Annotated in this window: 52 protein-coding genes; 11 read left to right on the top strand and 41 right to left on the bottom strand. The window is 44.8% G+C overall.

Going from position 1 to position 56983, the window contains the following annotated elements:
* The 20 genes from IKB69_RS05725 to IKB69_RS05630 form a co-directional block, all read right to left on the bottom strand.
* The coding region (locus tag IKB69_RS05725) for a hypothetical protein (RefSeq protein WP_290947138.1) at positions 1-456 on the bottom strand (456 nt) is incomplete at its 3' end.
* 323 nt (positions 457-779) lie between these two features.
* Positions 780-2075, bottom strand: coding sequence for a TRAP transporter large permease subunit (locus IKB69_RS05720; protein WP_290947135.1), 1296 nt, complete (start codon positions 2073-2075; stop codon positions 780-782).
* A 33-nt stretch (positions 2076-2108) separates the two neighbouring features.
* Positions 2109-2729, bottom strand: coding sequence for a TRAP transporter small permease (locus IKB69_RS05715; protein ID WP_363240294.1), 621 nt, complete (start codon positions 2727-2729; stop codon positions 2109-2111).
* Between the two features lie 10 nt (positions 2730-2739).
* On the bottom strand, positions 2740-3783 hold the full coding sequence (locus IKB69_RS05710) for a DctP family TRAP transporter solute-binding subunit (RefSeq protein WP_290947132.1): 1044 nt from the start codon (positions 3781-3783) through the stop codon (positions 2740-2742).
* A 341-nt stretch (positions 3784-4124) separates the two neighbouring features.
* Positions 4125-4379: a hypothetical protein gene (locus IKB69_RS05705; protein ID WP_290947129.1), complete on the bottom strand. Its 255-nt coding sequence runs from the start codon at positions 4377-4379 to the stop codon at positions 4125-4127.
* A 52-nt stretch (positions 4380-4431) separates the two neighbouring features.
* Positions 4432-6333: a DUF1561 family protein gene (locus tag IKB69_RS05700; RefSeq protein ID WP_290947127.1), complete on the bottom strand. Its 1902-nt coding sequence runs from the start codon at positions 6331-6333 to the stop codon at positions 4432-4434.
* Between the two features lie 38 nt (positions 6334-6371).
* Positions 6372-7772, bottom strand: a complete 1401-nt coding sequence (locus IKB69_RS05695; protein ID WP_290947124.1) for a hypothetical protein — start codon at positions 7770-7772, stop codon at positions 6372-6374.
* A 192-nt stretch (positions 7773-7964) separates the two neighbouring features.
* Entirely contained in the window at positions 7965-9590 is a 1626-nt protein-coding gene (locus IKB69_RS05690; RefSeq protein ID WP_290947122.1) for an FAD-dependent oxidoreductase, read from the bottom strand.
* An 18-nt stretch (positions 9591-9608) separates the two neighbouring features.
* Complete coding sequence (galE, locus tag IKB69_RS05685) at positions 9609-10703, bottom strand: UDP-glucose 4-epimerase GalE (RefSeq protein WP_290947120.1); 1095 nt, start codon at positions 10701-10703, stop codon at positions 9609-9611.
* A gap of 36 nt (positions 10704-10739) precedes the next feature.
* Positions 10740-11708, bottom strand: coding sequence for a hypothetical protein (locus IKB69_RS05680; protein ID WP_290947118.1), 969 nt, complete (start codon positions 11706-11708; stop codon positions 10740-10742).
* 35 nt (positions 11709-11743) lie between these two features.
* On the bottom strand, positions 11744-12331 hold the full coding sequence (locus IKB69_RS05675; RefSeq protein ID WP_290947114.1) for a hypothetical protein: 588 nt from the start codon (positions 12329-12331) through the stop codon (positions 11744-11746).
* A 31-nt stretch (positions 12332-12362) separates the two neighbouring features.
* Positions 12363-13754 carry a GspE/PulE family protein gene (locus tag IKB69_RS05670; protein ID WP_290947111.1) on the bottom strand — a complete coding sequence of 464 codons (1392 nt, stop codon included), beginning with the start codon at positions 13752-13754 and terminating at the stop codon, positions 12363-12365.
* 12 nt (positions 13755-13766) lie between these two features.
* Entirely contained in the window at positions 13767-14516 is a 750-nt protein-coding gene (locus IKB69_RS05665; RefSeq protein ID WP_290947108.1) for a hypothetical protein, read from the bottom strand.
* Positions 14506-16050 (bottom strand): pilus (MSHA type) biogenesis protein MshL, encoded by a 1545-nt coding sequence (gene mshL / locus IKB69_RS05660; RefSeq protein ID WP_290947106.1) that lies wholly within the window; start codon positions 16048-16050, stop codon positions 14506-14508. Before mshL ends, IKB69_RS05665 begins: the two co-directional genes overlap by 11 nt.
* Positions 16047-16364, bottom strand: a complete 318-nt coding sequence (locus IKB69_RS05655) for a hypothetical protein (RefSeq protein WP_290947103.1) — start codon at positions 16362-16364, stop codon at positions 16047-16049. Before IKB69_RS05655 ends, mshL begins: the two co-directional genes overlap by 4 nt.
* Positions 16364-16897, bottom strand: coding sequence for a type II secretion system protein GspM (gene gspM / locus IKB69_RS05650; RefSeq protein ID WP_290947099.1), 534 nt, complete (start codon positions 16895-16897; stop codon positions 16364-16366). Before gspM ends, IKB69_RS05655 begins: the two co-directional genes overlap by 1 nt.
* Entirely contained in the window at positions 16890-18164 is a 1275-nt protein-coding gene (locus IKB69_RS05645) for a hypothetical protein (protein WP_290947097.1), read from the bottom strand. The genes gspM and IKB69_RS05645 overlap by 8 nt, the downstream gene beginning before the upstream one ends.
* A 378-nt stretch (positions 18165-18542) precedes the next feature.
* Complete coding sequence (asnB, locus tag IKB69_RS05640) at positions 18543-20468, bottom strand: asparagine synthase (glutamine-hydrolyzing) (RefSeq protein WP_290947095.1); 1926 nt, start codon at positions 20466-20468, stop codon at positions 18543-18545.
* A gap of 215 nt (positions 20469-20683) precedes the next feature.
* A complete protein-coding gene (locus tag IKB69_RS05635) occupies positions 20684-21481 on the bottom strand; it encodes a TonB-dependent receptor (RefSeq protein WP_290947093.1) in 798 nt (265 codons plus the stop codon).
* 157 nt (positions 21482-21638) lie between these two features.
* Positions 21639-22949, bottom strand: coding sequence for a TonB-dependent receptor plug domain-containing protein (locus IKB69_RS05630; protein WP_290947091.1), 1311 nt, complete (start codon positions 22947-22949; stop codon positions 21639-21641).
* 286 nt (positions 22950-23235) lie between these two features.
* Here IKB69_RS05630 and IKB69_RS05625 point away from each other — a divergent pair, with 286 nt between their 5' ends.
* From IKB69_RS05625 to IKB69_RS05595, 7 genes are all read left to right on the top strand, one after another.
* Positions 23236-24669, top strand: a complete 1434-nt coding sequence (locus tag IKB69_RS05625; RefSeq protein WP_290947088.1) for an MBOAT family O-acyltransferase — start codon at positions 23236-23238, stop codon at positions 24667-24669.
* Positions 24669-25835: a GDSL-type esterase/lipase family protein gene (locus IKB69_RS05620; RefSeq protein WP_290947086.1), complete on the top strand. Its 1167-nt coding sequence runs from the start codon at positions 24669-24671 to the stop codon at positions 25833-25835. The genes IKB69_RS05625 and IKB69_RS05620 overlap by 1 nt, the downstream gene beginning before the upstream one ends.
* Positions 25825-27357 carry a GDSL-type esterase/lipase family protein gene (locus IKB69_RS05615; RefSeq protein ID WP_290947083.1) on the top strand — a complete coding sequence of 511 codons (1533 nt, stop codon included), beginning with the start codon at positions 25825-25827 and terminating at the stop codon, positions 27355-27357. Before IKB69_RS05620 ends, IKB69_RS05615 begins: the two co-directional genes overlap by 11 nt.
* A gap of 186 nt (positions 27358-27543) precedes the next feature.
* Positions 27544-28311 (top strand): glycosyltransferase family 2 protein, encoded by a 768-nt coding sequence (locus tag IKB69_RS05610; RefSeq protein WP_290947080.1) that lies wholly within the window; start codon positions 27544-27546, stop codon positions 28309-28311.
* A gap of 28 nt (positions 28312-28339) precedes the next feature.
* Complete coding sequence (locus IKB69_RS05605; protein WP_290947077.1) at positions 28340-30490, top strand: hypothetical protein; 2151 nt, start codon at positions 28340-28342, stop codon at positions 30488-30490.
* 39 nt (positions 30491-30529) lie between these two features.
* Positions 30530-31162 carry a class I SAM-dependent methyltransferase gene (locus IKB69_RS05600; RefSeq protein WP_290947074.1) on the top strand — a complete coding sequence of 211 codons (633 nt, stop codon included), beginning with the start codon at positions 30530-30532 and terminating at the stop codon, positions 31160-31162.
* Between the two features lie 75 nt (positions 31163-31237).
* A complete protein-coding gene (locus tag IKB69_RS05595) occupies positions 31238-32929 on the top strand; it encodes a hypothetical protein (RefSeq protein WP_290947070.1) in 1692 nt (563 codons plus the stop codon).
* A 144-nt stretch (positions 32930-33073) separates the two neighbouring features.
* On the opposite strand, the gene IKB69_RS05590 is transcribed toward IKB69_RS05595, so the two are convergent.
* The gene (locus IKB69_RS05590; protein WP_290947067.1) at positions 33074-33280 is read right to left on the bottom strand and encodes a hypothetical protein; all 207 of its coding nucleotides are present in this window, start codon (positions 33278-33280) and stop codon (positions 33074-33076) included.
* On the opposite strand from IKB69_RS05590, the gene IKB69_RS05585 reads away from it, so the two are divergent.
* Entirely contained in the window at positions 33272-33646 is a 375-nt protein-coding gene (locus tag IKB69_RS05585; RefSeq protein WP_290947065.1) for a GtrA family protein, read from the top strand. The two genes, IKB69_RS05590 and IKB69_RS05585, sit on opposite strands and share 9 nt — an antisense overlap.
* A gap of 1 nt (position 33647) precedes the next feature.
* Here the strand turns inward: IKB69_RS05585 and IKB69_RS05580 are convergent, their stop codons facing one another.
* From IKB69_RS05580 to IKB69_RS05515, 14 genes are all read right to left on the bottom strand, one after another.
* Complete coding sequence (locus IKB69_RS05580) at positions 33648-33881, bottom strand: hypothetical protein (RefSeq protein ID WP_290947063.1); 234 nt, start codon at positions 33879-33881, stop codon at positions 33648-33650.
* Positions 33862-35976 carry a GIY-YIG nuclease family protein gene (locus tag IKB69_RS05575; RefSeq protein ID WP_290947145.1) on the bottom strand — a complete coding sequence of 705 codons (2115 nt, stop codon included), beginning with the start codon at positions 35974-35976 and terminating at the stop codon, positions 33862-33864. Before IKB69_RS05575 ends, IKB69_RS05580 begins: the two co-directional genes overlap by 20 nt.
* Entirely contained in the window at positions 35954-36580 is a 627-nt protein-coding gene (locus IKB69_RS05570; RefSeq protein ID WP_290947061.1) for a hypothetical protein, read from the bottom strand. The genes IKB69_RS05575 and IKB69_RS05570 overlap by 23 nt, the downstream gene beginning before the upstream one ends.
* Position 36581: 1 nt before the next feature.
* The gene (locus IKB69_RS05565) at positions 36582-36965 is read right to left on the bottom strand and encodes a hypothetical protein (RefSeq protein ID WP_290947058.1); all 384 of its coding nucleotides are present in this window, start codon (positions 36963-36965) and stop codon (positions 36582-36584) included.
* Positions 36958-38823, bottom strand: coding sequence for an Eco57I restriction-modification methylase domain-containing protein (locus IKB69_RS05560; protein WP_290947055.1), 1866 nt, complete (start codon positions 38821-38823; stop codon positions 36958-36960). Before IKB69_RS05560 ends, IKB69_RS05565 begins: the two co-directional genes overlap by 8 nt.
* Entirely contained in the window at positions 38820-39530 is a 711-nt protein-coding gene (locus IKB69_RS05555; RefSeq protein ID WP_290947053.1) for a hypothetical protein, read from the bottom strand. The genes IKB69_RS05560 and IKB69_RS05555 overlap by 4 nt, the downstream gene beginning before the upstream one ends.
* Before the next feature lie 689 nt (positions 39531-40219).
* Complete coding sequence (locus IKB69_RS05550) at positions 40220-41767, bottom strand: DNA recombination protein RecN (protein ID WP_290947051.1); 1548 nt, start codon at positions 41765-41767, stop codon at positions 40220-40222.
* 42 nt (positions 41768-41809) lie between these two features.
* Positions 41810-42892: an NAD(+)/NADH kinase gene (locus IKB69_RS05545; protein WP_290947047.1), complete on the bottom strand. Its 1083-nt coding sequence runs from the start codon at positions 42890-42892 to the stop codon at positions 41810-41812.
* 99 nt (positions 42893-42991) lie between these two features.
* On the bottom strand, positions 42992-43348 hold the full coding sequence (locus tag IKB69_RS05540) for an NINE protein (RefSeq protein ID WP_290947045.1): 357 nt from the start codon (positions 43346-43348) through the stop codon (positions 42992-42994).
* Positions 43349-43509: 161 nt separating this feature from the next.
* Positions 43510-44385 (bottom strand): J domain-containing protein, encoded by an 876-nt coding sequence (locus IKB69_RS05535; protein WP_290947042.1) that lies wholly within the window; start codon positions 44383-44385, stop codon positions 43510-43512.
* Positions 44386-44463: 78 nt separating this feature from the next.
* Positions 44464-44688 (bottom strand): hypothetical protein, encoded by a 225-nt coding sequence (locus IKB69_RS05530; RefSeq protein WP_290947038.1) that lies wholly within the window; start codon positions 44686-44688, stop codon positions 44464-44466.
* A gap of 92 nt (positions 44689-44780) precedes the next feature.
* A complete protein-coding gene (locus IKB69_RS05525; protein WP_290947036.1) occupies positions 44781-45818 on the bottom strand; it encodes an HAD-IB family hydrolase in 1038 nt (345 codons plus the stop codon).
* Positions 45793-46911: a histidinol-phosphate transaminase gene (locus IKB69_RS05520; protein ID WP_290947034.1), complete on the bottom strand. Its 1119-nt coding sequence runs from the start codon at positions 46909-46911 to the stop codon at positions 45793-45795. The genes IKB69_RS05525 and IKB69_RS05520 overlap by 26 nt, the downstream gene beginning before the upstream one ends.
* 13 nt (positions 46912-46924) lie before the next feature.
* A complete protein-coding gene (locus tag IKB69_RS05515; protein ID WP_290947031.1) occupies positions 46925-48091 on the bottom strand; it encodes a sugar-transfer associated ATP-grasp domain-containing protein in 1167 nt (388 codons plus the stop codon).
* Between the two features lie 132 nt (positions 48092-48223).
* On the opposite strand from IKB69_RS05515, the gene IKB69_RS05510 reads away from it, so the two are divergent.
* A complete protein-coding gene (locus IKB69_RS05510; RefSeq protein ID WP_290947028.1) occupies positions 48224-48373 on the top strand; it encodes a hypothetical protein in 150 nt (49 codons plus the stop codon).
* Positions 48374-48544: 171 nt separating this feature from the next.
* Here the strand turns inward: IKB69_RS05510 and IKB69_RS05505 are convergent, their stop codons facing one another.
* Genes IKB69_RS05505 through IKB69_RS05480 form a run of 6 tightly spaced genes read right to left on the bottom strand, consistent with a single transcriptional unit; the run spans position 48545 to position 54218 of the window.
* Positions 48545-48694, bottom strand: a complete 150-nt coding sequence (locus IKB69_RS05505) for a DUF5989 family protein (protein ID WP_023929753.1) — start codon at positions 48692-48694, stop codon at positions 48545-48547.
* A 38-nt stretch (positions 48695-48732) separates the two neighbouring features.
* Complete coding sequence (locus IKB69_RS05500; protein ID WP_290947023.1) at positions 48733-50064, bottom strand: hypothetical protein; 1332 nt, start codon at positions 50062-50064, stop codon at positions 48733-48735.
* Positions 50065-50075: 11 nt separating this feature from the next.
* Positions 50076-50585 (bottom strand): hypothetical protein, encoded by a 510-nt coding sequence (locus tag IKB69_RS05495; RefSeq protein WP_290947021.1) that lies wholly within the window; start codon positions 50583-50585, stop codon positions 50076-50078.
* Positions 50533-51885: a hypothetical protein gene (locus IKB69_RS05490; protein ID WP_290947018.1), complete on the bottom strand. Its 1353-nt coding sequence runs from the start codon at positions 51883-51885 to the stop codon at positions 50533-50535. Before IKB69_RS05490 ends, IKB69_RS05495 begins: the two co-directional genes overlap by 53 nt.
* A 10-nt stretch (positions 51886-51895) precedes the next feature.
* Positions 51896-54058, bottom strand: a complete 2163-nt coding sequence (locus IKB69_RS05485) for a carbamoyltransferase N-terminal domain-containing protein (protein WP_290947142.1) — start codon at positions 54056-54058, stop codon at positions 51896-51898.
* The gene (locus IKB69_RS05480; RefSeq protein WP_290947015.1) at positions 54012-54218 is read right to left on the bottom strand and encodes a carbamoyltransferase N-terminal domain-containing protein; all 207 of its coding nucleotides are present in this window, start codon (positions 54216-54218) and stop codon (positions 54012-54014) included. Before IKB69_RS05480 ends, IKB69_RS05485 begins: the two co-directional genes overlap by 47 nt.
* 144 nt (positions 54219-54362) lie before the next feature.
* Here IKB69_RS05480 and hemE point away from each other — a divergent pair, with 144 nt between their 5' ends.
* Together hemE and IKB69_RS05470 are read left to right on the top strand one after the other, a co-directional pair.
* The gene (gene hemE / locus IKB69_RS05475; protein ID WP_290947012.1) at positions 54363-55406 is read left to right on the top strand and encodes a uroporphyrinogen decarboxylase; all 1044 of its coding nucleotides are present in this window, start codon (positions 54363-54365) and stop codon (positions 55404-55406) included.
* A gap of 132 nt (positions 55407-55538) precedes the next feature.
* Positions 55539-56983, top strand: a 1445-nt coding sequence (locus IKB69_RS05470; protein WP_290947009.1) for a cache domain-containing protein, incomplete at its 3' end; no start/stop codon positions are given.

Below are 56983 nucleotides of genomic sequence, written 5' to 3'. Positions count from 1 at the left end.
CATTAGAAAGCTACAAAATGCCTCTATTCCATACTGCTTAAATTCTGTGGTGTAGTGCAAAAGCCCCATATTCCCCACAGCAAGCAGGACAAAGACAAAGCAACCAAAGGGAGAGAATAGTCTTTTGCCAATCATATATGCCAAAATAAGCGAGCCAATTCCACAGGCAAAAGGCAGGAGATATAGCACCCGCTCGCTATAGCCAAATGCTATCCCAAATGCCTTAGATACGACCAGTACTCCAACAGGCGCAGCTTGTGTAAAGGGAAGGGGTGCGAAAAATAGCTCCTTAAAAGAAACGCCATACATACTAAAAGCCAGCATTGCCTCATCAAGCCATAAGTCCTTGTGCCATAAGTAGCAGTAGATTCTAGCTAGCACGCCAAGGGCTAACACCATATAGACTAGATATGTCCAAATCGCGCTATTTGCACTTATGTTTTTAGATATTTTCATAACTACACCGATGCTTGGGGATTGAGATGTAAAAGCTCACATTATAGCAGAGTTTGGATCTATTAAGTGGATTCTGGGCGGTGGCTACCTATAGAGAGCAGGACTAGCACAAGCTTTATCGATTATAAGTAAGCTAAGCTTAGAATCATAAGTGGATAGCTTTTGGATAAGGCTCTTTAATCTCTCTCTAGCTAGAAGTTTGGCAATCAAGATAGACAAAAAGCCCAGAGATCACATCAAGTAGCAAGAAGCCCGAGGTGAGATAGAAGATAACTAGCTTAGATCTGCTTTAAGCGCGCTAGTTTTGTGTGTGGCATATCTCCCTACACAAGTGCTAGAGAAATTTGGGGGATATAGGTAACAAGCAGGAGTCCTACAAGCATCACAGCAAGCCACGGCAGCACAGACACCACGACATCTTTAAGCGCAAGCCCTGTGAGAGAGCTTGCGACAAAGAGATTAAGCCCCACAGGTGGGGTGATCATACCAATCTCCATATTTAGCACCATAATGATCCCAAAGTGTATAGGGTCAATCCCAAGTGAAACAGCTATGGGGAGTAATAGTGGGGTCATAATCATCACCACAGAGCTAGGCTCCATAAACTGCCCCATAACAAATAGCACGATATTAACCACGATCAAAAACACCCACCAGCTCATATTTTGCTCGATTAGAAACGCTGCGATGGCGTGGGGGATACGCTCGCTTGTGAGAAAGTGTGCAAACACCACCGCACAGCCGATGATAAGAAAAATCATCGCTGTGGTAATCGCTGCATCAAGGCACACAGCATAGAGATCTTTTAGACGCAAGTCTCTATAGACAAACACAGAGATGATAAAGGCATAGACCACCGCTATCCCCGCGGCTTCTGTGGCAGTAAAGACTCCACCATAGATTCCGCCAATGACTACGGCAATGATGAGTAATGCCCAAAATGCTCGCCCAAAGGCTTTAACACGGGTTTTTAGGCTCTCTTTCTCACTGCGCTTAAAACCCAGCCTTTTAGCTCCAAAGTATGTATAGAGCATCATAAGAAAGCCCACAAGTAGCCCCGGTAATACCCCAGCTTTAAAGAGCGCTTCAATAGAGACGGCGATTTCTTTTCCGTGCAAATCGCTTAGCCCACTTGCAGTAACTCCATAGACAATCATCACCACAGATGGTGGGATTAAAATCCCAAGACTTCCTGCGGTAGTGATCGCTCCTACAGAATAGGACTTAGGGTAGCCTGCTTGACTTAGAGCGACAAACATCACTGATCCTATGGCAACAACCGTTGCTGGAGAGCTACCACTCACTGCAGCAAAGATGACACACGCTAGAATCGCGCTCATAGGAAGCCCACCGGGCAAGTGCCCCACAAGCGATTTAGCAAAATCTACTATTCTCCCTGCTGCACTACCCTTACTAAGCAAAGAACCCGCTAGGATAAACATAGGGATCGCCATAAGCGTGGGCTTAAAAGCGGCTATAAATATATCTGGGATTCCAGCTATATCGTGGCTTGTGAAAAGTAGCAAACATATAAGAGAGCTAATGCCTAGCGCAATTGCCACAGGCACACCTAAAAGCAGTAGTACAAAAAGCAGTAAAAATAGCACAGCAAGGCTCATAATTGCTCCTGTTTGGTAGGAAAACTCCGCATTCTACTCCTTAATAGCAGTGTCGTGGATAATTTCATCTTGCGTTTTTTTGGCCACAAGCTCTGCTGGCGTGAAAGAGATTTCATAGATTTTTTCACATACGCGATAAGTCGCCCCAATAAATGCCAAAGGTAAGCATAACAGAAATATCCACAAAGGCACTTCGTGTAATGCTTCAGAATATCGCCCAAGATCATAATAAAGCTCACAGGTTACAATCCCAGCCCACGCCATAAATGCCAAAAACAAAGCACCAAGGATATGGGAGAGTAATACGCTAGCTTTTGCCCACTTTGGTGGGAACTTCTCTACAAGCACCATCACAGAAATATGCACACCCTTGCGGAATCCATACGCCGAGCCAAAGAGTGCGCTCCAAATAAAGCAGTAGCTTGAGACTTCTTCGCCCCACGCTAAGGAATGCACGCTAGGATAAAAGCCTGAAGCAAAACGCAAGCAGACATTGATGGCTACAATCGCCACTCCAGCTATAAGCCCAAATACTGCGATATTTTTGTTGATTTGCGCGATGATTGTATCAAGGACTTTGAAGAATTTTTGTATTTTAGGGTTTAAGTGCGCCCACACAAAAGGCGCACTTAAAAGTCGTAGCACTCTTTTCACGCGTGATTCTCTAGTTTGTTTCTAAGGTTTTTTGAATTAGCTCTTTTCCTACGATGCCATAGAGCTTAGGATAAATAGCTTTCATCGTGCTCGTCCATTGTGCTTTTTGCTCGTTAGAGAGCGTGTAGATTGTTAGTTTGTCGCTTTGTTTGGCATAGTCGTTGAGATTTGCTAGTAGCTGGCTCTCATCGCGCGCGCTTTCTTCTCGCTCAAATTCTGTGGCTTCTTTGATGGCTTGCTTTACTACTTCTTGCAAATCACTTGGCAACTCTCTCCAAAACTTCTCACTCATCACCACAAGATAGCCTAAATAGCCGTGGCTAGAGAGCGTTAGAGATTTTTGGACTTCGTAGAATTTGGAGTTGTAGAAGTTTGAGAGCGGATTCTCTGTCCCATCAACTACACCTGTTTGTAAAGCAGAATACACTTCACCAAAATTTATGACCTGTGGGTTTGCGCCCATAGCTTTGATCTGCTCTTCTAGCACTTTTGAAGTTTGGATTCTAAGCTTTTGTCCCTTGGCATCTTCTGGCACGATAATGGGCTTTTTATTAGAACTAAAGTGTTTGAATCCAGCGTCCCAATAATCCAGCGCGATAAAGCCCTTTTGTGCGATTTTTTCCTTCAAAATATCGCCCACTTCGCCATCCATTACCTTGTGCAAATGTTCACTATCTCTAAAAATGAAAGGCACATCCCAGAGATTGAACTCCTTAACAATAGGGGTGAATTTTGAGAAGCTCGGGGCTGCCATTTGGACATTGTTGCGCTTTAGTTCTTGGAAGACTTTGTCATCATCGACAAGCTGTGTAGATGGGAAAACTTCGACTTTGATTTTACCTTGGCTAAGCTCTTCCACGCGCTTGGCGAAAAAGTCTGCAGCCTTGCCTTTAGGTGTGCCAGAGCTAACAACATGGGAGAATTTAATCGTGTAGCTCTCTTGCTCTTTAGGTGCGCTATCACCACAGCCTAGAAGCCCTATACTAAGTGCGCTTAGCCCAAGCACTCCGCAGCATAATTTCACTATATTTGTGAGATTTGATCTTGCTTTCATTTACACTCCTTACCACTTTTAGATAGCTTATTCTAGCGCAAAATCCAGCCATTTAGCAGGCTTTTATAAGGTTATAGATATGTTTCTAGCTTTTGTAACGCTTTTTGCAATAGATGTTGGGTATATATACGCGCGCTTTTGTTGAGTGTGCGCGCTTGTGTCAGTGGTCTTGCTATCACATAGAAGTACCTGCATTTGCTCACCAGCGTGCATAGCTACGGACTTGGATTGTGGCAACACCACGCAGATATAAGCGCACTAAGTCAACATTTACTCTATATGGAGCTTTAAGAGCATTTGATATTAGAATCTAGCTCACAGTTTGCACTGCTTTAAGGACTCTAGAATCTTGCGCTCCTTTGGCGCATTTCTAGGCAGGACAAAGGCGTGAGCGGGGTAGGAAGCTTGGGGGATGATGGCTTTTGCGATTTGGTGATGACAATCTCGCTATTGTTGCTATAGTAATAAGCTTGTGGATAGACTCGCACAAAAGCCCACAGAAGCAGTAAGTATAAGGCGGAAGCGATGAAAGCTGCTGAAAATATCTTGGAAGTGGAAGTTGTTGCAAGGCTTTGGGCGTTTTCCACAGTCTGCAAAAGTGGATTCTAGGAAAAATGCTAAAAATGTAAAAAAGCCGAATCTTTGTTGTTACCACAAGCATCGCCCACTTACACACTGGTTCACCATCTCCACCCTTGGTATCCTTCCACTTCCGCGACGGCTTGCTCCACCTCCACTGCAATCACCCACTGATATCACACTGGCAAAGGGTAGAGTATGATACGCACTTGCTTGAAGCGCAGCAAGTCGCTCGATCACATAGCCCCCATCACTCAAGCGCGCTAGGAGATCTTGCCTTGTATAAACAGGGATTGTATAGGTGGCAAACTCTTCTTGGTTCATCAAAATATTTGTGGGGATAATGCGCGTGCCATCATTAGTGCGGATAGCGACCATAGCGTGTGAGCCTCTCTCCCCGCGCGGCGTGATTAAATCCATTAGTAAGATAAATACGCTTCCACCAGGTGCGCGCAGGACATAGTCAGCTACGCGCTCATTTTGCCTAGAGTTTAAGCCAAGTATGGGGATATTCCAATCATATTGAGGCAGAAGTGAAATCGCGCTTGCTACGGCGGTATTGTTGCTACTAAGAGAAATAAGCTCTGGGGTAACAAACTCACGCCGCACATAGAGACGAAACCACCCTAAAATATCGTGCAAACTCTCGTATAAAAGCGAGTGTCTAAACCTAAAGGATACAAAAGGGTTCGCACCATAGCGTGTGTCAAAGAAGTAGCCCCCAGAGCGTCTAGGGCTGCTAGGGTTCTCTAAAATCTCTGCGACAATTTGAAAGGATTGTAATAAACATACCCCGCAAATTCCCGCCGCACTCATTGATCGATCCGTGGTGGTAATAATGGCTAAAACTCTTTCACGCCACTCACTGCTAAAGCGGAAGTTTGGTGGTAGGGGTGTGGGCTTGGGGGAGCGTTTTTGCCGTGTTTTCTTAGGGGGGCTTTGGCTATTGCTTGGGGCTGGACAGGTGCTTAGGTTTTCACCATTGTTGGCATTGATAAATCGTAGCCACTCTAGCGCATCATTGCTTATGACAAAGCTAGAGATAGCAGCATTGCCCGTGTCGCCTTGCATATATTCTGGCGTGGCGATATAGGGTACACCCCACGATGGTCCATAGCGCGTAAGGCGCAAGGGGTTGTTTTGGAAATTGAGAAACGCTACTTCTTGTGCTTTAGTGGGGATTAGCTTCCAATAGGCTCGATTAAGCTTTGGTGGTGTCTCATCGGTGCATTTTGCCCACCATACCCAATTCCACATCGCGCCATTATCATCAGCATACATACAATCAAGCCTATGCTCCCCGCGATTATAGATAGCAATGTGTCCGCTTTGGAGATTGTAGTAAAGGGGTGTGGTGTTTTTGCTTGAGTGGTTGTTGGTAAGGAAGTAGCGCTCATTACCATATTGTGATGATACATCCCAAGCTATGAAAGTTTCTATGCTTAGATTGCCCGGCTGCGCTATAGTATTTACCCAGCTTTGCATAGCATCACTAAGTGTGTGGAAAAGTAGAGATGTATCGCGCTTTTTGGCAACATAAACATAATTGCCATCATCTTTTAGGATATATGTCTCTCTAGCATCATAAAACTGCATATCTTTAAGCTTCCATTGCTGGGCTTTGTTGTTGATCGTGCAGGGTGTTAGCAGTGCATAATCTTTGCTTGCTGTGCCTTTTGCTACAGAATCTGGCGCGGTGATACAAAACCAGCTACCATTGAGATTATACGCAAGCCGAGAGAAGACATCATAGCGTGCTTTTAGGGCATTTGCATCATTGCATAGGGTGAGCTGTAAGTAGATTGTGCCATTTGCCGAGGGAGATGGCATATAGCAGAGTGTATCGGTACTTGTATAGACTTTTATGGGCGTGTCTTTTGGAGTGGCGGCTTTCTTTAGCGTGGGGGTAGAATTTAGCACACTTTGTAGCGTGCATAGCAGTAGTAAAATAGAGAAACAAGAGCGCTTCATCGCCAACCTTTGTGTAGGGTTACGGATATTGTAGCACTTTAGCAAGTGGAGTGGCAGAATCTGCGGTATAGATAGTAGATAGGCGCATATAAAAGACTTGCCCAAAAGCCAAGATACCATAGCACAAAGCAAAAATGTCTATGGATGTAGCTATGAGATTTGCCAAGTACAAACCAGCTTAACGCAGACAAGGCAAAGCCCATAATTAGAGCAATGTAAAAGGCTCTATACGCTTTGCTAGATTCCTTAAAGCAGGCAAAAATACTTACCCCAAGCAAAAGAAGCATAAGAGGCTTGCTAAGGTAGATTCTAATAACTTCTAGGGCATTGGCATTAAGCGAAGCAGCATAAACTGGGTCAAAGTCTTTTGCGCTGCCCCCTACCATTCTGCGTAAAAAGTCGTTGCGATAAATATCTATAAGCCCAGCCCATAAATCTCCCCCACCGCGAATATAAGTATGAAGCATAAAAGTAAGTCCAAACCCTACACAAGCAAGGATGAAAAGCCCTAAGCCATAGTTGAAAGCCCTTTTTACTGAAAGACTGAGAAAAGGGGCTTTAGAATCTGTCAGCAGTTCATATACAAAGCTAACGATAAACGGGCTAAGAGAAAACAGAATAATGCTTGTGATAAACTCATAGCTCATACTTGCACGCAGGGCTATGGTAAGAGTAAAGACAAGGCAGAGTAGGGTAAGTATAGTTGTAGAGATGGGTTTGCTGTGCTTGCGTGGCGTGGTGGATTGCTTTGCCACTGCTTGCGCAGTGTCTTGCAATGACGGAGAAGCTTGATGTTTTTTTAGGATTCTAGGATTTGCGCTGTGGTTGTGGGAGTTTTGCGGTGTTTCTTTAGTAAAGTCCAATCCTTCTTTACCCCCCCCCCCAAGAGAATTTACAAGATATATATACAAATTATAAGCAACAATCGCAGGGAGAAACCAAAAGCCAAAACTAAAGTAAAGACTCCCGCTAAAGTTTGCCACCCAGCTACTTGTAAAAAGCGAGAGAAAAAAGATAATCCCAAAAGCTTTGCCAAAGATTTTACCTAGCAAAACCGCACATATAAGTAAGCATAGCGCGCTAAAAAATGCAGTGAGTCTATACAAGGGCTTTATACTCTCTAGCTCAAGCACATTATATAGCCACGCATATAAAAATCCCTGCACACCTATGGCAGATTGATAGTGGCTAAAGGAGAGCGCGCCTAGCTCATCGCTTTTGACAAAGCTTAGTCCATAGCCTTCCAAATCATAGTCGTGGCTTTGGGCTAGAATCGTGGCTGGGATATGGTAATCCACATCGCCGAAGTGGTTGGCATGCTGGTAAAATAGCGTGCTAGTAGCAAGTAGCACAAGTAGCATAAAGCTAGTGATATACACGCGTTTTTGCGCGATAGAATCTACCTTCCACACAAATTGTGTAAAAAGATCGCGTAACATTATTTGCTCCTTTATATTTTGCTTATTTGTTCTTGGCATATTGGTGGCAGGATTGTCAAAAAGTGGATTCTAGGATTTATGGTGAAGCTTCCATAGTTTTGGGGATTCTGGGGTAGGGGCTACCTTGTCGGTAATGACTGCCCCAAAACCACACACTCAACCGCATTACTCACCTAAAGTCGAATCTTATTCTTATTCACTTTTGCCCCCTTCTTGGTAGTCATAATCTGTGTTGATATGCCACAAATCACACTCCTTGCCCAAAATCTTATCCACACACATAAGCCCCATAAGAATGCTATGGTCTTGGTTGTTATACTTAAAGCTCCCATTACGCCCAATGAAATACAAGTCTTTAAACTCTTCAAGCGCGTTGTAGATTCTATGCAGATTATCTTTATAGCCTTTCTCATACACAGGATAGCTTTTGTGGATTTTAAGCACACTCGTGTTTTGTATAAGGCTAGAATCTGCTACAAGTCTAGATTCTAGTAAATCTCTTTTTGCCATCTCGCTTAAGGCGTTATCGTCTAGATTCCATAATGGATCATCATCATTTGCCCAATACTCAAGGCATAAAATCGCAGAATCTTTTCCACATTGTAGGTCTTTGGTCCAATTAGCAAAATTGGTGATTCTACCTGTGAGAGTATCTTTGCTATGCACATAAATCCAATTATCTTTAAATAATGCGGCTTGTTGCGATAAATGCGGGAGCTGCGAAAAATCGCGGCGGTCATTACCGCTAAGGTAACTCCCTTGCGATTTTTCTTGCAACCCACATTTCTCATCAACAATCCTAACATTATTTCTATCGTTGTAAGCGTTATTGTCAGGGTGGCTACAAAACACATTTTGTGCGTTTTTGCAAATCCTAGAATCCTTTGTGGAGTCGTTTAAATTTTGGATTTTATTACTAGAATCCCCTACTTCTACATAGACCAAAATCGTATTCCTAAATTTTAGCCCCATTGCTAATTCTTTCACACTAGAATCTAGCTCTTTTAAAGACAACACCATATCCCTAAAAGGTGCGGTAGAAATCACAATATCCCCGCTAAACTCGCCCTTGTTTGTGTGAATGCCTACCGCCTTTTTGTCCTTCGTTTTAATACCTAGCACTTCAATATCACAATGCACCACACCACCGTGCTTTATAATCTCTTGCTTCATATTTTCATACACCACACCACAACCCTTTTTAGGATAGCTAAACTCATCAACTAAAGTCTTATGCTTTTTTCCGCCACCGCCAAAAAACGCCGATTTTATCGCTTCATAGAGATTAAGCCCTTTAATGCGTTGTGCGGCAAAATCAGAATCTAGCGCATTGCATTGAATCCCCCAGAGCTTTTCTGTGTAGCTTTTAAAAAATATGCTATACAAATGATAGCCAAAGGCATTTGCTACCCAAGATTCAAAGCTATCCCCTTTAAAAGGGCTAATTTTTGCTTTTATGTAGCTTAGGACACAAAGAGTAGATTCTAAAAAACCAAGTTTAAAAAGTGCATCAAAGCCACGCAAAGGATAGTAGAAAAACTTGCGATTATAAAAGATTCTAGTTAAACGCGAGACTTTCTCATACTCGCCATTTGTATGGGCGTGCCAAAAGTCATTTAAGCGTTTATCTTTGCTAAAAAATCTATGCGGTCCAATATCCACAATCTGCGAAAATAGCTCTATGCTTTTACTCATACCACCCACTTTAGATTCTAGCTCAAAAATCTCCACGCTATATCCACTTTCACTAAGCACTCTTGCTGCACTAAGCCCAGCAGGTCCTGCACCGATGATTAAGATCTTTTTATACTCTTTCATTATTGTCCTTTGTGTGGGTTAATAGCGTGGGTTTGTATGCCAGTTGAGTGCGGATGATAGGATTGTCTCAATATCTGCAAAATATGGACTCCAGCCTAGAATCTGCTTTGCCTTAGTGCCATCACCAATGAGTGTGGCAGGGTCGCCTTCTCGTCTAGCTTCTATGGTATAGGGGATTTGTCTGCCACAGAGCTTGCTAGCACATTCTAATAACTCAAAGATAGAAAAGCCCTCCCCATTGCCAAGATTAAAGGCTTCACTTTTACCGCCATTTAAGAGATGCTTTAGGGCTAGAATATGCGCGCTTGCCAAATCATCTATGTGGATATAATCTCTCACACAAGAGCCATCTTTTGTAGGGTAGTCATCACCATAAATGCTTAGAACTTCTCTTTGCCCTAGTGCGGTTTGTAGAAGCAAGGGGATTAAATGCGTTTCAGGGCTATGGGATTCACCAATATTAAAAAGCATACTTGCTCCAGCGGCGTTAAAATAACGCAAGATTACATAGTTTAGTCCATAAGCGTTGCTAAAATCTTTCAGCATATTTTCTACTACAAGTTTTGAGTAGCCATAGGGGTTTATGGGATTTTGTGGGTGGGATTCTGTAATGGGTAGGTGCAAGGGGTGTCCATAGGTAGCACAAGTGGAGCTAAAGATAATGTTTTTGACATTTGCTTTACACATAGATTCTAGCAGACTAAGCGAGTTAGCGACATTGTTGTAATAATATTTACTAGGGTCTTTTACGCTTTCGCCTACATACGCAAAGGCAGCAAAGTGCATAACTGCTTGTATGTCATAAGTGCTAAAGATAGAATCTAGAGTAGCCTTATCGCTTAAATCGGCGCGGATAAAGGTGGTATTTTTGTGTGCAGTGTGTAGGTTTTGATCTAAACTTTTATGCCCCCCCCCCAAAGAAATTTTAGAAGTTACAAGAGACTCTAGCAAGGAAGTGCTAGCATTTGGCAGTGGCGCGTATTGCAAAGCAAGCTCATGTCCATAGATTAAATTATCTAGCACGATGGTTTGCAATCCAAGTGCGTTTAGCAGGGCGTTTGCGTGTGAGCCGATGTAGCCAGCTCCGCCGGTTACTAAAATGGGATTTGTCATAGCTGTGTCCTTAAGTAAGCGTGCATTATAGCACAATCATCTCAGGGCATAAAGCGTGAAATGCTCACTTGCATACGCGATAGAGAAGTGTGCTAGTTGCTTCTTGTCAAAGAGTGGGGCAAAGCTAGATTCTAGCAAATATTGCGCCTTATCTAGCCGCTCTAGTTTGCTTGTGGAGTAGCTTAGGCGATTGGTCGCTAGATAGAGTACGCGTGGCTTGAAAAACACAATTATATCGTTAGGTTTTGTATGCGTGGTGATAAACTCATAAACCCGCTTAGATTCTAGATCAAAGGCTTGTGGGTGGGACTCTTGGGATTTTAGGGCTAGGATCGCTTTTGGCAGGGCATTATGTTTGCTTGCTAGGTGATAGCTGTCTTTTAGCACAAAGTAGCCAAGCAGTAGCGCGCACATTGTGATGATAAGCTTAGGATGCTTGGAGTAGGTCTTTTGCATACCCCAAGCAATCCATATCACCACAAATGGCAGGACACTAAACACAAAGCGAATGCCTTGTAATGGGGGCCAAAGGATTAAAATCGCCAACGATGCCCCCACAAACAATAGCGCAAACATATCGCGCTTATAGCACTCACTAAGCCCCAAAACGAGAAAATACAAGCATATAGCCCACGCAAGTAACCCCAAAGGATTGGGGAGTAAAAAGGCATATCTAGATTCTAGGAGACTAGGTGCAAGTAGGGTAAGTGGATTTGGCAGGGCAAAGAAGTCGCCCCAGATTCCAGCATAGTAGAGAATGTTGCGCACGATACTTTTAAGAGAAATGCTCTCCACTAGCACGGCAATATGTCCCTCTCCACCAGCAGAGTCTAACATATAGCGCATAAGCACTACCCCAAGCACGAACACCACATAAGGCACAGCACTCAAGGCTAGATATTTGAGATCTTGCTTTTGGATTCTAGCGATATAGTAGAGATGTATAGCGCATAGGGCTACAAAGATTGCTATACCATTGCTACGGATGAGATAGGCATAAAGCATACAAATCCCACCAAGCACCCCTAAAATAAGTGGCCCTAAACTTTTATGTCCCCCCCCCCCAAAGAAATTTTAGAAATATTAGAAGTCATAGCAGAGGTATGAAGCTTGCGTGCTTGCTCTGTTGTTATGATAAATGCTTGTAGCACCACCACTGCTATAAAGCTTGCACTCATATAGGCAATATCACTTAGGATATTACTACTAGCAAAGACTAAGAGCATAGGATTTAGCACGAAAGCTAGCGTGAGAGCAGTACTAGCTCCCATAGAAAACCGCCTAGCCACATAGCAGTAAAAGCAGATAATGAAGAGTAAAAAAAGCGCTACATTGACACATTTAAGCGCAGCTAGATTCTCTCCAAAGACCGCAAGCACTGGTACAAGTAGTAGCGGATACCCCCACGGATAGACATTTGGACCATAGGGGAAGTCGCTGTAGCTCATCATTAGCGTGTTATTGGCGATTTGGGTGGGGATTGTGCTGGCTATGATGGCTTTTGCTTGGGTGATATATTGGGAAAAGTCCCCACCCCAATTGTGGTTGCCATCTATAAGAGCTAGCATAAATGTAGCACTCATACACGCAAGCACACAAGCGATGATAAATGATATAAAACCTTTCATACTAGCTCCTTACAACGCGAAGTATAGCATACTACCCTAGTAGGGTGATTTGGCGATAGTCGATAGACTCGCATTTGCTTAGGGCATCATCTTTGAGTGTGTGGAGCTTGCGCGCCACAAGTGCCTTACGCAAAGACAAACGCCAATCCCCAGACAAATCCTCCCAAAACAGCGCGCGAAGCGAGTCATCAATGCTAAGATGCTCCGCAAGTACTATGCGCCCCTTAATCCCGCTACCATCGCAGATTTCACAGCCCCTAGAGATATAGCCTTGTGGAGTTTTGTGTTTGCAGTTATCACAGAGCTTGCCTACAAGCCTTTGGGCTATGATGCACAGCAAGCTTGTCGCTACTACAGAGCGCGCTGCCCCCATCTCAAAGAGTCGTTCAAGGCTAGAGATGCAATCGTGGCTATGCAGGCTTGCTAGCACTAAATGCCCTGTAAGAGAGGCATTAAGTGCTAGATCTAGGGTTTGCTTATCTCGGATTTCGCCCACTAGGATAATGTCCGGGTCTTGGCGCAGGGTGGATTTTAGAGCTTCATAGAAAGAGAATCCTATGTCTTCATTAAGCTGAATTTGCGTCGCTGATGGGATTTGATACTCGATAGGGTCTTCTATGGTGATGATCTTTTTCTCCAAGGTTTGTAGCTCTTCTAAGAGTGCATAGAGTGTGGTGGATTTCCCACTGCCAGTTGGTCCTACAACAAGGATAAGTCCGCTTTTTTTAGCGATGGATTCTCTTAGCACGCTTGCGGTGCTAGATGATAACCCAAGGGTATCAAGGTTAAGATGAGTAATATGCTTATGCAAAATCCGCACGACAATGGACTCCCCATACAAAAGTGGCATACAAGATATGCGGAAGTCGTAGTCTTTGTGTAAAAAATCTTTTTGCATTCGCCCATCTTGGGGTAGGCGTGTTTCTGTAATATCAAGCCTAGAATCTAGCTTGATTTTACTAGAGAGCTTACTAAAGTCATCAAGCTCAATGCGCCCAATCTCGCGCAAGACTCCATCAATCCTTAGGCGAATACTCGCGTAGTAGGTTTTATGCTCGATATGGACATCACTTGCGCCAAGTGCTAGGGCTTGCTGTAAGAGATAATGCAGCCTAGCCTCTACCTCATCAAGCAAGTAAAAATGCTCTACAAAGCCCACCGCCCTTACAATCCAATAAAAACAAAACGAGCTTTCAAGGTAGAATTCTAGCTGCTTGCCTAGAGCTAGGTGGGGGGCTAGATGATGTGCTAAGAGTTGCTTAGATTGCTCACTATCTCGGGCTAGCACGATTGTGATATGCGTGTCAGTGATTGCATAAATGATCGCGCCAAACTTCTCACATAAGCTTGCAGGTAGAATCTCTGTGTGGAGCTTGCTTGGGGCAAAGCTTGATAGATTTAGTTTTTTTATTGTTTCTGCCATTTCTGCTAGTCCCTAGAATCCATAGTAGCGTTTAGCTTGGAGATAGAGTGTATAGGCGGCTTGCTTTTGCTCAATGCTCGCGCGGTAATCTTGCTCAAAGGAGAGCCAATACAGCTCCCACACTTCCTTGCCACCATTGTGGAGTAAAAATGCGCGATACAGCCAGATTCTAGCGCGTGTAAAATCTTGGGCTAAAATCTGGCTTTTAGCAATGCTTAGGGCATTTGTGTAGGTAAGATTGCCTGTAATAATGCTCTCTTTCTCATCAACAGCTGGGATTGCTGGGGGCTTTGTGCTTAGGGCTTGGAGAGAGTCCCCTATACCAATGTTGCTTTTGCTTGGGGTGTTAGTTTGTGTTCGCGCTTGCTTGGGTAGGCTTGTGGGGATAGCGGTGGGCGCGCTAGATTCTAGAGCTTTGGCTCTACGCAGGCTATCTTGGCGTTCGTTTTGACGCTCATAGAGTATGCCTAGCACAAACACACTCCAAAGTCCAAAGCACACACTTAAGCAAAGTAGGGCTAGTGTGATGAGCGCATTTCTTTTGGCTAGATATTGTGCAAGGAGTGTGCGCAGAAGCGTTGTAGTATAAGTACTTGTTTGCTTGCAAAATACCCTTGCTTTATTGACTGCGTTATTAAGCACTCCATATACTTGGTACGCTTTGGATTTTAGGGTAGTATAGATTCTAGTGCAAGTGAGAGTAAGCTTTATGCGTATTTGTGCGAGCTTGCTTGTAGTGGATTTTAGGGATCTAGGCTTCATTGATTGTGTAGGGTATGCTTTGATTATCGATAATGGTTGGGGTGATTATAATGACCATTTCGCGCTTTTGCTTTATGTTCTTTTTGTAAGAAAAGAGATATTTAATAATGGGGATCGCGCCTAGCAAAGGAAGCCGCTTGGTTTGAGTGGAGTTACTCTCGCTAATGAGTCCGCCTAAAATCACGCGCTGTCCATTTTGTATGCGCACAATGGAGGAGAGCTGATTGGTGGAGAGATTTGGCGGGGCGTTTAGGGCTTGGGCTTGGTTTTCTATGGAAGGATCTTTTGCCGCGGTTATGGAGGGGTTGATTTTTAGGATAATTTCCTGCCCATAGATTGAGGGCGTTACATCTAGCAGCACACCGCTAAAGACGCTTGGGTATTGGTAGCCGGTGTTTTGGATTGTGCTGGAGTTAGTTGAGGTTTGGTAGATTAGGCTTTGGGAGTAACGCAGGACATTGCCCACGGAGATGATGGCTGGCTGGTTATTTAGGGTGATGATTTTTGGGTTAGAGACAGATTTGGTTTTGCCATATTCTTGGAGAAATTGCACGATCTGCCCGATACTTAAATTTTGCGAGAAGACATACACACCATAATCAAGTCCGCTAGGGCTAGCACTAAAGAGTGGGGTGCTGGCATTTGGTGCGGTGTTAATGCCTAGCTCAAAGAGCTTGCCCCAATTTACACCAATAGTGTTTATATCGTTATGCTCTATGTGGAAGATTTGCACATCAATTTGCACTTGCTCTCTTAGGCGCGCTTGCAGGGTTTCTAGGTAGATTCTAGCGCGATCTAGCTGGCTTGGCGTGGCATTTATGGTGATAAGCCCAGCACCTTTGTTGATGATAATGCGCGGGTGCTTTGGGTGGTAGCTGTCGTTTTCTTGGTAGATTATGGCTATTAGCTCATTTTCTAAATCACCCCAAAAATTTAGCTCATCAATAGAGTAGATTTTCGTCCCTGACTTGCCAAATACAGGGCTTTGCGTGCCTTGTGTTAAGGCTTTTGTTTGTATATCATCGCCTAGGGGGTTGGTGGCGTAGGGCTGGTGGTAGCTTGTGTGTGGGGTTAGAGACTGGGCTTGGGACTCTTGCCCATAGACAACATCGGTATTAGAGCTACCCACGCGTGCGGTAGCGATGTAGTTGATATGGAAAGTTTGGGTGTGTAGGTGGCTAAAGCGGATTAGTCCTTGCTCTAGGGAGTAGTGTGTATCGCTAGCTTTGGCTATGGTGGAGAGAATCTCTTGTATCTTTGCCTTGTGGAAAGAGAAACTTACTTTTGTTTTATCCAAGGCATTTTGGGCGTTGTTTTCTAGAATTAAGGAGAGCTTGCACTCAAGTGCGATTTCTTCTAGTAGGAGCTTGGGGGAGAGATTGGGCTTGCTTTGAAGAGTGAAAGATCGATTTGCACATTCATTAGCTTGGGTTATAGAAAGTAGGAGAGTGCATACTAGCAATAAGCCTAGAATCTGGCACATAAGCTTAGGGAGATAGAATCTAAAGGTAGATTCTAGGCTTAAGGTGATCATTCAAAGACTCTTTTTTGCAGGGCTAGGGTCTTTTTGTTACCCTTTTTGTCCATTAGCGCGACTTCTTGTGCATTGATATGTGTGATGGTAAAGCCTCCGATTTTATCCCCTTGCTTATACCAAGTGTTGTGGATTAGGGCTTTATGGTTTAAAATCGCAGAGACTTTTAGCTCAATCTCCTTTTCGCCAAAGACATTGTATATGCGATGATTATGTGTTAAAGGCGCGTGCAAAAGCGCACTGACTTGCTCTTGTAGGCTCTGGGCAAAAAGACTTAGCGCACATAGCTGCATAGCCCACGCATACCGCTTCATCACAGCTCTCTAAGCTTATGGAGTGTTTCTCCTAGATTTAGCACATCAAAGGACAGCTCTAAGCTACTTGCAAAAGGGGCTTTAATGACAAGATTTTCGATGAAGACAAAATATTGCGCTTCTAGTAGCTCAATAATGTCCTCTAGCATATCCACATCACCTACAGTGCTAAAGGATAGATACGCACCCTTATGTTTCTCGCCTTTGCTAAAACGCGCTAGCTTTGTGGCAAGCTGAGCGTTAGTAAGTGCGCGCTCTTGTAGGCTATGTAAGAGCTGCTGTTTATAAGCTAGGGTGCTTGCTAGCTCCTCTTGTGAGCTTGACTGGGCTAAGGTGGATTCTAGCGTTTGTGCAAGCTTCTCTTGCGTGTCATAAGCAAACTTGCTTTGTGTCAGGGTGGCATCAAGTGGTGGCAAGATCGCAAGGAAAGCCACGCCAGCGCATAGCACCAAAGGTAGGGCAAAGAGTGCGAGCTTTTCACGCGGGCTTTTTTGCATAAGCCAAAGATCGCAAGTGGTAAATAGTCTAGGCATAGCCAATCTTTAGCGTGATTTTTGTACCAAAGACATCGCTTGGGTGTAGCTCTTCTTCTGTGGAGATGATCTCAAGGTTTAGACTCTGCTGCAAGGACAGTAGCAAAGTTTGGAGATTTTCTTGATTTTGCGATTGACAGGAGAACTCTAGGAGTGTCTCGCCCTTTTCTAGCCCACCATTTATCTGCAAATAAGTGATCCAAGTCTCGTGCTTGCGTGCTATTTGTGAGAGCGTGGAGAGAATCTCTAGGCGAGAAGTGTAGCGGGATTTAATGGTGTAGAGATGGTGGATGGTGTCAGTGATTTGGGTGTTTTGATGAGGTAGCTTGCTTATGGCTAGGCTTTGGGACTTTAGAGTTTGGGTGAGCTGTGCATTATGCGCGTGCAAATCGCTTGCACGACTATCAAGATAGCTAGCATATAGAAGCTTGCAAAATGGTAGCGCAAGGATAAGCGCGGAGCACGCTACAAGCCCTAATCCCTGCCAAAAGCTACTTGTCTGCAAGAGTTGCTTGGCGTGTGGATTATAGAGTGGGGTAAATCGCTGGGAGTGCAAGGAGTCATCAAGGACTTGATAAAGTGGCTTTGTGATAGATTCTATGCGCACTAAGCTAGAATCTAGTGTGTGTAGATCTAGCGCACTTGGGAAAAGATCTTGATAGTAGAAGATTGTCTTAGGGCTATTATACATTGAGTCAATAAATCTAAGCGCATCACGGAGTGATGTGATATCGCTACACACGCATTCATAAAGTAGCGCACCTTTGTCATAGACACAAAGCCAATCATCGAGTAAAAATACTCCACTTACTTGCTTATCTTGTGCAAGTGGGAGCAGGATGAGTGGGATAAGGATTTGCGCGCTTAAGTCTTCATAGATTCTAGGTGAGCCACCTGTACCTTGGGGATTTGCTTGAGTATCTACAAGTTCGCGCGCGAAGATTTTATACTGCTTCACTGGACTTTGTGGGGCTGGTGTGCCAAGCGGGATAGCACTAAAGAGATATGTCTTGCTAGGCTCAAGGATCTGCTTTTGCACGCAAATATCATATAATTCTTTTTGGCTGGGCTCTTGCTTTTGGCAGGAGATGGTGGCTAGCTGTAATGATGAGTGCGCGACACAAGAGACACGGATATGGCGGAAGCTAGGCTTGATAGCCTGCCCACTACTATCTAGGAATATATGGGGAGAGTCTGTGCTACTCTGTGCTCTTGCGTAGGCGAAATATCTCGCAGTAGTCGCATACCTTTGAGCCAAGCTAGTCATACAGATCCTTAACAAGCTTTTTGCAGGGGACGGAGATTTGCTCTCTTAATATAAGCTTAATGCCTCTTTAATTACGCAGGTTCATCGATTCTAGCCAAATGCCTAAATTGTTGTCAATATGGATTCTAATTTTTTATTTTAGGTGTTACATTTTATACAAAAACCCAAATATCCAGGTAAAAACATTGGCGGCATAGTCTGCCCCATTTTTTAGCATCAAACTGCCACTAACTCCAGTCGTTAAGCAAAAATTTGTTACGGGAATGTTATACAAAAATTCGGCTCTCCATAATCCATAGATTGAATCAATTTGGCGATCCACTACGATTGGCGTGGGATAATCACTAGTAATATGAGCTTTAAATTATGAGTATATACCTAGAATCTAAGCGCGTATTGCTCGATGGACTTTTCCCATAGATAGGGGTTTAGCGCACACCATACTTCTTCTGCGACATTTTGTGCGTTTTCTAGTGCTACATTGCCACTAGCTAGAGCTAGAATCTGCTCCTTTGTCTCTTTAGCATTAGGCACAAGTGAGCATTCTAGGAAGTCCTTAGAGTGCGCAATATCTAAAAACCACTCTTTTAGCCCATTTTGGCTTTTATCACGCGCTATCCAATCTGCCATAGGTGCATTAAATCCTAGCTTTGGCTTGCGCCAAGTAACAGAGCTTGGCATAAGTGTGCCAATACTATCGCGCAAGAGCTTTTTGGTATAGCCGCCACCGACTTTGTAGTGATAAGGCAGGCTAAACATAAACTCCACAAGCCTATGATCCATAAAGGGCATTCGTATCTCTATGCTTGAGATCATCGAGCATTTATCATAATCGCGGATAATCACAGGCAGAAGTGTCTCAAAAAACAGCACATATAGCACTTGATTGAGCGTATCCATCGCCTGAAAGTTTGGGTGGCCAGAATCTGCACTTTGCACGATTTCTCTGCCAATGAGTCGCTTTACCCCTGTACGCGCAAGCATGTTTAGGCTAGATTTTAACACTTTGAGAGTGGATTCTGGGTGTAGGCGTGTGCCATTAGTAGTGTGCATAAGCTGCCATAATCGCACAGGGTGGAATCTACTATCCCATAACGCATAAGGGATATGCCCATACCCACAGAAAAGCTCATCAGATCCGTGTCCATCAAGGCTTACGGTAATGCCATTGCTCCTTTGCTCTTTATAAATCAAAATATCGTGCAAGAGTATGCGCCCATAGAGATCTTCTAGCATATAAAAATATTTATGGATATTGTCCCACTCTTTTAGCGGCTCAATCTCCTTAAAAGTCGCATTTATACCGATATGATCGACCACTTGCTTAGCATACCAGCTCTCATCTTGATGCGTGTCTTTAAAGCAGGCGACAAAGGCGTGCTGCCAGTCCTTTTGTGTTTGCATTCCCTGCTTGGCAAGATGCGCCATCGCGCAAATCACCGCGCTAGAATCTAGCCCCCCGCTAAGCGCAGTGCCTATGGTAACATCTGAGCGCATTCGCACCTTTACCGCATCGCAAAAGAGTGTGAAAAACTCCTGTGTTGCTAGCTCATAGGTGTTAGGAGCTGGGCGGAGATGGTCTAGGATATTGTAGTAACGCTTTGGAGTAAGCCTGCTCTCGCCTAGGCTGATATAAGCATAGTGTGAGTAAGGGAAGCGGTAGATCCCATCTACTAGGGTATCGTGAGTCTGTGGATAGGAGAAGATATTTGCCCTAGCACTCATCGCGCTAAAGGTGCGCGAGGGCGATATTTGCTCTAAGTATGGATAAATGGCTTTCATCTCACTAGCAAAGAGTAGTTGCCTCTCTCCTTTGCTAGTGGTGATAAATGCGTAAAACAGGGGCTTTTTCCCAAAGCGATCGCGGGAGAGAAAGAGGCGTTTGGCTCTGTGATCATAGATTGCTAATGCCCACATGCCATTAAATTTCTGCAAGCACTGCTCTCTCCACTCTATAAAGCTTACTAACGCGACTTCAGTATCACTTTGTGTATGAAAAACATAGCCTTTAGCACTAAGCTGCTCGCGTAGCTCAATATAGTTGTAAATCTCTCCATTAAAAACTATGCTATAAAGTGGGCTTTGATCATTTCGCCCCCCCCCCCCAATATTACTATTTATAAAGTGCATTGGTTGATTGCTATGCTCGTTGGTATCGATGATTGAGAGTCGTCTGTGCCCTAGTGTGATAGATTCTCCTACATACACACCAAAGGCATCTGGACCCCTGTGGGTAAGTGTGTGTAAAGCCTTGGTGAAGTTTTCTGTATCGCTCTGCCCCAAAATCCCTAAAATACCGCACATAATAGCTCCTTGCATAAAAATGGCGAGATTATACAATTTTGTGCGCTGCCTTTGCTAAAGAAACTGTGCCTACGCTTTATTACTGTATCTAGCTAGATGTAAGTGAATTGCCGCGAGCAAGCCTAGCATACTTGCTCGCAATGACAATGTTGCTTAGATTCTAAAGAAACATCGCTTATTCGCGGATTTGCAAAGCAAAATGAGAATCTAAAAAGCTAAAAGCTATAACGCCCCTGCACAAATAGCGTGCGACCCACTCCGATCAAAAATCCATAGCCCGCAATAGGATCAGATCTATCACTATTGTAATAGCTGTAATAAAAGGTGTTAAACACATTACGCATCCCAGCACTTAAAGAGAAGCCTCCATATTTTGCCTCCACGCCCAAATCACTTAGAGAATATGCGGGGATTTTTGTGCCGACAATGTCTTTTTGCGTGCCAAAAAAGCTGTGCTGGGTCCATAGATTCCAGTGCCGTCCTAGAGCGAGACTCGCGCCTAAAGTAATCTTGTAGTTGCTCGTATAGGGGATAGTGCGGTTTGTCTTGCTACCATTATCTTCTAAAATCCTTGCATCAATATAAGTGAAACTCTCGCTAAAGTGGAGTCGATCGTTGAAGAAAAACTGCTGGGAGAAAACCTCTAGTCCAGCACGCTGTGTGAAATCGTAGTTGTTGTAGCTTACGCCCCCTAGGGAGTGGGCATTGCCTATGGTGTAGAATTCATTGGTAGTTAAGGTGTAAAACGCGCTGAGAGATAGGCTCAAAAAGTCGCCAAAAAAGTCCTTAATCCCCGCTTCTATGGTGTGATGTTCTTCTTTTTTCAAGTTGGTAGTAGTGTAGCTACGACCATTACGCTTTAGCAAAGAGTTTGGACTTGGAGAGAAAAAGCCCTTTTCATACTTCACATACACTGCGCCAGAGTCGCTATACGCATAGCTTGGTGTAAGCGTATAAGCGTAGTTGTGTAGCGAGCTATTAAGGCTACCTTTAGCAGTAGAGACGATCGTCATAGGACGCCCCATGGGGGGGGGGGGAAGAAATATTCATATTTATTTTAGAGTCATAATTGACATCAATGTCATAGTAAGCCCACTCATAGCGCGCTCCACTGGTGAGTGAAAACCGCTTGGTAATATCATATTTTTCTAGTATAAAAGCCGCATTACTCTACTTGCTCCCTTGAAATGGGATGTTCATCGTGTGGTCATACTTGGTAACTGTCATTGGTTGCATTTGCACTGAACCTTCCCATAAAATATGCTGATTCATCGTTCTATCTCCGCGATTGTAGATAGACTCTAGCCCTGCTATGAAGCGTCCATTTGTGTGGTTTAGGTTGTATTTGGTAATCACGCCTGCTTTTTTGTCATCAAAGAATGAATTGTTTTGATTCGCGCTTACATTGTCAAGAGAAGCTCTCCCATAAGAAAAGCTTGCGATATTAGTGATTGAATCCACATAATCAATGCGATTTAGGTGGAAAAATGTGCGCACATCAAGTTTGGATTTTTGAGTGAGATTTGCCACTAGCCCTAGGCTTGCATCAAGCCTATGCTGGATGTTGTGCAAGCTACCATAGCCAGCCTTGGTGCGGTCATCTCTGCTAGGATTTGGTGTGATTTGGAAAGAATTATTCGGGCTTGTTTTGATACTCCCGGCAAAGTAATCTAGGCTGAAATCTAGGCTCGCCTTATCGCTAAAATCTATGGCAAGAGAGCCATTTGCCTGCGCACCTTGGGTAAGATCACCAGCTCTTGGTCCGCCTCTATGGATATAGGCTGCGCCTAAAGAGACATAGATGGGAGTGCGTGTATCGCTTCTAAACTTTGTGCCAAGCTTTACATCAGCATTGATATTGTTACCTGTGCTAGCGATAATGTTGCTATAACTTACTCCAGCGGATAAAAATAGGCTTTGATAGCGTTGTTGCGTGGTGATACTCACCACCCCGCCACGCGTGCCATTGCCATATATCACCGCTCCACCGCCGGGTAGAATCTCTATGGTTTCTATAGAGTAAGGGGAAAGTGTGTTAATGGGCGTAACACCGTGACTAGAATCTAGCATATTTGATGGCACACCATTGACTAGCACTTGGACAGAAGTATTAGCGCGCGTACCTTGAGCGCGTAGATCGATATTGCTCCCTAGCCCTGTGTCATTAAGCCAGACAAAGGGCATATATTGGAATATATTAGTGCTAGATGTGTAGCCTTTATCGATGATTTGGGATTTATCTAGGGTGTAGGTATTGCGGTTTAGGCTATCAAGCTGGGCATTTTTCCTAGCAAATGCGCTAACTTGATTGAGCATGTAAGAATCTAAAGCTTGCGTGGAGTTTGTAGCTTCGTTTGCTTCTTGGGTATTTTGGCTAGATCCTAGTGGTGGCGGTTGGGCTGTGTATGTGGTGTTAGCATCTAGACTTTGAGCTAGGTATAGTAGAATCGCACTGAGTGAGAGAGTAAGGTTTGGTTTCATCTGTAGATCCTTATTAGATGATTACGAGTGTTTATTAAATAGTAATAGTTCCTAATTTTATCTTAAATATTTATAAAAAATAAATATCATTCTCATTTATATAAAATTATCCGTGTAGCCACTGCAGCTACACCATTATCTCCTGATATGAACACGGGCTAGATTCTAGAATCTAGCCCGTGTTGGCTCTACTCTATCAATGCACAGCCCCTAGAATCTAGTGCCATCTTAAGCTAGGCTTTGCTATACTTCGCTTTAGATTCTAGTGTAGTGGTGTGGGAGCGGTATGTTTTTTTTCTCCATAGAGTTTGGACTGATTTTTGCTACATTTTTTGTCGCATATTGGTGCTTGCATAAGCACCTAGAGTGGCAAAATACTCTGTTGCTCATCTTCAATTATGCGATTTTATGGTGGTTTGGGAGCTTTTATTTCGCGCTGGTGCTAGGGCTTTACACGCTTTTTATTTTTGGAGCTAGCTTTATGATAGCTAGCAGTGAGAGCAGTGGCAGAGCGGGGCTACTAACTGCTATTGCGCTGGTGTTATGTAATCTTAGTTTTTTTAAGTATTTTGCCAGTTTTAAAGATGGCTTTGAAAATCTCTTGCGTTTTTTTGGGCTAGATTTTATCGATATGGATATTTTGCTACCTTTGGGGCTTAGCTTTTATAGCTTTGCTTCTATCACCTATCTTGTGGCAATCTATCAGGCGAAGCACGCGCCAAGTGATTATGTCTATATCATTAATCCCAAACTAGAGTCCCTGCCTAATCTTGCTATTTATCTCTCATTTTTTCCCACTATCATTGCTGGACCCATTATGCGGAGTGATTTTTTCTTCTCTCAGCTAAAGTCTTTGCGATTGTGGCAGAGCAAGAGTGCGAATCTCATCATCACGCTTTTGCTCTTTGGGATTGTGAAAAAGGTCTTAATCGCCACTTATGTACAAGAATACACAGAGTCCATCTTGCGCAACCCACTTAACTACAATGTTCTAGAGTTGCTTCTTGGGATCTTTGGTTATAGTGTGCAGATTTATTGCGATTTTAGTGGGTATGTCAATCTTGTGTGTGCATTTGCGCTAATGCTAGGCTTTAGCCTCCCACCAAACTTCAATATGCCATATATGGCGCGCAATCTTAAGGATTTTTGGGAGCGGTGGCATATAAGCTTATCGACCTTTATCCGTGATTTTGTCTATATCCCACTAGGTGGTTCTAGGCACGGATTTTGGCGCGCGCAGCTTGCTGTGATGGTGGCATTTGTCTTATCCGGTATTTGGCATGGCAATACCATCAATTTCCTTATCTGGGGGGTGCTACACGGGCTAGGGCTAGTGTGGCTCAATAGCTTGCGAGCTTTGGGGCTTGGATTTGGCAGTGGCGCGCTTGCGAGCTTTGTGGCAAGATTTTGCACCTTTTGCTTTGTAACATTTGCGTGGGTGTTTTTCTGCTACAAGGACTTTGGTGATTCTATGGCGTTTTTGGGAGCGTTTGTGGAGAATTTCTCCCAGCCTATCCACTTGCGTGAGATGGTGCTTCTAGCAGTGGGTTTTGTGCTTTTTGCTCTCTATCCGTTGTGTGAGAGTCTTTTGCGACGATGTGTTTTTTATCTCTACAAAATCCCAAATATCTTAAAGCCTATTATGCTGGGGATTGTGTTTGTGGTGGTCTTTTGCCTAATGCCTGATGGGATTCCAAACTTTATTTACGCGGGGTTTTGATGCGTATTTATGAGTTTTTTTTAACGCTGGTGCTAGGTTTTGTGTTTGTGCTTGCAGTGATGAATAAAAGCGTGCTTTCTTATATCGAGCAAAAATACCACACCACGCCCTTTGACCCTAGATCGCCTGTGCTTTACGCGCTAGCGACTCCAGCGCGTGTGCTAGATTCTATACGCGCGCGGCTTTTCCCATCTAAAGAAGAGCTAGCACTAAGCGTGCAAGATTTTAGCCTTGAGTTAGAAGAGATAGAGCAAGAGCCAGAGACAGCACAGCAAGAGCAGGTGATCTACCCGATTATCACACAAGAGGGGCGTATTATCCTAGAGCCAGAATCTACCTTTTTGTTTATCGGGGACTCTTTGATGCAAGGGGTTGGTATGACGCTTGGCAGGGAGCTTAAAAAGCGCGGATTTAGCGTGATTGATATAGCTAAGCAAAGCACAGGGCTTACTTATGTGGATTTTTTTGATTGGAATAAGACGCTTAAAGATGCCTTTGCTAAAAATCCACATATTAAGGTCGTGGTGATTATGGTGGGCGCAAATGATCCCTACAATATGCCTAAGATCAAGTACGCTAGCCATGAGTGGGTGGAGATTTATAGCGCGCGCATTAGGGAGATTTTAGAAACTGCAAATGCGCATAATGCCATTGTTGTGTGGTATGAAGCTCCCATTGTCAAAAAGCTTAGCCTTAATGCCAAGCTAGAGTTTTTAAACACTCTGTATGCTAGAGAAGTAGCGAGCTATAAGGCAGTATTTTTGCCATCAAATACCACTCTAGCACCTGAGGGAGTATATACCGCCTATGGCAAAACGCAAGCTGGCACGAGTGTGAAGCTCCGTGCAAATGATGGAATCCACTTTAGCGGAGAAGGGTCTAGGGCTTTAGGGAGACTACTGCTAGAGCGACTAGAAGTGATAGAGAGGGAGGAGGATGCGGATTTGGGTGGGCGGTTTGACAAGATTGAAAATTTTATGAAAGGCACGGATAGGGATTCTGCTAGCTTGCCCCAATTTTTGCAAAACCCCCACAACTTCACCGCAAATCCTAGAATCCTTGAAGAAGAAAGTCAAGCTGAGCTGGATTTTAGCCACGCACTGCCTAGCGTGCAAGCTGAATTGCAAGAAGCTCCAATTCTGCCATTTTATAGCAATGATGACTAAGCTCCTACTCTTTTGCACACTTTGTGCGTTTATCATCACTCCTAGCTTTATCGCCCTAGCCAATACACAAAGCTTAGAAACCCAAGCCAAGCCAAAATCCACTCAAGCCAAAGTCGCGCAGGCAAAGCCCACCCCCGCTAAATCCAAGCCACAAGCCAAAGGGTCTAAAAAAAAGCCATCAAAGCCCTTACCCAAGCTCCCAGTCCAAAGTGTGCTAGACTCTATGGCAAAAAAGGGCAAGCTTACTAACTTTGGCGAAGAGAATTTCCCATATCTAGCTTATAAGCTTGTGGAAGAGGCACAGGCACGCACTAAGGATTTGGGGCTAAGAATCGTGGTATTTGGTGATTCTCATATCGCAGGGGACTTTATCCCGCGCGTGTTACGCGAGCGGTTTATGAGAGTGGATTCTATCGGCTTTGCTTATCCCATTTTCCCAGCATTTCACCAAAATCTTCTTACGCACTACCAGCATAAAAGCTTTGAGATCATCAACTCGCGCAAGGATAATGCAACTAGCTATCCACTAGGCGGGATTATCGCGCGAGCTAAAGTAGAGGGTGCATTTATCAAACTTTCGCTCAACTTTTCTAAAGACAATCAAGACTTCAGCACGCGCTTTGTGTTTAAAGCCCCTAGCACTTTGGGGGCATTTGTCATTAAAGATTCCAGTGGCAAATCCAAGCGGCTTGGGGCGAAAAAGGCGGATAAATGGCACATTAGCGAGCCTATGTCACTGCGCTTCCCCATTCGCATAGAATCCTTACTGCCTAATGCAATGCTAGGAGGCTATATCATTAGCAAGCAAAATGACAGCTATGTGATAAATCTTGGCATAAATGGCGCGCGCAGTGATATATATCTCAAATGGGAGCAGGAGCTCTGGCAAGAGGAGCTAGGCAGACTTGATCTTGATCTAATCATATTATCCTATGGCTCAAATGACGCGATTTCTAGCACCATTAACACCAAGCTTTATAAGCAAAACTTCGCTGAGCTTATTCGCACCCTGCGCAAGGTCCAGCCAAAAGCGAGTATCCTTCTACTAGGCGCGCCACAAGTGCGTATCAAGCAAAAAAATGGCACTTATACCCAAAGCAAAAGCTATGAAAGCGTGCGCCAAGCTACAAGAGAGCTGGCTAAAGATGAGAGCACGCTGTATTTTGATATGCAAGAACTAATTGATGAGAGCGGCGGGAAGCAAAAGTGGATCACGCAGGCTCTCTCCAAGCCTGATGTGCATTTAACGCCTTATGGCTACAAGCTTGTAGCAGAGTCGCTTGCCTTGTATTTAAGAGATCTAGCGCAAAAGCACACCAAACATCCTAGCAAAAAGTCAAAGCCCATCAAAGAAGAGCTAGAATCTAAAAAAGATAGTCCCAAAGCCCCTAAGGACTCTGCCACACAAGAGCAAAGCTCTGCAAACAAGTCTCAAAGCCCAGAGTTTAGCCCCCTACCTATGCCAGCAGAGTCTAGCGCACCAGAAGAGATATGGCAGGATTTGGAGCTTAAAAATTTCTAAGAGCTAGAAGTTTGTCAGTAAAATCTGCTATAATCTGCGCTTTTATCGGTCCTAAGGCTTGATATGTAAAGGAGAGAGTATGCAAGAGCTACCAGCACAAAACGGGGGGGGGGGGGGCAACTACTCACTAAGATAGAAGAAGAAAGTCAAGCCTCCTACTCATCATTACAAGACGCTGCGCCAGCAGTGGCGTGGCAATCCATAAGCTCAAACCCAGAATCTAACAAGCTAGATTCTAGCTCTGCGTTTTCATCCATCTCCATTATCATTCCCTGCTTTAATGAAAAATCCACGATTGCAGATATTTTACAAGCTGTGCAAAGCGTGAAAATCCCCTATCATAAAGAAATTATCATTATTGATGATTGCAGTAGCGATGGCACAAGGGAGATTCTAGCCACACTTCAGCCTAGCCAAGAAAACTGCTCTTTACACATTCTCTATCATAAGAAAAATCAAGGCAAAGGTGCAGCACTTCGCACAGGCATAGCAAAGGCGAGTGGGGATATTGTGCTTATCCAAGATGCGGATTTAGAATACGACCCAAATGAGTATCCAAAGCTTCTAGCTCCATTTGAAAAGGGTGTGGCTGATGTGGTGTTTGGCTCAAGGTTTGTGAGTGGAGAATCCCACCGAGTACTTTACTTTTGGCATAGAATGGCTAATGGGTTTTTGACACTGCTTTCAAATATGATGACAAATCTAAATCTGACTGATATGGAGACTTGCTACAAGGTTTTTAAGCGTGAAATTATACAAGCTATCACTATAGAAGAAAATCGCTTTGGCTTTGAGCCTGAAATCACGGCAAAAATCGCCAAAATAAAGGGCATTAGAATCTATGAGGTGGGTATAAGCTACTATGGCAGGACTTATGAAGAGGGTAAAAAAATAGGGCTAAAAGATGGCTTCCGCGCGTTATGGGCGATTTGCAAATATCGCTTCAAGTATTAGGCATACATAACATTACAAAGGCATAGCGATGATAGAAAAGCTTTTACATATTAGCGTGATAAATGGCAGTATAGCCTTGGTGCTTTGTGTGTGGATTTTAGCGGTGTATGGCTATGGGATGTGGTTTTTAAAGCTAGTGCGCAAGCGGTATTTGATCTTTGGGAGCTTGCTTGGCGACTCACTAGCTCTTGCAAGCTTACTGGCATTTATAGCTGGGGGCTTTGCGCTTATGTTTTTTGTCTCGGTGTGGCATTTGTTTTTTCCGCTATGGGGGTGGGTGAGCGTGGTGGTAGCTCTGCTTGGGCTTATACTCTTTGGTTTTGAACTTAGGGCATTTGTGGCAGGATTTGGGTATAAGCAAGTAGCCTTTAGTGCTGTGCTTGCGTTGCTTGTATTGCTACCTTTAAGCACGCTTAGTGATTCTGTGGGCGATAGTGTGAATTACCATATACAAATTGTCTCGTGGATACAAGAGTCTCCGCTAGTCTTTGGGCTAGGTAATGTCCATACACGCTTGGGATACAATGGCTTGATTTATGGCTTCTATGCGCTTACTGATGTCTCACAGATTATTCCGCACTTGCGTAGCTTCGTGGGTAATGAAGTGATGTATTTTAGTCTCCTTTTTAGCGCGTTTTGGGCTTTTATGCGCTTACTGCAAAACCGCACGACTAGATTCTATGAGCTTTTTATCATCTGCGCGCTTATGCCATTTCCGTTTATTTTGAAATGGGGTGAGTTTATGGGGCTGTATGTGGAGGGAGTGGGGGCAGTGTTTGGAGTAGCAATCTTTGCGACTCTCTTGTATATAATGGATTTGGCTTCGGGTAGTCAAGGGCGCGTAGGCTTTGGGGCTAAAAATGGCGATTACTGCGGCGAGTCTGCAGTTACGCACGCCCAAGTGTGCGCCTTTGACTCACCTTGCAAAGCCCCATTTTTATCACCCAAATCCCACCGCGAGCAAGTTGCACTAAAAAACACACAAAGCTCCGATTCTAGCTCATCGTCATTGCGAGACACTGCGTCAGCAGCGTCGTGGCAAATGCATAACACAAAAGCGGATTCTAGAGCAAATGCGGTGGATTCTGTGGATTACCACATGGATAAGAATGCTTACAATGACAAAGAGACTATCCCACTATTTTATCTACTCTTTCTCTTTGCTCTCTTTGCCACAATGGTAAAAATTGCCAACTTCGCCCTAATCCTAGCCGTAGCCCTATGCTTTGTGCTTGTGTATAAAAGACAGATTCTATCTAAATCTTTCGCCCTTGGGCTTTTGGGCTTAAGTGGCTTTAGCACACTTCTTGTGCTACCTTGGGTGCTTAAAGGGCTAGCTACTTCAGGTATGATCGCTTATCCTGCAAGCATTGGCTATATCCAAAGCTTACCTTGGGCAGTGAGTGAGCAAATGCGACAAAATGAAGTGTGCTGGATTATGAGCTGGGCGCGTGCACCGCTTAAAAACTGCCACGAAGTGCTAGCAGACTCTGCGTGGATGGTGGAGTGGTTTAGTATGAAGACGCGCTACTTTAGCTACTTCAAATATTTTGTTTATAGCTTTTTTATCAGCTCTAGCTTCGCGCTTTTGGCTAGACTCTCCACACGCAGGCGCGTGAGTGGCTTTGGCTTGGTGTTTGTGTGTATTGTTATAGGGGTGTTGTATTGGTTTTTTGCTGGACCTGACCCACGCTTTGGTATGGTGTATTTGATCCCTTTGCTTAGCGTTTTGTTTGCCTATGTGTTAAGTCAAGCATATAGGGCTGGCTCTTTGTGGCTGGCACTTGGCTTTGTGCTAGCGTGTGTGCCGATGTTTATGAATGGTAGGCAGATGTTTGTGATCGTGTGGGGGGTGTTACTTGTAGGGCTTATGTGGCAAAAGCTTAGTGCAAGGTGGCTTGTGGGGGGCTTTATGCTTTTTAGCCTAATTAGTGTCCCCAACCTCTATCGCCACGATAAATGGGGGATACTTGAGTATCCTAAAGTGCGTGAAGTGTATGTGCAAGAGAAAGTGAGTGATCTAGGCGTGCTAGAGTATGTGCGCTTTGATATGCCAAATGAAAATGCACGAGCGATTTTATATGAAGCGCGCCCGATGACGCCGTATTTCAACCAAAATTTAGGTAAAGGAGAGTTCTTAGGGCGAGAGATGTTCTACACGCAAGAACCACAGCCCTAGCCAAAGCCACAAAGGAGAGTCAATGCAAGGGAAGATGCAATGAAAGAAGCCCTACTAGAATCCACCCTACGCAAAATGCGCTTAAATCGCGTCCTACCTAGCATACAAGCTTTTAGCAATCCTAGAGTGCTTGATATTGGTTGTGGATGGGAGGCGAGATTACTGCAAGAAATTGAGCCATATATCGCTAGAGGCGTTGGCATTGATTTCAAAGCCCCTGCAATAAACACAGATAAGATTCAAACTTTTACATATTATTTTGAATCTAAAGATTGTATAGATTCTAACGGGGGGGGGGGGGAAATGATATTTCCCCAAGATTCAAAATGCTTTCTCCCATTTGAAAATGAAAGTTTTGAGGTGGTAACAATGTTAGCCGTTTTAGAGCATCTAAACTATCCACTAGAAATGCTTAAGCAAATCGCGCGTGTGCTAAAGCCAAATGGTATTTTGCTTCTCACTGCGCCTAGTCATTTCGCTAAACCTGTGCTAGAGTTTCTAGCCTTTAGACTAAAGATTGTAAGTGAAGCAGAGATTAGAGATCATAAACGCTATTACAATAAGTGCGATTTAAGCGAGCTAGTCTCTTCTATCCCAGAGCTTACGCTCATTAAACATAAATACTTCCAGCTAGGTATGAACAACTTCGCCATTATCCAAAAGCGTGCCTAGATCTCGGTGTGCTTGCTGGAATCTAAGCGTGAGTATGTAGGATAATCTACTCAATTTAGTTTATAAGGAGATTTTATGAAGTATATTGACAAACGGGGGGGGCAACTAAGTAAGAATTCGGTTTTAGGTAATCATTGCACTAATTTTACAAATGTTGAGAGAGATGCAAATCTCAAGTCTAGCTCTTCTTCAACATTTGTAAAAAACAGCGCAAGTAATACTGCAAAACAAGCGAAGCGCAGTTTCTTTAGACATCCTAGAATCCTAGAAGAAAAACATCAAGCCACGCTAGAATCTAGTGATAACGCAAACAAGCTAGATTCTAGTAGGCTCTACACTCTTGTCTTCTTTTTCACGCTTTTTGGCGTGTTTTTACTATTCTTTGGCTATGCCTATCCTACTATACCTTTTTGGGGTGATGATTGGCAATATCTTAGCACCTATGGCACGATGAAGCCCGGTAGCAACGGCTGGATACCTGCGCGCATCTTGCCTCAGCTTTTGCACACGGCTCTTGGTGTGGCTTGTGCGTATGTGGCTATGCCTTTAAGCGGGCTAGACTTTGTTGAAGCGATGGTCTATACCAGCGCATTTGTGCTAAGTGCTTCTACGCTGGCTTTGTGCTATACGCTCTATAGGCTCTTGCTTACTATTACGAGGCGGCAGATTCTAGCTCTTTTTGCTACAAGTAGCTTTGTCATCATCGGCTTTAGCGCGAGTAAGGCTACTTCTATGCCACTATTTTTGCCAGCGGATTTGCAAGCAGAGGGTGTGGGCTATACGCTTACTCTCACAGCATTCTACATTATCCCAAATCTCTTAAATCTAGCACTTCTTACCCTACTTATGCGCTATCAATTTACACAGATTCTACATCCAAGCAAGCAGTATGCACAATTTTACAAGAGCTTTGATCCTACTACTCACGCACTTATAGGCGCAGGAGGGGTGGCACTCTATCTTAGTCAATTTTCTATGACAAGCTCCGCGCTTATTCTCTCTACTTATTGTGGTGCGGCACTGCTTGTGCGTGTGGTGGGATTTGCGCGTGGAGGCAGTGGGGTAACTAGGCTTATGCAGAGTTTTGGTCCATATGAGGTGCTACTTGTTGCTTGTGTTATGCTCTTTATGGTCGCGCTTATCTATGATCTAGGGGGTGGGCGTGGCAAGGCTTGCGGGGGGTTTGACTTCTTCTTTGGGCTTAAGTATAGCTTAGATAGTGTGAGGACTTTGCGCTCTCTCTTTCGCATAGGGCTTATCGTACTGCTTGGTATTATGCTCTATCTTTGGATTACGCATAAGCCCTTGCGCACGCTACTTGCTACGCATTTTATCTGGCTAGCGACTTTGGGGCTTGGGTATATGGTGATCGTCTCTTCGTGTGGGGCGAAGTATTATCTAATGAGCGGGTTGCTGCTAAGTATGGGGCTGATCGCGTGTGTGTGGCTAGGAATCGCTCTAGCATATATCCCTAAGCTTATCGCCCCTGCAGTCTTTGCTGTGGTGTTTGGGCTTTTGCACCCATTTCAGGGCTATGCGGAGCGACCTAGGGACTCGTATCTTGTGCATAAATCTTATGCGGACTCGTGGGTGGCGCAGGTTAGAGAGGCAGAGTCTAGCGGACTAGAATCTGTAACTATCTTTGTGCCAAAGGAGCTACCACACTGGCAGTGGGAGGGGTGGTTTTTCCCTTGGTTTGCGCACACGCTTAGGCAGTTTGGGATTATACGGCGGGAGATGAAGGTGGAGTTTAAGCCTATCGAGTAGAATCTAGGCTTTCATTAATCGCGCTATTTGCCATTGCCAAACTTGCTTGCAAGGCGTGGCAGTCTATACTGGATTTACTTTGTTTTATATGGATTACCAAAAAACTTCGCTTGTTTTCTAAAGAAACATCGCTTTGCTCGTTTTCTAAAGAAACCTGCTTCGGCTACGCCTTGCACCGCTTCGCTTGTTTTCTAAAGAAACATCGGCTATCGCCGAGCGGTATCCCTTGTTTTCTAAAGAAACATCGCTTCGCTCGTTTTCTAAATAATCTACGCTTTTTTGCCGTTGTCGGCTCGCGATGATATTGGGTATAATCTCGTTAGATTCTAGGAGTGCATTGGTATGGGGCATATTGCTAGCTTTGTGAAGTATATCATCGTGGGTGGGAGTGCCGCACTTATCAATTGGGCAGTTTTTTATTTGGGTTTGCAAGCTGGACTACAATACCTACTCTCTGGGGTGCTAAGCTTTGTCATAGCGACTTTGTGGAACTTCATCTTCGCTAGGATTTTCATCTTCACATCGCGCAAGCATTCCTTGCTCAAAGAGGGCGCGCTGGTGTATTTGGTGAGCCTTGGGGGGCTTGTGATTGATATGGGAGTGCTCTATGCATGCGTGGAGTTGCTGGGCACTTCTGCTATGGTGGGCAAGATCATCGCCACAGGCGTGGCATTTGTGTTTAACTTCCTAGCGCGCTATCTTGGAGTGTATCGGTAGTTTATAAGCTAGAATCCGCTTGGTTAGATTCTAGCTCCAAGTAGTCGAAGGACTTATCTTCATAGCGTTTAAATGAAAATATCGCTTGATCCATCACTTTAGTATTAAACACTTCTAGCTGGCATAAGATATTGAAGTCTTTGGTAATAAGCCCTGTTACACGCTTGAAAAGCTCGGGCTCTAGCTCTCTAATGACATCTTCTAAGCTCTCTTCTCTATAATCGCTTAGATACATAAACACAGGGATTTTCTGCGCAAACTGCCAGGAGCTTCTCTTGTATCTGCTTGCGCTTAGAGTTGCGCTGCTTTTCTTTCTCGCTTAGCTCTCTTTTTTGCGTTGGCTCTAGGGAGTTCTGTTTGCTCTTTAGGGCGTTGATATCCTTGGTGTGGTTGATGATTGTTTGCATATCGGTTTTGATACTGCGGAAGCCCTCGATTTTCTCAAGCACTGCTAGCGCGCTTTGGCTAGCTAGAATCCTATCTAGCGTAGCGTTATCGACATTTACGAGTGTGGCACTGCGCCATTTACGCGCGAGCATAGAGCCTGCCTGCCCGCTTATAGCTAGCTCAAGCACAGATTCTGCGTTGAGTGGGAGCATAGAGCCATCGTGCATAATGATTGGTAAAAAGGCGATGAAGTCTTCTATATTTTGGAGCATATTGGTGCTTTTGTCATTAAGCCCTAGGGCATACTCGCTTACTTGTTGTAGTGCGCGATTTGGCGCGAAGTCGAGCACGAAGCACTGCTCCTTTATGACTTGCTTGCGGTTATTTTCATCAGTGTAGCTCCAAGGTGTTTGCGCGCGGAATGCCGTTTGGAAGTAGGTTTCAGGGCTTTTGGTAGAGCGCAGCATAAGCACCCCACTCCAGCAAGGCACGCTCACACCTGTGGTGATCTTGCCGCAGCTTAGCGTGATGCTTTTAGATTCTAGCGGGTTTGGTAGCTCTCTTTTGAAGTGCTCTAGTGCTCTCTCCCCCACGCCTACTTCACTCCCAGCACATAAAATGATCCTATAATCTTGGAAAAAGCTATCTTGCTCTAGCAGGGATTTCATCGCCACGCACGCTGCCACACTAGGCAAAAACCACAGCGTATGCGCTAGGGCTTGGAGCATTGCGGCATTTTCATAGGGCATAGCAGATTTTGTGCGGTTGATGAGATTTGCCATCTCGCTTTGCTTATGCTCGCCTTTGATGAAGCGCAACCACTTTATGACTTCTTCTTCGTGGGCAAACTTCTCCCCCTTAGCTTTGAAAAACTCATTGAGATCAAACTCATTGAAGCCCACATTGCCGCACGCTTGCGCGATGTCGTCAGGCACTTTATAGACCATCATCACCATTTGCGGCAGCTCTGCGTAGGGGTTTGACTCCTTTTTCCACGCTTTTTTTGCTCTCTGCTCATCGCTATAAGTCCAGTTGTAAATATGATCTTCTAAAAACTCGCCATTACTTAGCGCGCGAAATGGCGTGCCAGATAGGTAGAGATAGGCGCGGGCTTTGAGCGTTTGCGAGAGCAAATCTTCTTCATACTCTTTTTGCACTTTTGAGATGTCTTGCTCTTTGGCTTCATCATCTTGGGGCTCATCGCTGCTAGAATCTTGCGTGATATAGGTGCTTTTGGAGTTGTCATTCCACGCGCCGAAGTGGTATTCATCAAGCACGATTAAATCCCACTGCATTTCGTGTATCCAGATGTTTTTGGCTTTTATGGTGTTGTTACTCCTGCCTAAAATATCTTGCAAGCTTGCAAAATACACAAACTTCCCGCTAGGCTTTGTGCTAGGCGCACTCTCTAGGAACTCCCACCCCACGAAGTCGCTATGCTCTAGATCCTCTCTCCACGCAGACTTCACCGCTGGCTTAAAGGTTAAAATCAGCACTTTAGTAAAGCCCATTTCCTGCGCTAGCTTATAGGCGGCAAAGCTCTTGCCAAAGCGCATTTTGGCATTCCACAAAAAGTGCGGGATCTTGCCTGTTTTATCAGTGCTATTTGCTCTAAAGTAGGCGGCGGTTTTCTCCACTGCTTGGGCTTGCTCTGGGCGTAGGAAGAAGCTCTTGCTCCTAGATTTTTGGTAGCTTTTGCCGCTTTTTATGGCGTTGATCGCGCGCCTAACTTCATCGACCTCACACGCAAACCACTCGCCCTTTACACGCCGTATGCCGGCTTTCTCTAGCATTGTATGCACTTCTCTATCGCTAAAGCTTGTGCCATCATCTTTGATCGCGCTTTGATCTAGGAGGATTTTGTAGGGATTTTGCGTGGGCTTTTTAGTGGGGAACTGCTCTTTGATCCTTGTCTCTACATCATCGCGCGTGGTGAAGCCCACTTTGATAAGCCCGACTCCTTGCTTGATCGTGCCATTTGCTTCGCGCTTCCACTTGGTGTGCTGGTATTGGGGCTCGGTGTAGGCGTAGATTTTGGGGGTTTTTAGTGGGGTGATTGTCATTAGTGCTCCTTTCTTTGTTTGGTTTGGGGCTGGTGGATTGGGCTTTGCGCGATTGTCGAAGGTCTCCGCTAAGGTAACTCCCAAGTCTGCCCTTGCAAAGCCACGATTCTATCACCCAAATCCTGCCGCCTAGCTGCTGTTTAGATTCTGGCGTTTCTCCTAGAATCCACTTTTTGCTGTCATTGCGAGCTTTGGCGTAAGACAAAGCGTGGCAATCCATAGTAGAATCCGCATTGTTTTTATGGATTGCTTCGGTCGCTTCGCTCCCTCGCAATGACGATTGGGGTTGGATTGCTTCGGCTACGGCTTGCAATGACGGAAAGCAGCTAGATTCTGGGGGTTTCAAACAGGCGGCACAGGATTCTAGGATTGTAGATGAGAAATCGCGGCTTTGTGAATCGACACAAGGGCGCGCACTTAGTGTGCGTAACCGCAGGGGCGATGAAGCAATCCACGATTTATCACTACAACCCAAAGCCCACATTCTACATCCCCTTTATCCTAGACTCTATATAGGCTCTCTCTTCATCACTTAAGCCATATTTCTTGTATAGTAGCTCATCGCTCCACGCTTGGCTAAAGTCTTGCAGGGGGATAAGTTTAAATACTTCTTTGGATACATTCATAGTCCCCTTGCCCAAATACAACAAAAATTTAAAAAACTTTGTCTGCATATAGGAGTAGCAGTTGGCTTGCTCGCTCTCGCTCTTAAAGCTTCCTATGCTTAGAAATGATTCTGTGCAGATTTCATTGGGCTTGGCTAAGATTGGCTCTGGGTAGTGGATAGCGTTAGTAGAGTAGGCTTTAGAAAAAAATATTTTATACTTTGGGATTAGCTCGGTGTTGCTCGTGGCTAGAGACTCAAGCACATAGCCTGAAACTCTCTTTGCCCCCCCCCTTATGCCCTTTTACTCCGTAAATTTTCACGCTATGTAAAAATGGCGTGTCTTGTAAATTTGCATTTGGGAAACGCTCTGGCTCGTTGAAAAGAAATCCTCTTATGCCATAAGGGCGAACATTTAACACTATTGTGTCAAACATAATGCCATTGCACACTTTATCTAATATTGATAATACTCTATTGTCTCTCACAATAAAGTTAGAATAGATATTGGCTAAAGTGCTTCTCTCTATTCGTGTTGGTGATAAATTATTTGGATTATATATATAAGTAATTTTCTTTTTATGCTCTTTGTCCCTATGAAAAATACACACACCACCATCGATGTTGTTGTCTGGGAAGCAAGCTTTAGAGTCTTCGTAGTCTATGATTGTTTTTATATGTTGGTCGTTTATCATTTCTTGGCGGAATCTATCTAAGCCTCTTCCGCCTACCATCCACCTACTAGGGATTATAAAAACTATGTGGTTTGGGTTTAGCTCTTTAGCTCTTTGGATAAATTTATGATATATGGGAATAGCTGCATCGCTACTAGCATCACCACCATCACTGAGCTGATATGGGGGATTACCGATTATGACTGAGAAAGACATTGGGACTCCTTGTGGGTGGGATTGTTTGTCATTGCGAGCTTTGCTTGGCAAGTCGTGGCAATCCATAGCCTTTCTGTCCTTGCGAGCGGATTGAAAATCTGCGTGGCAATCCACACTAGAATCCACTTGTTTTTTATGGATTGCTTCGGTCGCTTCGCTCCCTCGCAATGACGATTGGGGTTGGATTGCTTTAGCTACGGCTTGCGATGACGGAAAATGCGCTTTCGCCTTAGCGAAAAACTTCTCCAAAGGCTCTAGCTCGTGGATAAAGGCATAGGCGTAGGACTCTAGGGTAGAGTCTCTGTCGTATTGGCTCTGGCTAGCACCGCAGTAGGTGCATTTGGCGTTTTTGAAGCTGTGGGGTGTGGGAGCGTAGTAGATATTGCCGCCTTGTGGTAGGGCTGCGCCTGCCTTTTTGGGGATAGAGTAGCGGTGATTATCCACATCTTTTGAGCCATAGAGTGTGCGGCGTGAGAGTAGCGCGGTAAGCTCGGTGATAGCTATGCCATAGAGCTGGTGGGTAAGGATATGCGCTATGCGCTTGCTTGGCTCTGGGAAGTGCGGCTCTAGCCCTAGCATAAGTCGCCTTGCAATCTCGCGTAAGAACACCCCAGATTTACAAGCAGGGTCTAGGAATGTCGCGCTAGGATCGCTGAAAAGCTCTTGGGGGAGCAGGTCTAGCATAGCATTGACTATGTGGGGTGGGGTGAAGACTTCGTCAGTGGAGAGGTTGGCTAGGCAGGTGAGAATGTCTGTGCTGGTGGTGGTTTGTTTGGGCGTTGGCTTTTGCGCGCTTTTGGTGGAGTCTGCCGCCTGCGACTCACTATCAAACACGACTTCAGCTTGTTTGTTCTGTGGCGTTTGTAGAATTGTGGCTTTGAGATTTTGGGCGGTTTTCCTAGAATCCTTTGGCTGCTCGCTTGCATTTTTGGCGTTTCTCCTAGAATCCGCTTTTTTTGGATTGCCACGACTTCCTGCGGAAGTCTCGCAATGACTATGGGGCGTTGTTGCTAGAATCCGCTTTTTACTAGGGGTGTTTTTTCTGTCATTGCGAGCGGATTGAAAATCTGCGTGGCAATCTACTTTTTCTTTAGAAAACAAGCGAAGCGATGTTTCTTTAGAAAACGAGCAAAGCGCAGTTTCTTTAGAAAACAAGGGATACCGCTCGGCGATAGCCGATGTTTCTTTAGAATCCACTTTTTTTGTCTTTTGGGCTTTGTTTGGCTGTTTCATAGGCTATCTCCAAATAATGATCTCACTTCAGGGGCTTTTGCGCGCGCGGGCTTTGGGCGACTTATTATAGGTTTTTTTGCTGGCTTTGCGCGCTTATTTTTGCGCGTGAGTGCGGCAAGATGTGTGGGCAGGGTGGGTAGCTCATCTAGGGGCAGGGCTAGGCTTGTAGAGTCCTGCACTAGCGAGCTTGGGTCTAGCAGCGTAGAAATGGGCTTAATGCTAATGTCAATGTGGCTCTCCTTTAGCGTATAGAAGCAAAAGCGCAGATCATCGCTCAAAAAGTCGCCTTGTAAGAGATTGGCGCGGATAATGGCTACCATTTTGCGCAAAAAGCTTAGGCTAGGTGTGCCAAGTCGCTTGGTGTAGAAGCTGCACGCTACTTGGAATACGCGCTTGCGAGCAGCCCTAAGATTGTCGCTCAAAAGCTCAACCCCATAGAGTGCGCATAGGGCTTGGAGGATCTGCCGCTCTGTGTGGCTAGAGCTAGCTGGGATAAGGGCAAGCTTGCGCTCGAGTATGGCTACTAGGAAGTTGCCATCGCCTGCGGCTGGCTCTAAGTAGGTGGCGGAGATGTCTTGCAGGATATGCTTGGGCAGGAGATCTAGCATAGCATTGACTTCACGCTCGTTTGTGAAGACTTCGCCAAAATCGCGTATGCGCTCTTTGGTTTTAATCTGGGATTTTTGGCTAGGGGCGGTGGCTTGCATATAGGCTCTTTGCTAAGGATTTGTGAAATGGATTTTACCCTAGAATACTTGCCTATGTGCTTTAAAATCGGGTGTAGAAGTTGGATTTAGAGAAAGAGCATATAGCGTAGCCCTAAATACTGATACCCAGTGCCAAAGGATAGCTCAAATCGATGTTTATTGTCTATTGTTAGACTTCCGCCATCAATTACAAGTATTATACGATTTATGACACTCTTGCTGTGTTTTTATGTATTCTTGGGATAATATCTGCATTGGTAGTATTTGTAAGGTTATTTTGAAAGAAATAGACAAGCTAGAAAAGGAGAAAGACTAATATGGGACTACTAGCATTATTTTCGGCTTTTGTAGCGTTTTTTGGATTTACTGCATATTTGATTTATAAACTTTCAACAATCAAATAGCCCAAGCAATCCACCTTAACCCGTCATCGCAAGCCCTGCTAGAGCAGAGCGTGGCGATCTACAAATCCACTTTCACACTAGAATCTAGTTTTTGACTTTGGGCGGTTTTGTCATTGCGAGATACTGCGCTAGCAGAATTGACTGCCCTAGAATCCACTTTTGTGCTTTTTGTTTTTGTTGCTTATGGATTGCCACGCGGCGCAAGCATCGCTCGCGATGACAGAGAAGGGGCGTTGTCGGCTCACAATGACGAGAAAAAGTGCTGCTAGAATCTGCTTGCGCTTGCTAGATCTGCTCTAGTCGCCTGCTAGCAAAGTCTAGTGCTTCTTGGGTGATATTTGCCCCGCTGATCATTCTAGCTAGCTCTTGCACTCTGCCTTGCTTATCAAGCAGGCGGACTTGCGAGCTTGCGCCCTCGCGGCTCACTAGGTAGTGCGCGGTGGCTAGGCTTGGCATATGGGGCTGGTGGGAGATGGCAAAGATTTGATAGCTTTTGCTAAGCTCTTGTAGCACGCGCGCTACGCCCTCACTCTCTTCTCCGCTTAAGTTTGCATCAATCTCATCTAGGATTAGCACGCCCTGCTTCTTCTCCAGCCGCGCACCCACGCACATCACTGCCAAACGCAGGCGGTTAAACTCTCCGGCAGAGAGTGTGGCGATACTGCTGTGATCTAGCCTAAGCTCTAGCACATCGCTGCCGCTATGGTCTAGGGGCTTTGGGCTTAGGGTGCAGGAGATGGGCTTAAGCTTTAGGGCAAGGCATAGGGCTTGCAAGGAGTCTTGCAGGCTTTTTAGCGCGCTTTGGCGCGTTTGCGTGAGAGCTTGGGCTTGGGAGCTTAGGCTAGATTCTAGCGCGGCAATGTGTGCTTCTAGCTCTTTTGTCTTGGTGCTGGAGTCTTGCAGGGCTTCTAGCTTCTCTCTCTGGGCTTGCTCGTGCGCTAGGGCGGCTTCTATGCTGCCATAGCGCGTGATGAGACTTGAGAGAGCAGAGATCCTAGCTAGCAGGCTCTCTACATCTAAGTCTTGCAAGTTTTCTAGCTTTTGGGACTCTTCTTCTAGGATTGCTTGGGTGTCATTTAGGGCTTCTTCTAGGGTGGCTTGTAGCTCTAGCTTATCTAGCAGGGCTAGGGCAGAGCTTAGCGCACAGCTAGATTCTAGCGCGGCGGTGGCTTTGGCGATGGACTCTAGGAGCTTTTCTTTATGTGAAAGGGTTTTTTTGAGTGCTAGTAGCTCTTCATACTCGCCACTTTTGGGGGCTATGGAGCTAATTTGGGCGATTTCAAACTCAGCGATTTCTATAAGGCTTTGGCGGTTAGACTCTGCCTTTTGTAGCTCATCTAGCTGCTTGCGCTTAGAATCTAGCTGTGCGAAGTCCTGTGCGAAGTCCTGCAGGGCTTTGGCGTGAGCTTTTGTGCTAGCTATTGCTAGGCGATCTAGCAAACCTAGTAAGCTAGCAGTACTAAGCTCATCGCCACCGCGTGAGTGGATATGTGTGGTGAAGTGGCTTAGGATCTGGGCTAGCTGCTTTTTGGCAATGGGGGTGAAATTCACAAAATAGCGGATTTTGTCCTTTTTGATGATTTTGATATTGAGTAGCTCGCTATCGATACCTAGCTCTTCTTCAAAGACTTTGATGAGCTTAGGGCTTAGCATAATATCTGCTTCAATGACAGAGGCATTTGGCTCTTTGAGCCCAAAGCAGGCTAAAAGCGAGTCCATAAGGACACTCTTCCCACTACCACTAGGACCGCTAAAAACGCAAAACCCCGCGCTAAAGTTTAGCTCCAAGCTTCCAAATAGCACAGAGTCTTCTAGGTGTAGCTTTTTTATCATCACCTCTCCTTTATCACACTTTGCTAAGTCGCTTTGTTATCATCATACTTGCTTACCGCCTAAGCCAAACTTCTCTTCTAGCACGGCAAAATAGCTTCGCTTAGGGTGCTGGATTAGCTGGATGGGGAAAGAGCCTTGCACAAAGAGTGTGTCACCCTTGCGGAAGTCTATGCGCTCTTGCCCATCAAGCATTATTACTGAGTCTTCTTCCACGCTAAATTGTAGGCAAAAGCTATCGCTTACAATCATTGGTCGCTGTGTAAGTGAGTGTGCGCAGACGGGCGTTAGCAAAATCACGCGGCATTGCGGATGTACAAGCGAGCCACCTGCAGAGATATTATACGCGCTAGAGCCTGTGGGCGTAGCGATGATTAGTCCATCTGCTCGGTAGGTATGGAAATGCTCGTTGTTGATGGTGGCATAGATTTTGGTCATACCAGAAATGTCCTTTTTGGTGATGAGAATTTCGTTTAGGACATAGAAGATATTTTCACTAGAATCTAAGCTTTTGGATTCTAGCTCTGTCTGTTCGTGGCAGGATATTTGCGGTAAAAATGGGGCTTTGCAAGGTGAGTCAAAGGCGCGCGCTTGCGCGTGCGTACCTGCAGACTTGCCATAGCAATCGCCATCGTTAGTTAAAAAGCCACCGCGCGAATGCCTACCCAAGCTCAAGTCCCCTTGAGAATCCCTAGCAAGATAACCTTGCAGGAGATGATGCGAGTCTAGCGCATACTCTCCAGATCTTAGCAGTGGCACAAACTCTTCAAGCTCGCTAGGCTTAATAGCAGTGAGAAAGCCCAGCCGTCCCATATTGATACCAAGCACAGGGAGATTAAGCCCTAGGCTTATGCGTACCGCAGAAATGAGCGTGCCATCACCCCCCAAGCTCACCAATGCCTGCGCTCTCTCTCCTAGCTCACTCTCTTTGCAAGCGAGCCTAGAATCTAGCCCCAAGCTTTTTACGCTAGATTCTAGCACGCACACTTCCACCCCAAATCGCTCAAATATCGCTATAACTTCACTACAAGCATCTGCAAGCTCTGGGGACTCTGGGCGCACGATCAGGGCGATTTTGTCGATCTCTCTAGGCTTGGGCTTTGCTACGGCTCTTTGCGACTCTCTCACGCTTCATACCTTTACTTATACTTCCCCCAATTTCCATAGCCAACAACCGCCACTTGTATCACTTAACACCTTTGATGAGAAGTCTTAATGATGTTTTAGCTATACGCCTAGGATCATAAGGTGTTGATTGATTTTGTTAAGATTGTCTTTTTTAATCCCTTGCCATACAAAATATAAATCTGCCAACGCCCAAAAAAATCCTATAAGAATAAAACTGGACAGAAACTTTAAGATTCCAAGTCCAACATCGCCTTTGTAGAATCTATCTATGCCAAGAAGACCAAAGAATAGCCCCAAAATAAGTCCAATTACAGGGTCTTTGAGCGAGATAAAGCCAAGAGATTGCATCTTATCTTCAGGGATTTTTTCTAATCTCCCTTGAAGCATAAAGGCTGCTTCACTTGGTATCTTGTTGCTCCACGCACTCGTGAGTATCACTAAAGCGGAATTGCTCATAACACCCCTTTGCGTTAAAATAGAGAGAGATTGTAGCAAGTGTTTTTAAATATGAAACGCGCTAGAGCCCTCGTCTTTAGTAGGGTTAATTTTCAAAGGATGTAGGGAGCAAAAGTGTATGCTGCTATATACTTTTGGCACACGCTAAGTAAAAGCAGATTCTAAGCGGTGGCGCGCTTGTGTGCTCTGGCGTTCTTGATCGTTTTGTAGGCGTGGGAGATTTTTTTGAAGCGGTCTTGGTAGTATTCTTGGGTTTGGGGGTCTTTGTCTAGAGCATTGTCTGGATGGAATATTTTGGCAAGCTTGACATACTGCTTTTTCACCGCTTCTAATGACTCATCAAAGCCCACATCAAGCTCGCTATAACACTTGCGCAAGAGATATTCCTCGCGTGTCAAAAAGCTATCGTTTTCTTCTGGTTTTTGGTATTCAAACTCTAGGGCGACATTGTGGATCACGCGCGAGCTAATAAGGCTTATCACACTCTCCCACATTGACTCGCTATATCCTGCAGCGTTAATGCAAAATTCATTTTCCACTTCGTAGATGATCTTGCTGCCAAAGAGTGTGCGGATATAGCGACGCGCGACCCTATCGTCTTCCTCTAAGCGCAAAAGCACTTGATCAAGGCTGGCTAGATGGATATGGACCTTGACGCGCTTTAGCATATCATTTGGGCTAGTGATTTTAATGCGTATGGGCAGGTGTGAGTGGCGCAAAAGTAGCTCAAGCTCGCTAGGCTTGCTCTGCTCATCTGCTTGCGTGCTAGATTCTAGCTTTTGAGCATTCGGGCTAGGCTTGGCTAGGTTTGGTAGGAGCTTGGTGCTCTCCTGTTCGCTTTGCAAAGTGGCGTGGTAGGTCCAATTGATCAAATAGTCTTTCTTAAACCGCTCGCCATCATCAAGGATTAGCAAGGAGCTAGATAAGCGATAGTGCTTGGAGAAGTGTTTCTGCGCGTATTCTAGGACTTTATCGAGCAGGCGCGTGCCTTTGAGTAGCTCGATTTGCACATATCGATCACAATAAGTAATATTCATCGCGCGTCCTTTTGCGTTATTCTAGCAATAAATATTCCTTAATATTCGGCATTTTTTGAAGAAATTTAAGGGGGTGATTCAGCCTTGGGTGAGCAATGCGGCAGTGTTGGCATTTTTGGGAAAGGCACGAACGCCAAGTTCGCTAACCTTTACCATAAGGCGCAAAGCTCCCACAGCCCCACCGCAATTCTTAGAATCGTTTGGGCTAGGATCTACTTTTCCTAGCGCGCTTTTTTGCCTGTTTTGTTTTTTATCAATGCTTTGGGATTCTAGGATTTGCGATGAGAAATCTGGGCTTTTCAAGGACTCTCAAGGGCGCGCACTTGGGGTGCGTAACCGCCGAGAGTCCGCAGAAATCCACGATTTATCGCGCAAAGCCGAATCTGTTTATAGAATCAAGGCACTAAGATTGGATAGCCTAGGATATTTGCCCAGCGCGTTTCTTGACTGCCTTGGATTACGCATGGCTTGCCAACAAGAGAGAGTAGGGGTACATCGCTTGGGCAATCACTATAAGCATAAGAGTTTGGTAGGTCATATTGCGCTAAATCTAGGTGGTTTGCTAAGGCATAGAGCTTGCGCTCTTGCATTGTGTGTAGTCCTAAGCGATTGCCACTTAAAATCTCCTGTCCGTATTTATCTAAAGTAGATTCTAGCTCTACGGCTAGGATTGTGTCTATGCCAAATTCTTGCATAAATGGGCGGATATAAATGCCAAGACCGCCAGATACTACGACTATAGTGTGTCCTTGTGCTTTGTGCCATAAAAGCTTGTCGATGACCTTTTGGTTGCTATAAGCGCGTAAGCTTAGGGCGTAGTCTTTGGCTAGGGTTAAGGCGGTTGATAGAGGCAAGCCGGCTAGCTCTGGATAGGTTGGAATCATTAGGGCTTTGTGTAGCAAATTGAGCTTTTTTATTTCTGGCGTTGGCTTTTGGGCTAAAAATGGCGATTTCTGCGGCGAGTCTGCGGTCATTACCGCTTTAGGTAACTCCCAAGTCTGCCCTTGCAAAGCCCCATTTTTATCTCCAAAATCCTGCCGCCTAGTTGCGTTTTGAGAAAACACATTTTGAGCGTTTTTATTAAAAATCTTAGAATCCTGCGCCAAGTCGCTTAGATTTCTGTCATTGCGAGCCTTGTCGCTAGGCAAGGCGTGGCAATCCATTTTCGCACTAGAATCCGCTTTCGCGGATTTGTGGATCGCCGCACTCGCTTCGCTCATTCGCAACGACAAGTGGGAGGCTTCTTTTTCTTTAAGGATTCTAGGATTTGCGGTATATATAAGCCTAGCAGCTTTACGCAGCAGCCTTTGTTTATACGAGTTTGGCGACCTATACGCGCTATTAGCCTTGCGCGCTAGCTCCAAATACGGCGAGATACTTTGGATATTCACAATACTCTCACAAAAGTCAAAAATCGCTAGAATCTGTCTCATTGTGTTCCTTTATGGTGTGAGTTTGGGCGATGAAGTCTTGTATATAGCTAGCGACTTTTTGCATTTGAGTTTTTGTGCCAATGCTTATGCGGCAGTGATTTGGCAGTATGTGTGTGTAATTGCGTATATACACGCCTTTAGATTCTAAAAAATCGCATAATGCAGCGGCGTTATTGTAGTGCAAAAAGACAAAATTCGCTTCTGTGTGATACATTGTAAAATCTTGTATGGATTCTAGCTCGTGTAGGAAATATTGTTTTGCTTTTTTGACTTCTTTGACATATTGCTGCATATAGGCAATGTCTTCTAGTGCGGCTATGGCAGCTATTTGTGAAAAATGTGGGATATTTTTTGCATTGCGCAGGCGATTTAGGGCGGCGATATTTTGTGGCGCACTAAGGCAGTAACCTATGCGAAATGATGCAAGCCCAAAGGCTTTGGAAAATGTCCGTGTGATGATGAGATTTGGTGTGTGTGGCACGATATATCCCAAGCTTATACCGCAAAATTCATAATATGCTTCATCGACAATAAACGCTATATGTTTATATTTGTATATGAGTGATTGTAAGGCATTTATATCGTGCAGCGTGCCTGTTGGGTTATTTGGGTTGCAGATGTAGAGCATTTGGGGATTTTTGGATTCTAGGAACACATCAAGTTTATGCCAATCAATCTTGCCAGATTCATCAGTGTAGAAAAATAGGCTTTGTAGCCCTCGCCCTTGTGCGCTTGAGCGGAAGTTGTCATAAGTTGGAGCGATGATACACACGCTATCTAAAGTCTTGGCAAATACTTGTAGGATAAATTCGTGCGCACAATCTGAGCTTGCAAAAAGCTCTATACACGAGCTAGGGAGCGCTGTGTATGTGCTTAGAAGTTGTAGTAATGTTTCGTTTTTTGTGTTGGGATACCAATGCAAGTTGTCGTGCTGTAATGCTTGTTCTAAAGCGGCAAAAACTTTTGGTGATGGGGGCTTTGTGGATTCATTCCAATCAAGCTTTAATATAGCACTTTGATTGGGTGTTTCCCATATTTTATGCGCTATGGGGATATAGGGTTTTAGTGTTTGGATAAATAGATTTGACTGCATATGAAATTTGTCTTTAGGTGCGATGGTTGCAAGCTAGGGCAATGATTTCTTGATGATTTTTAAACATTGGTTCATTGAGTTGCTCCATTATTTCACACCCGGGGACATCAGGGTTGATTTCTATAAAGAGTGGGTTGCCATTGCTATCGATAGTAAAGTCCCAGCCAATTAATCCAAAGTGTGGCAAAAGTGAGTGCATAGCTTTAGTCATTGCTAGTAATTCTTGGAAGCTAGGGATTGGTGCTGCCTTGTAGCTTTGATCTTTGGCATTTGGCAAGGCATCAATAGGCTCTCCCTTGCCTTTAATGATAAAGTCCCGCAGTAATCCAGAGTCTCTATCAATCCCTATGCGGAAATGCCCGCCATTAGAGGTGAGCCCATCTTCGCCTACAAGTAGCGTGCAAGCAAGTATGCTAAAGTGGTTTTCATACAGCAGGCTTACCACGCGGATTGTGTTGATACTTGTGGGATTTAGCGCGCTTAGGAAGGGGTGCTGCTTGATTTTGTCTTGCACGATGAAATCGCTTGGATAGTGGCTTAGCAAGGATTCTAGCTCATCATTATCTAGGCTAGAATCTAGCAGGCGGATATTGTTGCCAGAGCCAGTCTCGCTAGCTCTTGTGGGCTTGATCACGCAAGGGGCGCTACTACGCAAAAGCGCGAAAAAATCTTGCTTGGTGATGAGTTTGTGGCGCAGGCGTGGCAAGCTAGATTCTAAGGGAGAGTCTATACTACTGCAAGCTAAATCGCCCGTAGAATCTAGCACATAATAGCTGCCATTAACGCGCTTGGCAATGGTGGCTGGGCGGTTATAGGAGGTAAAGAGCATATCTGCATAGTTTTTATCCGCTAGGGCTTTGGCATAGCCTTGCGTATTTAGGTAGGGTAGGAGTGTAAGATAGTAGAAAGCATTATCGAGATAGGCTTTATGTGTGGGGCAAAAGCGGTTAGAATTATAGATGATAGTATGCCAGCTAAGTGTGTGCTCTAGGCGGTGTTTGGACAAAAGGGGCGACCAAAACTCTAGGGCTTCTTGCTTGGCAGACTCTGGCAGGGGGGATAGGTGCTTGTGTATGGCTAGATAATTTTGCGTCTTTTGCTCAAAATACTTCATCGCTTGGTGGGTGTAGTAGGCGGACTTGGCGCGCTTGTAGAGAGACTTGGCAAGGGGCTTTAGCATTCTTATCCTTGATAGCCGAGTGCCATGGGGTTAGCACTTGGGCATTTGGATGGGAATGCTACTCCCCCCCCCCCTTAAATATTCATTAAACAGCCTTAAGCGATTCAGCCTTGGGTGAGCAATGCGGCAGTGTTGGCATTTTTGGGAAAGGCACGAACGCCAAGTTCGCTAACCTTTCCCAAAAATGCCAAAGCAACCACAGCCCCACCGCAAATCTTAGAATCGTTTGGGCTAGTGTGCTTGTTTCTGTCATTGCCACGCCGACAAGTCGGCTCGCAATGACGAGCGGGAGGCTTGTTTATTCTCCCTAGGATTCTAGGAATTGCGGTATTGCTAGTGGTGCTTTTTGTGGATTTTAGGGTAGAGCTAGACTAGTGGTCTGCGGTTGCCCTAAAATCCACAAAATCGCCGCTATGATTACCCAAAGCCGAATCCACCCTGCTAAGAGATGTCTTAAAAAATCGTATAGATAAATGGCGCGACTGCCGAGCCTTTTGCTAGCACGATAAGCGCACCTAAGAAAAGCATCACCACAATCACAGGGAAAAGCCAAAATTTCTTGCGCTCTTTTAAAAACGCCCATAGCTCTTTGATGATACTCATTGCTGCTCCTTTAGTTTGGTTTGGCATTAGACCTTTGGCTAGAATCCACTTTTGCTCGCCTTTATGCTGCCGTTTTCTATCTGTTCGGCGATAAAGCTTGCGATTTGCTCATTTGCCCTAGCGTTTGGGTGGGTATCCCAGCGCGAGATCCTATAAGCGAAATGCTCCAAATCTCCGCGCCTAACTCGCGCTAAATCCTGCCTATACTCATCTCCTAAAATCTCGCTCATTTTCCAAAACTTTATGCCAGCTTTGGCTAGGCTCTCTTGTATTAGGCTGTCGTATTTGTCTAAAAACTGCGCGTGCATATCGTAGTCCCACACAAGCACATATAAAGGCGCGTTGTATCGCTCGCGTAAAATGGCTTGGATTTTAGCCACAATGGCGAAGTAAAGTGCGAAGTCCTGCTCCTTGATACTTGGGTGGTAAGCATTTGACGCATAGCCACTTGGGAAGATCGCTAGCATTTCTTCTGTGCTTTTTGCACCTGATTTTGGCGTGGTGATAAATTGCTTTGTATAGGACTTTTCTAGCTGGTTTGTGAGCCGCTGCGCTAGGGTGAAATAGCGCGCTTGGCTATCGTTGTTAAAGCGCGCCAAATCGCTTGGGCTAAAATGATTGGCTATATATGTGGCTTGCCCGCTAGAATCTAGCGCGTATTTTGGACCTCCAAACACTCCTAAAGCGCGGTAGAGATGATGGGGGATAATCTCATAGATGAAGATATTTTCCGCACAATCTTTAAGCACGCTAGAATCTAGCTCAAACTCTAGTCGTGCAAGCATTTGGTGTCCCCCCCCCCCACTGATTCCAAAGTTATTAGCTTGGAAGTTTGGAAGCTTGGTAGATAGCATAGCGGTGATTGTCTGGCTATCATTAAGCCCATCGCCATAGACAAATGAGCCGCCATAGATATTGATGCATTTGATTGCGCTAGATTCTACATTGTGTGGCGTGGCACGCAAGCCGTTTTTGTCGTTGGTATAAATTACATTATAAATGAGCTTATCATCTACGATGAGAGTTTTTCTTGTAGTGGATTCTGGGGTATTGCTAGTGCCTAGGACTGCGTGTGGCTGCACTTGCGTGCTTTTATGAAACTCCAGCTTGTAGTAGAAAAATGCTTCGCTTACAATAAGACAGAGTGGGGCAATAGTAAGATAAGAGAATGCGAGCTTTAGAGCTTTGCGCTTTGTCTTTGTGGCAAGGTAGATCAGCAGCCCCAGCACCCCTGCACTAATAATGGCAAAGGGCATAATACTAAAGCCAAATTCTAGCCGACACACTCCATCTAGCTTTAGCACTATGGCACTAAGTGCAAGCCAAGCTAGAATCCACAATGCAAGCGTTAGATATTTGTTGCGCAGCATAGGGTCCCTTATTAAAATTGGTTTTTCATACTTGCGGGTTGTTTGTCGCGCTTGATGAGGTAGCTATCATTATGAAGCTTTGGGGCGAGAATATCGCGCCTAGCTAGCTTAAACACTAGCCCCAAGGGCACAAACACAAGAGCAAAAAGCACTACCAAAGTCGCGCGCGAGATACACCAGCCAAGCGCGCTTCCAAGCCTAACTTGCGCGATGTAGAGTGGAGTGCTTGCTTTGGGGTAGGCTTGCAAGGCTAGGGCGAGTGCTAGCCCCACAATCGCCCAGATTCTATAATGATCGTGTAAAAGGACTCCAGAGAGTAGAAAGAGAGCGAAAATCCCTGCCCAAATACTTAAAAATATGCGTAAGTCATAAGCACTCATAATAGCTCCTTTGTTTGGCGTTGGCTTTTTGCTGGTGGATTCGGCTTTTTGCGACTTTTGCGCGAGCGTCAAAAAAGCCCTGCGGTCATTACCACTCAAGGTAACTCCCTTGTGCTTTTTCTCGCAACGCACAACATTCATCAAAAATCCTAGAATCCTTTGCGGTTGTTTGAAATCCTGCCGCCTGTGAGTTGGTGAGATTTGGCAAATCCACTAGATAGCGTGCGATTTGCTCATTTGCCCTAGCATTTGGGTGCAGATCGCACCTATCTATGCCATACGCTTCCCTTTGCTGCTTATAGTTGGGCAAAATCTCGCTAACTAGCACTAAATCCATAGCCCCCCCCCCTAAGCCGTTTTTATAATGCTTAATAATCGCGTGCGACTCCTTGCGCTCTGTCTCATCGCTTAAATCCGTAGCGTCCCACAGCACAAGCGTAAAATGCGCGCCAAAGTGCTCTTGTAGCTCTTTTTGCAGAGTATCAATAATCGCAAAATACAGGGCATTGTGGCTCTCATCATAGCCATAGCTAGGCTGTAAAAGCTTGTAGAGATAGCTCTGCGCTAGGCGGGCTTGAAGCTTAGGGGCAAGCTTGGCTAGCACGGGGCTTTTATGCAAATACGCATTGCGCCACTCTAGCGAGCCATTAGCGAGGTAGAATCTAGGGGCATTTGTGCCCTGCTCCCACGATGAAAAGCCCCCAGCCCTAGCGATATGCCCGGGCAAGCTCTCATAAATAGCTAGCACACTTTGGCAGTCTTTGACTATGCGCGCTATCTCCCCGCTTTGCACAAGGGCTAGGGCTTGGTGGGGTCCATAGCCGTGGAAACCGAAGTTATAGATTCTAGCATTTATCTGCTTGCCAAAGTAAAAGGGCAGCGTTTCATTATCCTGCACGCCCTCGCCTATGGTAAAACTATCGCCAAAGAAGAGCACACAAAAGCTAGAATCTAGCTTGCTGCTAGGCGTGATCCGCCAGCCAAACTCATCGGTGGTGTAGGAGACATTGTAGAGACTTTTTCCACTTTGTGTGCTCTTGTGCGCGGTGGCGGTGGTGTTTGGCTTGCCTTTGTAGCCTGTGATGGGGCTTGGGGTGAAGTAATCGCTCGCATAAGTGCCGCTCGTGCTAGCAGCGCAAGGATCTTGCTCGCTACTAGATTCTAGCTTGTAGTAGCCATATAGCTCGCCTACGATTAGACAGAGTGGGGCGATGGTGAGATAGGAGAGCGCGAGCTTAAGGGCTTTGTGTTTTGTTTTTGTGGCAAGGTAGATTAGCAGTCCTAAAGCCCCGACGCCAATCACCACAAAGGGCATAATGCCAAAGCCTGCACGCCCATTTAGCACGCTATCTAGCTTGAAAGACACTATGCTTACTAGAATCCATACCCCCACCCATACTAATGCGCGCATTTTCGCGCTTAGTATGCTATATACTCTCATACTCTCTCCTTTAATCCAGCTCGTATTTGTCCTTAATATCTCTAAACTTTGCAATATGCTCTTTTGGCTGATTTTCTTTATACAGGATAAAATCTTCAATCACTAGCATATCCATCTCTGTCCCCATAAAACACGCATAAGAATCATAAGGGCTACATACCATAGGCTCACCGCGCACATTAAAGCTTGTATTAACTAGCACAGGCACACCACTAAGCTTATAAAACTCCTCTATCAAAGCGTAATAACGCGGATTTGTCCCTTTATGCACACTTTGGATTCTCGCAGAATAGTCAATATGCGTAACGCTTGGAATCTCACTTCTAACAATATTAAGCTTATCTATGCCAAAAAGCTCTTTTTGCTCTTGTGTAAGTGGGTAGCATTTCTCCTTTTTCACAGGGGCTACAAGTAGCATATAAGGGCTTATATAGTCGCATTCAAACCACTCATTTATGGCAAAGTCCAACACACTTGGGGCAAATGGGCGGAAAGATTCTCTGTATTTAATCTTTAGATTCATTGTTTTTTGCATTGTAGTATTGCGTGGATCGCCTAGGATCGATCTAGCTCCTAATGCCCTAGGTCCAAACTCACATCGCCCTTGATGCCAACCCACTACTTGACCTTGTGTTAGTGCTTTTGCAGTTAGGTGTTTAATCGTGTCAAAGCTATGTCTTTCATAGACTGCATTTAAGGAATCTAGCGTGGTTTGGACTTCGGCGTTGGAGTAAGATAGCCCTAAATAGCTTCCCTGCATAGAGTCTTGTAGTGTTGGCGTGGCATTTGAGCGATAAATCGCGGATTCTGCACGATTGTCTGCGGTCACTACCGCTAAGGTAGCACCCTTGCCAATCGCTTGAAAGCCACGATTTCTCATCTCAACTGCTTCCGCCTGTGGCGTGGCAAGATTTTTGGCGTTCTCACAAATCCTAGAATCCACTTGCGCGGATATGGATTGCCACCCCACTGCTGATGCAGTGTCTCGCAATGACGGAAAAGTGGATTCTAGGCTGTCGGCGTTTTCACGCCCAGCTTGGCTTTTTTCTTCACGGATTCTAGGATTTGCGGTGGGGCTGTGGGAGCTTTGCAAAAATTGGGGAAGGTTAGCGACCTTAGCGGTCGTGCCTTTCACAATTTTTGCAACACTGCCGCATTGCTCACCCAAAGACGAATCCACGATTCTAGGCTGTTGGCATTCTATGTGGTAAAACGCCAACGCACACCCTACCGCACTTCCCGCATCTCCACTTGCTGGCTGTATCCAAATATGATCTAATAGCTTCTCTTCTTTTATAAGCTGTTGATAAATCTTGCCATTACCTACGCAATTAAGCGCGACACCACCGCTTAAGACGAGATTTCTACTGCCACTTAGCCTTGCTGTGGTGCGAGCAAGGGCTATCATTATCTCTTCAGTTACCACTTGCAGACTTGCAGCTATATCCATATGGATTTGCTCTAGCTTAGATTCTGGGCTTCTTTGTGCTTTAAAAAGGCTGTCAAATTTAGCATTTGTCATTCTTAGCCCATAAGTGTAAGAGAAATATTTCATATTGAGTGAAAAGCTTCCATCAGGCTTAATATCAATCAAATGCATTTTGATAATATCTACAAACTTTGGCTCTCCATAAGGGGCTAAACCCATTACCTTATATTCACCAGAATTAACCTTAAAGCCCAAATAATAAGTAAAAGCAGAATACAAAAGCCCCAAAGAATGTGGAAAATGCAGCTCTTGCAAAATCTCAATATGGTTATCCTGCCCCTTAGCAATGGTGGTAGTAGCCCATTCACCTATACCATCAAGGGTGAGAATCCCAGCATTACTAAAGGGGCTTGGGAAAAATGCGGAACTACAATGACTTAAGTGATGCTCACTAAAGTAGAGATTGTTTAGCACTTTTTGCTTAAATGCCTTTATTTCTTGCTTACATTTTTGTGGGTAGAGCCTTTTATACAAAGACTCTAGCTCTCTTGCAATGGTTTCTTTTAAGAAAAGCTTAGTTGATAGCCATACAGGGATAGCCTTTACAAAGCTTAGAAATCCACGCGGTGCAGTGGCAAAGTAGGTTTCAAGTAGGCGTTCAAAGGTGAGAAATGGTTTGTCATAAAAGACAAAGGAATCAATAGAGTCTAAGTTCCCCCCCCCCCCCCGTTTGTAATGCAGTATTCATATAGTTTAATGCCGCCTCAATGGATAGCTTAGGAAACGCGCTATCTGCCTTAATGCGAGAGAGTCGCTCCTCTTGCAGAGCAAATATAATGTGATCGTTTTCTAAAAGCGCGATAGCACTATCGTGGTAGTAAGCAGAAATCCCTAGGATTCTCATCGCTATCCTTTGGTGTGTGGGTTTGCGGGGAAGTGGAGCGTGATTATAGCAGTGCTTGCTTAAATCCACTTTTAAGAGATATTAGCTAGAATCCAGCCCACACTTTACGCTTAAACCAAGCGATACTACTTTTAAGGATAAGCGATGATTTTTATCGATGCGGCATTGAAGAAAGACACTCCATACACTCCTATATGGCTTATGCGCCAAGCGGGCAGGTATTTAAGCGAGTATCAGGCTGCGCGTAAGCAAGCTGGGAGCTTTTTGGACCTGTGTCAAAATGTCGCGCTAGCCACGGAAGTAACGCTTCAGCCTGTTGAGATCCTTGATGTTGATGCGGCGATTTTGTTTAGTGATATTTTGGTGCTACCTATGGCTATGGGGCTAGAGCTTGAGTTTGTCGCAGGAGAGGGTCCAAGATTTTTGCAAACTACGCGCGATGAGAGAAGTATAAACGCGCTTAAAAGTGGTGTGCAAGATGAACTTGGCTATGTGTATGACACGATATCTAGCGTGCGCTCAAAGCTTGCTAAAGACAAGGCTTTGATAGGATTTTGCGGTGCGCCTTGGACGCTTGCTACTTATATGATAGAAGGACAAGGCAGTAAGAGCTATGCGCATAGTAAGAGGCTACTTTATACCAATCCACAAGCCCTGCATACACTCCTTAGTAAGCTTACCGCAGAGCTTATCGCGTATTTGAGTGCGCAGATTAGAGCGGGAGCAAATGCAGTGCAGATCTTTGATAGCTGGGCAGGCGCACTTAGCCCACGCGCGTATATAGAGTTTGGCTTTAGCTATATGCTAGAGATCGCCCGCACGCTTAAAAAAGACTTTCCAAGTGTCCCAGTGATGCTATTCCCCAAAGGTGTGGGCGCACTGCTAGAAGAGATCCGCTATGAAGTAGATATGTGTGGGGCAGAGTTTGAGGTATTTGGTGTGGATTGGGGGGTCAGTATGGGGAGAGCGAAGCAGATTCTAGGGGATAAGTTTGTCTTGCAGGGCAATCTTGAGCCAGCTTTACTCTATGACAAGGTAGCTATGGAGCAGGGCGTTGATGAGATTGTGCGCATTATGGGGAAACAAGGCGGACATATTTTCAACCTAGGACACGGGATGCTCCCAGATCTTCCTAGAGAAAATGTCATAGCTCTTGTGCAAATGGTGAGAGAGAAAACTAAGCGATAATCTCCATCCTAGCTACACGAGCCCTGAGCCACTAGATTCTAACACTTATTTAATCACTCCAAGTATGTAAGCAAATAAAAAGCTAGATTCTACTATATTAAGGACTTCCATATTACTTCAAGGAGTCTCTCAATGTTTCGTTCATTAGGTGGGAAGCTTACAATGAGTGCGGTGGGGGTTTTCATCGTCATTATTGTCATTGTGAGCTATTTTAGCTTCCAAAAGACTTCTAACAAAGTTGTCGATCTCTACCAGGGTATCCAGAAGCAAACCTTAGAAGCCAGCTATAAGAGTATTTTTATCACTATGGCTGATGAAGCTCAAGAGCATTTGCGCGCGGTGGCAAGGGATATAGCCAAAACTGATCGTAACGATGTTGTATCCCAGCGGCTAATCCTTAGTACTACTTCTTCGCTTATTAAATATCCCTTGATGTTTATTGTTTATGAAGATGATGGCAAGGTGATTTTGCAAAACTATGATGAGTCTGGATCGGCTATATCGCCTACTTGGGATTCTGTTGGCGTAGATTTACGCACTCGCCAGTGGTATATCCAAACCAAGCAGAAAAACTCCAGTGTCATCACACCTGCGTATGAAAGTGTCGCCGGTAAGTATAAGGGGCAAAGCTTTGTTACTGCGACAATGCCTATCACCAAAAATGGCAAGTTTATCGGGGTAGTGGGTTTTGACATTTCAGTAGAGGGATTCCAAGAGAGATTTGAATTTTTCAAAAACAAAGAATTGCCATCAATGAATGTATTTATGGTAGATAGTGGAGGGGCGATTTTTTCACACGATAATATGGAACTTGCCAAAGGTGGCTTCTTTAAAGATGTAGAACATAAATTGCAAGAAAAGCTAAGAAGCGATCCTGCTCAAGATGGTGCGATTGAATACTACTTGCACTTGCCAGATAGCAAGCCTGTCGATAGGATAGGATTCTACAAACGCTTTCCATTTGGCTGGGTTATTGTCGCCGTCGCGAATAAGGCAGACTATACCCAAGCGGTGAATGAAAACTTGATTGAGACCATTATCCTAGCGAGTATTATGACAATCCTTGGTGCTGTGGGGATATTTTTCATCATCCGCTACTTTACTGCACCGATCAATACGATCAAGCAGCTACTTGTAGGGTTTTTCCAATATCTTAACCACGAGTCTAAGACTGCGCCAAAACCACTTGTGCTTAAAAACCAAGATGAGCTAGGGGCTATGGCGCACGCAATCAACGAAAACATCAGTCGCACGCAAAATGGGCTAGCTCAAGATACAAGAGCTGTGGAGCAAGCTGTCCAAACTGCTAAGAAGATAGAATCTGGTGACTTGCAAGCGCGCATTACCGAGACGCCAAATAACCCGCAGCTAAAAGAGCTAAAAGATGTGCTTAACCATATGCTTGATGACTTGCAACAAAAAATCGGTAGCAATACCAATGAAATCAACCGCGTCTTTGACTCTTATACCCGCCTAGACTTCACCACAGAAATAAGTAATGCTAGTGGTAGAGTAGAAGTAGTAACTAATACTCTAGGAGAAGAGATTAGAAAAATGCTTAAAACTTCCCTAGAGTT

Origin of the sequence: Helicobacter sp., assembly GCF_017502485.1 — a bacterium.
Lineage (GTDB): Bacteria > Campylobacterota > Campylobacteria > Campylobacterales > Helicobacteraceae > Helicobacter_B.
The sequence above is the reverse complement of the archived record's forward strand: the minus strand, read 5'-3'. Positions and strand labels throughout refer to the sequence as shown.

What these genes read in the sequence shown, in the direction of transcription:
- IKB69_RS05625 (WP_290947088.1), top strand. Translation starts at nt 23,236, where the DNA reads ATGTTTTTTTTCTCCATAGAGTTTGGACTGATTTTTGCTACATTTTTT.
- IKB69_RS05525 (WP_290947036.1), bottom strand. Translation starts at nt 45,818, where the DNA reads ATGAGACAGATTCTAGCGATTTTTGACTTTTGTGAGAGTATTGTGAAT.
- IKB69_RS05550 (WP_290947051.1), bottom strand. Translation starts at nt 41,767, where the DNA reads ATGATAAAAAAGCTACACCTAGAAGACTCTGTGCTATTTGGAAGCTTG.
- IKB69_RS05535 (WP_290947042.1), bottom strand. Translation starts at nt 44,385, where the DNA reads ATGAATATTACTTATTGTGATCGATATGTGCAAATCGAGCTACTCAAA.
- IKB69_RS05655 (WP_290947103.1), bottom strand. Translation starts at nt 16,364, where the DNA reads ATGAAGCGGTATGCGTGGGCTATGCAGCTATGTGCGCTAAGTCTTTTT.
- IKB69_RS05620 (WP_290947086.1), top strand. Translation starts at nt 24,669, where the DNA reads ATGCGTATTTATGAGTTTTTTTTAACGCTGGTGCTAGGTTTTGTGTTT.
- IKB69_RS05630 (WP_290947091.1), bottom strand. Translation starts at nt 22,949, where the DNA reads ATGAAACCAAACCTTACTCTCTCACTCAGTGCGATTCTACTATACCTA.
- IKB69_RS05605 (WP_290947077.1), top strand. Translation starts at nt 28,340, where the DNA reads ATGATAGAAAAGCTTTTACATATTAGCGTGATAAATGGCAGTATAGCC.
- IKB69_RS05585 (WP_290947065.1), top strand. Translation starts at nt 33,272, where the DNA reads ATGGGGCATATTGCTAGCTTTGTGAAGTATATCATCGTGGGTGGGAGT.
- IKB69_RS05515 (WP_290947031.1), bottom strand. Translation starts at nt 48,091, where the DNA reads ATGCTAAAGCCCCTTGCCAAGTCTCTCTACAAGCGCGCCAAGTCCGCC.
- IKB69_RS05675 (WP_290947114.1), bottom strand. Translation starts at nt 12,331, where the DNA reads ATGAAAGGTTTTATATCATTTATCATCGCTTGTGTGCTTGCGTGTATG.
- hemE (WP_290947012.1), top strand. Translation starts at nt 54,363, where the DNA reads ATGATTTTTATCGATGCGGCATTGAAGAAAGACACTCCATACACTCCT.
- IKB69_RS05700 (WP_290947127.1), bottom strand. Translation starts at nt 6,333, where the DNA reads ATGAAGCGCTCTTGTTTCTCTATTTTACTACTGCTATGCACGCTACAA.
- IKB69_RS05615 (WP_290947083.1), top strand. Translation starts at nt 25,825, where the DNA reads ATGATGACTAAGCTCCTACTCTTTTGCACACTTTGTGCGTTTATCATC.
- IKB69_RS05480 (WP_290947015.1), bottom strand. Translation starts at nt 54,218, where the DNA reads ATGAGAATCCTAGGGATTTCTGCTTACTACCACGATAGTGCTATCGCG.
- IKB69_RS05570 (WP_290947061.1), bottom strand. Translation starts at nt 36,580, where the DNA reads ATGTGGGCTTTGGGTTGTAGTGATAAATCGTGGATTGCTTCATCGCCC.
- IKB69_RS05520 (WP_290947034.1), bottom strand. Translation starts at nt 46,911, where the DNA reads ATGCAGTCAAATCTATTTATCCAAACACTAAAACCCTATATCCCCATA.
- IKB69_RS05495 (WP_290947021.1), bottom strand. Translation starts at nt 50,585, where the DNA reads ATGAATGTTGTGCGTTGCGAGAAAAAGCACAAGGGAGTTACCTTGAGT.
- IKB69_RS05600 (WP_290947074.1), top strand. Translation starts at nt 30,530, where the DNA reads ATGAAAGAAGCCCTACTAGAATCCACCCTACGCAAAATGCGCTTAAAT.
- asnB (WP_290947095.1), bottom strand. Translation starts at nt 20,468, where the DNA reads ATGTGCGGTATTTTAGGGATTTTGGGGCAGAGCGATACAGAAAACTTC.
- IKB69_RS05590 (WP_290947067.1), bottom strand. Translation starts at nt 33,280, where the DNA reads ATGCCCCATACCAATGCACTCCTAGAATCTAACGAGATTATACCCAAT.
- IKB69_RS05555 (WP_290947053.1), bottom strand. Translation starts at nt 39,530, where the DNA reads ATGCAAGCCACCGCCCCTAGCCAAAAATCCCAGATTAAAACCAAAGAG.
- mshL (WP_290947106.1), bottom strand. Translation starts at nt 16,050, where the DNA reads ATGATCACCTTAAGCCTAGAATCTACCTTTAGATTCTATCTCCCTAAG.
- IKB69_RS05595 (WP_290947070.1), top strand. Translation starts at nt 31,238, where the DNA reads ATGAAGTATATTGACAAACGGGGGGGGCAACTAAGTAAGAATTCGGTT.
- IKB69_RS05720 (WP_290947135.1), bottom strand. Translation starts at nt 2,075, where the DNA reads ATGAGCCTTGCTGTGCTATTTTTACTGCTTTTTGTACTACTGCTTTTA.
- IKB69_RS05680 (WP_290947118.1), bottom strand. Translation starts at nt 11,708, where the DNA reads ATGCTTTATGCCTATCTCATCCGTAGCAATGGTATAGCAATCTTTGTA.
- IKB69_RS05490 (WP_290947018.1), bottom strand. Translation starts at nt 51,885, where the DNA reads ATGAGAGTATATAGCATACTAAGCGCGAAAATGCGCGCATTAGTATGG.
- gspM (WP_290947099.1), bottom strand. Translation starts at nt 16,897, where the DNA reads ATGCCTAGACTATTTACCACTTGCGATCTTTGGCTTATGCAAAAAAGC.
- IKB69_RS05580 (WP_290947063.1), bottom strand. Translation starts at nt 33,881, where the DNA reads ATGTATCTAAGCGATTATAGAGAAGAGAGCTTAGAAGATGTCATTAGA.
- IKB69_RS05665 (WP_290947108.1), bottom strand. Translation starts at nt 14,516, where the DNA reads ATGAAGCCTAGATCCCTAAAATCCACTACAAGCAAGCTCGCACAAATA.
- galE (WP_290947120.1), bottom strand. Translation starts at nt 10,703, where the DNA reads ATGACAAATCCCATTTTAGTAACCGGCGGAGCTGGCTACATCGGCTCA.
- IKB69_RS05560 (WP_290947055.1), bottom strand. Translation starts at nt 38,823, where the DNA reads ATGAAACAGCCAAACAAAGCCCAAAAGACAAAAAAAGTGGATTCTAAA.
- IKB69_RS05710 (WP_290947132.1), bottom strand. Translation starts at nt 3,783, where the DNA reads ATGAAAGCAAGATCAAATCTCACAAATATAGTGAAATTATGCTGCGGA.
- IKB69_RS05500 (WP_290947023.1), bottom strand. Translation starts at nt 50,064, where the DNA reads ATGCTGCGCAACAAATATCTAACGCTTGCATTGTGGATTCTAGCTTGG.
- IKB69_RS05505 (WP_023929753.1), bottom strand. Translation starts at nt 48,694, where the DNA reads ATGAGTATCATCAAAGAGCTATGGGCGTTTTTAAAAGAGCGCAAGAAA.
- IKB69_RS05540 (WP_290947045.1), bottom strand. Translation starts at nt 43,348, where the DNA reads ATGAGCAATTCCGCTTTAGTGATACTCACGAGTGCGTGGAGCAACAAG.
- IKB69_RS05695 (WP_290947124.1), bottom strand. Translation starts at nt 7,772, where the DNA reads ATGTTACGCGATCTTTTTACACAATTTGTGTGGAAGGTAGATTCTATC.
- IKB69_RS05635 (WP_290947093.1), bottom strand. Translation starts at nt 21,481, where the DNA reads ATGACGATCGTCTCTACTGCTAAAGGTAGCCTTAATAGCTCGCTACAC.
- IKB69_RS05645 (WP_290947097.1), bottom strand. Translation starts at nt 18,164, where the DNA reads ATGACTAGCTTGGCTCAAAGGTATGCGACTACTGCGAGATATTTCGCC.
- IKB69_RS05670 (WP_290947111.1), bottom strand. Translation starts at nt 13,754, where the DNA reads ATGGCAGAAACAATAAAAAAACTAAATCTATCAAGCTTTGCCCCAAGC.
- IKB69_RS05690 (WP_290947122.1), bottom strand. Translation starts at nt 9,590, where the DNA reads ATGAAAGAGTATAAAAAGATCTTAATCATCGGTGCAGGACCTGCTGGG.